Source organism: Butyricicoccus faecihominis (genome assembly GCF_014648015.1).
Taxonomy (GTDB): Bacteria; Bacillota; Clostridia; order Oscillospirales; family Butyricicoccaceae; genus Agathobaculum; species Agathobaculum butyriciproducens.
Map to the genome: position 1 here is coordinate 1,399 of NZ_BMQH01000007.1, position 54,551 is coordinate 55,949.

Below are 54,551 nucleotides of genomic sequence, written 5' to 3' on the forward strand. Positions count from 1 at the left end.
GGTTTCCAGCCCCGCCTTGATTTCCTCAATGCTCTGGGGCGGCTGCATGGCGTTCATGGTGTTTTTTAGTTCTTGCTGCGTCTGCGGCTGCAAGCTCTGCCATTCGCTGTTCAAGCTGTATCACATCCTTTCCGTATTCCGTAATCAAAGCCGCTTTTTCCTCTGTTTCCCCGAACAGCAGCACATCCAGCAGATATTCCACATGGTCTTGCTTCTGTAAGGCTTCCACAAACCGGGGATGAAAGACTTCCTCCGGGGAGTGCGGGGCATATTCCTTTCTCCACACTCGGAGTAGGTGGAGATAATCGGCAAGAATACGGAAGCAGCGGTTTTTTGCTTCCTGAAACTGTTCCTCCGGGGATTTCTGCCGGGGCTTGGGCTTTTTTGCTTTTCCCGGCGGTTTCCAGTCCTCATAGGAAAGCCCGAAGTCCTGTGCCAGCTGTACGGCGGCTTCTTTCTTTCCCAGCCCATACAGGGCGGCGGCAAAATCAATCACATCCCCATCCGCACCGCAGCCGAAGCAGTGGTAACGCCGATCCAGCTTCATGCTTGGGGTTTTATCATGATGGAACGGGCAGCAAGCCATCCCGTTCCGCCCTACATGGATTCCATAATGCTCCGCAGCCTGTCTGGTTGTGACGGACTGCTTCACAGCTTCAAATACATTCAAATCTATCCCTCCTTGAAAAAAGAAAAAAACACCTGACATTCTCTGATTGAAAATGGCAAGTGCCTGTTAAAGTTCCATATCCTGTTGTCTGTGTTTCGCCTGTGCCGGGGCGGTTCTTTGTGCTTTTTTCTCGTCTGCCTTATCCTGCAAGACTTCCTTGATGGGCTGCTTCTTGGGCGGCTCTTTGCTTTCCTCTGTGCCGGGTGTGGCTTTCCGTACCCAGTAGCGGATGTCCCGCAGCTTCTTCAAATCAGCCTGTACCTCGATCAGAGGTGTTTTCAGGGCTGCAATTTCTTCCAGAAGCGTTTCCTGCTCCTCTTGCAGCTTCTTTTGGGTGCTGTCCTTATCGTCCGGGTGCTTGGCAAGGTAGGCGGCGGCTTTCGCATACCGGGCAACCTCCGGGTGTTCCTGGTTGAATTTCTCCTTTGTTTTCTTAAAAAATATCTTCTGGTACTTCTCATAGACAGGCTTACATTCCTTGCAGTCTGTCCGGGCAGAAAGCAGTCCGTCAATCACTTTGCTTCGGGCTTCCTTTGGCTTCATCTGATTGCGGTAATCTGCGGCTGATTTCCCGGAAGATTCCAGAAAGGCTTCCAAGTCCTCCACAGTGGAAAGCCCCTTTTGCCGGAGATAGGACAGGGCTTCGCTGACTGCCTTTAAGTCCTGTGAAGTCCCCCGATTTTGTCCAGCCCTCGTCCAGTCCTTCCGTTCTTCCTTTCGTATCTCCATATATTTCATCAGTAGATTGGGAAGAAGTGTCGCTTCCTCCGCCGCCTTTTGTGCAAGCAGTTCTTTCCGTTTTTCTCCCAGCTCGGTAATCCAGCCTTTGAGGTTTTGGATAAGCTGCCGGATGGACTTCATCAGGCGGTTGGCGGCTCTGATTTCCCGGTTCAGGTTGCCGATATTCGTCTGGATACCTCGCTTTTCCATCTGCCGGACAGCAGCACCCTCATGGACAGTAGGGATAATATCAAGCCCCTGTCTGGCATAGGAACGCAAGTCCACACGCTCCGGGCGATCATTGGCTTCCAGATAGCGGTTCTGGATGACCTCCCATTCATGCCGCCAGATTTCACAATACTTCTGGTCGTTCCAGTCCACCGTATCCTCCTTGTGGCTTTTCCACCTGCCGGATGGCAGCTTTATCCGTTCCCCGTTCTCGTCAAGGTCATAAACCTTGCGGCTCTTGGAAAGCCATTTCCCATGTTCGTCCATTGCCCTCATAGTGAGCAGGACATGGGCGTGAGGATTGTGTCCCGGCGGGTGGGGGTCATGGATGGCAAAGTCAGCAATCATGCCTTTGGAAACAAACTGTTGCTGGCAGAACTCCCGGACAAGGACAGCGTACTGGTCGGGCGGTATCTCTCTGGGAATGGTAAGCACCCACCGCCTTGCAAGCTGGGAGTTCCATTGTTTCTCCACAGCTTCGGCGGCGTTCCATAAAGTATTGCGGTCTGCATACTCCGGCGGGGCATTTGCCGGGAGCAGGATTTCATTGTGGACGATGCCACGCTTTTCCGGGTAGTGCTTCACTTCTTGGTCGTATTCACAGAACAGCTTTTCGCCGCTCTGGTAGGCAGCGGCGGCAACCGCAGACTGCTGTTGGCTACGCTGAACAATCGAGATTTCGTTGTGTGGACAGGGCATTTCGTATCCCTCCTTTCTATGCTTGGTGGATGGGGTGGCGTTTTACCACCTCATTTTGGGCAGAAAAAAAGCAGGAGACCTTTTTCAGATTTCCTGCTCGGTGTGCCGCTGTGTAAGCGGCGGGTATTTAGTTGTGAAAGTTCGGGACAAGTTGACCCGATGTGTGTAGAATAACAAACTGGATTTATTTTTCTTTACATTTTATGCCGTAATTTCCCCTACTACCATTTTCGTAGCCCCTATATATTTCATATCTTTTTCCATTTATCTCCACTTCGTCATCGTTAATAAATGTATAAGACTTACCATTTTCTTCACAATACTTTGAAATTGCTTCCATAGTTTTTGCAAGAGTTGGGTAATTGGCACTATCCTCATAAGGAACCCAAAAAGCTTTTTTAAACATATAAAATACCTCCTTCTAATTTGTTAAGTAATCCACGAATTTTCAAAGCGTTATAAAATAATAGTATCATACAGCTTCGCAAAAATCCACTTATAACTTCAAACTTGTCGGCTGGGAACAGCTTGCAACGCAAGGTGTCCCCAGATGGCAAGTCCACAAAAGGGTAGCTGGTGGTAGCCAGCGCAGGGGAAGCGTAGCGTCCCCTGTATGATTTGGAGCAGACCATGACTGCGGAAAATCACAGCCCTCCGGCGAGGAGCCTTCGGAGAACGCAATGCACCAACCTCTGGGTGGTGTATAATTGCGCCCTTAGTAAACTAAGGGGTTTCTGGCTTCTTCCGTTCCAGCAGTTTTTTCAATAATTCCTGCGTGTCCTGCCTGTGAAAAATGATTTTGAGCAACACCTTGACATCATCATCTGTCAGGCGTTCCGGCTCTTGCAGAAAACTTTCCAGCATACCGCCACGAGTGCAGAGCCGGTGCGTCCGTTCCTTTCGGGTAAGCTGCTTCAACTGGTGCTGCAACGCCTTTTCATCATTGATGGCTTTCCGCAGTTTCTTTTCGCTTTTTTCCAACTCCCGGTTGAGCTTTTCCAGCTTTGAGGTATCAGGCAAGGGCAGCGTTCTCCTTTCCCGGTATCAGCACATAAATCCTGTTTGGTTCTCCAATGCCCTGACGCACCCGCATGATAAGCCCGGCGGTTTCCAGTTCATTCAAAGAACGCTTGACCGTCATGGGGCTGCGGGACAGGACTGTAGCAATGGCTGTGACAGGGAAGCAGACAAACAGGATTCCATTTTCGTCCTCCTGCCCTTTGGACAGCATAGCGTCCAGCATCCGGCAGTACATGACCTTTGCGGTGCTGCTGACTGGAAATCCTGTCAACGCTCTGGGAAAGGGCATACAGGGCGGCAATGGTGTGTCTATCGTCATAAATTCAAAATTCATTCGGTGTGTTCCTCCTTTTTCTTTGCCCGTTTGGATAAATAACGGGGGCAGTCAATCACAACCGCCCGGAAGCTCTGCCTGCACCCATGCTGGCATTTCCGGCATAATTCGTTGTAAGTGACACGCCCCCGGTCATTGAGGTAAAAAGAAAGCTCATGCTTCCTCTTTTTGCTCATTCTCGGCATATTGCGCTTCCTCCCGTTTTAGTGTATGGTTTCGGGGCGATTTTCGGTAAAATTACAGCCATAGAGCCGCTTAAAATCTCCCGAAGTATCAGCGATAGGGTAGACTGTCCCCCTATCAGATTGTCGTGTTTCGGTATCATTTCGGTGTCAGTTCGCCAGTTCTCCCCGGTGTCGTTCCTCCCCTGAATCTCACAGCGGCGTATCGCTCCCTTTGGTATGCTCGTTTCGGTCAGGGTTCCTCCACATCCCTGCCAAAAGTCATGGCACTACATCGCCGGGGAAGCATATCCCACACAGGCTGGTCATTCGATTGGAATAATCCATCGATGAACTACCTGTATCATAGAACATTTTTGTGCCCTATGCCGTATGTCCACAAAGTAGGAATTAGGGGTAAAAATCAGAAATTTCCACGATTGCGGAATTGATATGGTATAATCAATTCAACGGTTATAAATGTTGTCAGAAGGGGGAACTGCTTCAATGAACGGAGCTACTACAATACAGGAACGGCTAAAAGATTTACGATTAAACAAAAGATTAAAACTGGAAGAACTGGCAGAGCAAACAGGTATTTCAAAATCAGCTCTTGGAAGTTATGAAAAAGATGACTATAAGGAAATCAATCATGGCAACCTTATCCTGCTGGCAGATTTTTATGGGGTGCCCCTCGATTATCTCTTTTGCCGGACAGAGAACATGGTTGAGATCAACACGCCATTAAGGGAACTGCATTTGAGTGATGAAATGGTGGCACTTCTGAAAAGCGGAAGGATTAACAACCGTCTGCTCTGCGAACTTGCCACCCATAAGGACTTTATCAAGTTTCTTGCGGACATTGAGATTTATGTGGATGGGATTGCCACCATGCAGATTCAGAATCTCAACGCCCTTGTCGATACCGTCCGGCATGAAATCATTGAACGGTATCGCCCCGGCGAAGATGACCCGCATTTGAAGGTGCTGCAAGCTGCCCATATCAGTGATGATGAATATTTCAGTCACATGGTACGGGATGACCTCAATCTCATTATCCGGGATATTCGGGAAGCTCACAAAAAGGACAGTGAAAGTGCGCCCCAGACCACCGTTGCCGATGAACTGAAAGAAAATCTGGAAGCGGTCGAAAATTTCAAGGGCAGCCGGGATGAAAAGCTCGTTGTACTTTACTGCAAACAGCTCGGCATCAACTATAAAAATCTGTCAGACGAAGAATTTCGCTGGCTGATTCGGATTCTCAAAAAGTCAAAGAAAATGGGAACGCCTATCAGCCAGAGGAAAAAACGATAAAGAAAAACCGCTGTTGCATGGTTTGTTAGCTTCCATGTAGCAGCGGTTTGTGCTGTGGTTATTCAGTTGATATTGTATAACTCCCTTTTCGGAAAAGTGTTCCCGCTGTTCATTTCCCAAATTTTAGTGTATATTCATACATTTTTTAATTTTTCGAGCAATTTGAGCAACTGTATCTTGGATTTTGCCTACTGAATATTGAGAAAATTTAGGCTGAGAATTGAAAAAGGCTATCCCTTTATTGAGACAGCCTTTTGAATTTAATTTAACTTATCTATCGTTTATTCTCTCATTCAGATTCTTCTCTGTATTCAAAGACGAACCACTTTTCATTCATATAAATTTCTATTGTATCGTCTGCTCCATACTGATAACCAAATCCACTTCCAAAATTAGACTGATTATCTTCTGTTGGTATTTCAGTTCCATCGACAGTTGATGTTATTTCTCCATCCATAGTGCCACAACGTGCATCCATGATGCTTTCTCTCCCTGTATCGTAGTATAATTTACCATCTATTCTTACCATAGGTATTCTATCCCACATGGCATTTGCTTCTGTCTGTTCTATCACGGTAATTTTATAAACCTCTCCTAATTGTGCAGGATATGATTCCATTATTTCTCCGTTATAGCTAATTTCTACGAAATCTCCAATTTGCAATTCAAGGTTCTCTTCGTTTGATATATAAAACTTATCTGCTGAATCAAGTTCCAAAGAACCATCTACCGGTTTTACTATTATTGAATCATGATTCGTTTCAATTACCGATGCCTGAAATGTTACCATTAGCGGTCTATTATCTGCCGAAGCAAGCATTTCAGTTATACAATTACCTAAAGCAGGCGTTGGTTTATAAATTCCTTGATATGGCTGTTCTACATATTCGATTCCTTTATCTACATAGTAAAAAAGAGTAGTTCCTGCCGCCCCATCACAATTTATATTGATCGTAATAGAATCTTTGTTGACCGGTGCATCATTGATTGATTGCTGACTGGTTGTTTCCATATCCATTAGCATAGATAAAAATTCATCAATAAACTCCGTAGCTTCACCTTCTGTGTTAGGTGATATAGCATATTTGTCACCGTCAGAGACACCAATCGATACAATATCCTCTCTGGCTGGCAATCTAATAGGATTCCCCTGTTCTTTTCTTCCACATGCACATAACATAATTGAAACAAAGTAGCAAAGACAAACCATACTGCATAATTTCTTTTTCATGGTCATAATCCTCCCCAAAATATATTTCGTATTATACGTTATCTAAGTGTATATTTCAATGTGTGGGAAATAGCCAGAACGTGTTTTTATGCATTGTGAATGCATGTTTATAGGCTCGTTTTCAGTGGGTACACAATTCCGAAAAGGGAGTTGTATAAAGCGATAAACTGTAAGCTATCAATCGCCACTTAGGCGTGTTTTCCCAATAACAATGTAAAACAACGGTATCATTATAATCATTGCTGCTATGATATGTACATATATGAAACTTTGTGTTCCTGTAACAAGAAACAAACTTGTTATTGTATAATTCCATAACCAATGAAATCCTGTGGGCATCCAAATACTCTTTGTAGTGTAAAACATTTCATTGGCAAATATTCCATATAGAAAAGGAAAAATAAACATTACCAGAACAGAAATATTATCGGTATTAAAAATATGTGGTAGTGTAAAAATAAGTGCAGCTATTACGCAACTCAAATACTTATTTTTACATTTTTGCAGCAACAGCCCAAAAATAATTCCTCTAAAAATAACTTCTTCAATAAAGGACACGAAAAAGTAAAATATGAATTTCCCTTTATGATTCATCAACAGTGATAAAAAATCAGTATCTTGAAGAATTATATTTGATTTGACTGATGAATAAACTATAAACAATACAATGATTGGCATTATAGCTCCAATTGCAAAATTCAGAAAATCTATTTTTCTAAAATATAACCCTATGCTTTTTAACATAACGCACCTTTTAACCTCTGATTTGTCATAATCCTGACACCATACTATTATGAATAAATTATCTCATGCAAAACAATTTCTTCTGCCCGATTGTGGATATTATTGCACCGCCGCACCCATTCCATTTGACGGGTACACTTTAATTCCTCGGTTACGCCCTCGGCAATTTTCATCTGCTCCATGATAGTGTCTAACCGTTCCTGTGCCTGTTCGTTCAGGTCTGCAAGATATGTCCACAATTCTCCGGTCAGTATCAATGTGTTCAATCTGGCTGGGTGGACTTCTCTTAAATATTCCCGGTGCATCCGTCCATACTTTCCGATGGGGCGGCGTTCTTCCGGCAGCTTCAAGTCTGGGATGTAGTAATCTCCGATAAGGATATAATCAATTCCGTTTTCTGTTATTCTTGGTTTCAATTCGCTCATGTTCCTTACCTCCTGTGGAAGCAGGCTCGTCTGGTACTAACTCAATCACATCGGTAATCTCACAATTCAGCGTTTCGCAGATACGGGCTAATGTGTCCATGCTGATGTGCTTTCCCTCTTTGCTCATGTTGGCAATCATATTCGTTGTCATACCGGCGGCAAGCCTTAAATCTTCTTTTCTCATATCACGCTCTAACAGTGTATGCCAGAGTGGTTTATAGCTGATGTGCATATTGTTTTCCTGCCTTTCTATCCACACCGCCGGGGTGGCTGCCCCGGTAGGAACTTTTCTCTTATTATAGCACCAATCTTGTGTAATCACAATTTATTCTTGTAGCCTGCCGCTGATACCGTCTGGATTGTGCTTTTCCTTTCTTTTTGTTACCTTTAATTAGCCATGAACTGCTTCATGCCCTGGGACTTTGCTTATGTGTGATAAAGAAGTAATAGAAGTGTAAAAAATTTTGCCGTTCCTATCCGGCACATGAGGTATGTCGGATAGGTCGGGCGGTTAGGTGTCGGGCAGTTCTACCTTGCCGACAAAAGAATAATAGATTTCGATTTCCTGTCTGCGTAACTTGCCCCGGCGTTTCCCGTCAAGGGCAACGCTTTCATGGACAACGATTTTCTCCACAAACTCCCGCAGCAGAGTAGGGGTAAGTTCTTCAATGGTAGTGTGCCTGCGTACCACATTCATAAACTTTTCAGCGTTTGCGGTGGCTTCCTGCGCTTTGGAAAGTTCTTCCCGCAGTCTGGCGGCACGTTCTTTCAGTTCTTTCTGCTCGGCTTCATAGTCTGCCGACAGCTCTGTGAAACGCTCGTCCGATATGCGCCCGGTTACGCTGTCCTCATACAGCCGCTTGAAGATAGCAGATAACTCGGCTATGCGTTTCTCGGCGGCTTCCAGCTCCTTTTTCTTGGCGGCGTTCCTGCGTCTGTCCCCGTCCTCATTCTGCTCGATTAAAAGCTTCATAAACCGGGCTTCATGCTTTGCCGCATAGCTGGTAACTTTCCGCAGATTGGAGAGTACGCCAGCGGTCAAGAGGTCAGTGCGGATAAAGTGCGCTGTGCAGTCGGCGGTGCGTTTCTTGTAGCTTCCGCAGATATAACAGTCCTGCTTGCGCTTGTCCGTCTGGTATCGCTGCTGGTACATGACGCTGCCGCAGTCGGCACAAAAGAGTATGCCGGAGAACAAGCCCACTTCGTCATAACGGTTGGGGCGTTTGCGCTGCTTGCGTAACTCCTGCACCCGTTCCCACGTTTCCCGGTCAATGATAGGCTCATGGTGGTTCTCAAAAACCGCCTGCTTTTCCGGGGGATTTTCTATGCTGTGTTTCAGCTTGTAGGACGGCTTCTCGGTCTTAAAGTTTACCAGACAGCCCGTATATTCCCGGTTTTCCAGCAGATGAACCACGGTATTGGTCGCCCACTTGCACTCATAGCCGGGGTGGTAGCGGCGGGTGCTGCCCGTCCTGCGGTATTCCAGCGTCCCCGGCGTGGGGATTTGCTGCTCGGTCAGCATACGGGCTATCTTGGTCGGACCGTTCCCGGCAAGGCAAAGGCTGTAAATCTGCCGTACCACCGGGGCGGCTTCCTCGTCAATGATAAAGTTTTCGTCCTCGTCCATGAGGTAGCCATAGACGGGCTTGCTTGTGATGGGCTTTCCGCTCATGCCCTTAGAGCGTTTTACTGCCTTGATTTTCTTGCTCGTATCTCTCACCAGCCATTCGTTAAAAATGTTCCGCAGCGGGGCAAAATCATTTTCCCCCTGTGCGCTGTCCACTCCGTCATTGATAGCGATGAAGCGGACACCTTTCTGTGGGAAAATCATTTCTGTGTACATTCCCACCTGTAAGTAGTTTCGCCCTAACCTCGACATATCCTTGACGATAACTGTCCCGACTTTCCCTGCTTCAATGTCTGCAAGCATGGCTTGAAATCCGGGTCTTTGAAAGTTCGCACCGGAATAACCGTCGTCGGTGTACCAGCGCAGATTAGAAAATCCATTCTGTTTGGCATAGGTTTCCAAAATCCTCTTTTGGTTGGAAATGGAATTGCTCTCGCCTTGCAGCTCGTCCTCATGGGACAGTCTTGGGTAAAGGGCGGTAATGAGTTGCTGGGTGGTCTGTCTTAACATAAATTCCTCCGTTTCCGACAGCCAGCCCCACTATTCCGTACCTTGATTGTACCACATGGGGCGGCTGTCTGTATAGCGGCAAAAGCGTCAAATCTGCTTCTTTACGGTCGGTAAAAATGACGGTTTTTCAATCAGGCTTATCACAGGTCAAATATCCGGCGGCGGCTTCTGCTTCCAGCACTTTCATCATCTTGTCAGCGGCGGTGTCGGTCGCCCCCTCCTTGAAAAAGCCAGACACCACAAGGATTGTGTTGCCTATCCTCGTTTCGGTCACGCAGTCCGGGCGGCGGGCAGGGCGTTTGTTTCTCTGGGTGTCGGTCATAGGCAAATCTCCTTTCCGGCAAGCAGCCGTTTCAGCTGTTCCATTTTTCCCTGTGCGGCGGCTTTCCTCAAATTCTCCCCGGTAAAGCAGAGAGGGGAACACATTTCAAGCAGGCGGTCATAAATCCGGGCGTGGGCGGTGTCCTCCGGGTGCTGCAATTCCTCCAGCGTGAGGTTGGTCGTCACAATCAGCGGCTTCCTGCTCCGGTAGCGGCTGTCAATCACATTGTAGACCTGTTCCAGACCGTATTCTGTGCCACGCTCCATTCCAAAATCGTCAATGATGAGCAGGGGGAAGCTGCAAAGGCGGGAAATATATTCGTTCCTGCCCGCAAAGCTGGCGGCAAGGTCGTTTAATATTGCTGCAAAGTTTGTCATGCACACCGGGACTTCCTGCTCCATGAGGGCGTTTGCAATACACCCGGCAAAATAGCTTTTCCCAGTGCCTACCCTGCCCCACAAGAGCAGCCCGTAGTTCCCGTCCTTTATCTGTTCCCAGCGTGCCACATATCCGGCGGCGTTCTTCATCTGCGGGCAGCTGCCGTTATCGTTGGCAAATGTCCAGTCCTGCATGGTCTTGTCTGTAAAGCCCTGCCGTTTCAGCCGTTCCACCGTTTCAAGGTGGCTGCGCCGCTTCTCGGCGGCTTCCCGTTCCTTACGGGCTGCCCGCTGGCAGTCGCACTCTGACGGGTGGCGGTCACGCCCGAAAAAGGTCTTGCCCTCCGGGAAATAGGCTTCTTTGGGTTTCCGGCATTTGCCGCAGTATAAAAGCCCGTCCTCCCCGGTGTAATCCTCCGGCTCGGCTGTGGTGTCGGTCATAGGCAGTATGGTGTTGTGGATTGTATCGGTCATAGGCTTTCTCCCTCCTTGAATGAATAGTCCGGTATGCCTTTCTTTGGCTTCTCTTTGGCAGCGTCCTCCTGCGCCCACTTGTAAATGGTGGCTGCATGGCTCTGGTACTGCTTCCCGGTGGAAGCGATGTGGCAGGAAAGGCGGTCAAGGTAATACTCCCACTTGCCGGGGAAGTCCTGTTCCAGCTCCAAAAGTTCTGTGTCAGAAAGAAATACATTTTTATATCTGCCATAAGCGGCGGGGGGCTGCCCCTCACTCGCTCCTTTTGTTTGGCTCTCTATTAGGTTGTTTATATTAGTTTGGTTAGGGGACGGTTTTCCGACCGTCATAAGGTCAGTTTTCCGGCTGTCAGTTGGTCGGTTTCCCGCCCTTATGAGGGGCGGTTTTCCGTCCGTCAGTTGGTCGGAAAACTGTACCACTGGGATAGGCGGCACTTTCACATACAGACGGTTGGCGGCAGAAAAGCCCGTCCGTCTGCGTTCCAGCAGCCCGGCAGCGTCCAGTTCGTTCAGTGCGCCCTTTATGGTGGTGCAGCCTTTATCCAGCATTTCCGCTATCTCTGCTATGGGGTAGACAATGTATGTCCGTCCCTCGCTGTCCTGCCAGCCGTTCTTCTGCGAAAGGGTGGAACGGTCTAACAGCAGCGCATATAACTCTCTTGCGGTGTGGGATAGGTCTGTTTCCAGCAGGAAACGGGGGTAAGGCAGGTAAGCGGGCAGCTCCGTTCCTGCGGTCATATAATCAGCGATAGGGTTCACCTCCTTGTGGTGTCTGTCTGTGGGTTCTGTTACGCTTTTAGGGGGCGTTTTTAAGGGAAAAGGATAAATGTATCACGCACCCTTTGACACCCTCCAAAAAAGCCTTGATTTATGCGGGTTTGAAATGCCCTAAAGCGTGACATTTCTCCCTTTGTTTCCGCTTCCGTTTGGCGGCGTTTATCCGCTTCATGCGTCCGGCGCAGTCCGGGCAGTATTTCCCCCGGTTGGATTTTGGGAAGAAGAACGCCCCGCAGACAGCGCAGCGTTTCCGGCTTCCCCGGCGCAAGAGGGCGGCTTCCAGTGCTTCATCAAGGGGCAGGACAGCGGCGGTAAACCAGCGGCAGAGCAGCGAATAGCTGATACTCTGTACACACACGCAAGGCTCGCCGTCCTCCAACAGCAGGCAGTTCCCGCTGTCATAGTTGCAGCACTCATGCACAAGGCGGCGGGCTGCCCGGTACTGGCGGTAGTCCATGCGGGGGATATTACCGTTCATGGCTCTGCTCCTTTCTGCGCTGCGGCTCGCTCCGGCGTAAAATCTGGTCGATATTGCCCTTGACAGTCTGCAAGCGGCGGTACTCCTCCCGTTTTGCCCGGTAATCGTTGTAGCCGCTGTTTTTCTCTTTGATAAGGCTTTCAATCTCTGCTTGCAGGGATTTATAGCTCGGCAGCTTGGAAATGCCGTTCTCCCTGAAATAGCGGGCGGCTGCGTCTGCTATGATAAAGTCACTTTCATGCTTCTGACGGTAGGCTGCTTTTGCTTTGGCGTTTTTCTGCTGTTTCAGCCCGTCCCGGACAGGGCGGGTCTTGGAATAGGCAAGCACCTGCCGTTGCAGCTCCTTTTTCCCGTTCAGCGTCTTTTCCACCTGCTTCAACCACGCAAGGCTTTCCTGCATGGCGGCATAGGCGGCAGAACAGGCTTCGTCCAGTTCCTCCGGGGAGGAAAAGCCGTACTGCTGATAGGCGGTAACGGTAGCTGCCATTTGCTTTAGGTTGTGCTTTGCCGCCCAGCGGTCATAGCCCACGCCCTTGCCCTCGGCTCGCTTGGCTTCCCGGTCAACCATGCGCTGCAAGGTGTTGTCTGCCGGGGTGGTTTTTGCAGCTTTTTCCCCTTGTAACGGCTTTTTAACTGCGGCAGGGTATTCGGGTATGGCTTTGGTCTGTTCGGCAGCTCTGTGGGCGTTCTGCGTGAGCAGGGCAAGGACAGCAGCCTTGTCAAAATCGTCCCCCAGCTTTCGGGCTGTGATAGGCTTTGTCCTGTCCGGCGTGAGGTAGGAAAGCCGCCCCCGGCTCTCCTTGACGGTCACACCCTCCCGCAGCAAAAGGGAAGAAAACTCGTCAAAGCTGCCAGCTTGGGAAAGTGCCTGCCGTATCGTCCGGCGCAGCTTCGCCTTGTCCGTTTCAAACTTGGTGGGCTTGGTCGGCTGTCCGGCGGCTTCTCTGGCGGCGTTCTCTTTGTCAAGGGCAAGCTGCCCTTTCTTTGCCGCCCAGTATTCCCGTTCGGTTATCCGTTCCTTGCTGCCGTTCAAGAGGTCGATTTGGTAAAGCCCCTCCCGGTGGCACATTTCCATGACTTCGCTCTTGAAATATTCCATAGCGGCGTTGGTGCAGCGGTGCTTGCAGCCCTCCAGCGTGTCGGCTGGTCTGTCCATGTAGGGCAGAAGCGGGACTTCGTAAATCCGCAGGGAGTTGATGACGATATGCACATGGATATTCCCGCTGTGGTTATGCCCGTCCGGGTGGGTGCAGATTAGGGCTTGGTGTCCGGGGAAATGCTCCTTGCAGAACTGCTCGCCCAGCTCCTGCGCCCGGTCTACGGTCAAGCCGTTGTCTGTCCCGTCCCGTGGGTCAAAGCTGATGATATAGTGGTGGCTTTTCACATCTTCCCGTTTTTGGTTTTTCTCATAGCGGAGATTGGCTCGCATACAGGCAACAGCGAAATCCTCGCCCCCGCAGTTGAGGGAAGAAATGCGGTAATCCTCCCTCGGTATCAGCCGCCCGTTTTCATCAAGGGTGGCTTTCATGGTAAACTCGTCATGCTCAAATGTGAGATAGGCTTCCGCTGCGCCATAGTCGGCGTTTTTAGAGCTGATATGTTTGAATGTTGCCAACAGCGTCACCCACTTTCTGCAAGACTTCAAACTTTAGGGCAGCAAGGTCGGAAACCGCCGCCCGTACCTCCCCGGCAAGCTGCGGATAGGGACTGTGCCACTCGTTCAGCGTCCGGGCTATCTGGTTTAAGTTGCCGCCGATCCTCCCGTATTCGGCGGTCAGCTTCCCGACAGCGGCAAGCAGCTCGTCATTGATGGGGGAAACGGTTATGATGGGGCGTATGGCTGCCCCGGTTATGGCTTGCCGGATAAACTCGGCTTGGCTCATGTGGTAAGCAGAAAGCCGCTGGGCAAACTCGGCGTATTCTTCCTCGGTCATGCGTGTTTTGACTACCCGGCTGCGGTGCGGCGTGTTGTATCGTTTCATAGGTGGTTGACCTCCTTTCTGTGCGTGGTGTCCTCTCACTAATAGGAAAAAAACAGGGTGTGAAGCGGAACTGTTTTTGAAAAATCCGAAAAATATTTTGAGGGGTTTTTCAGCGGCGCAAGCCGCATAAGCAGGGTTTGGGGAAGGCACTCCCCAACAAGATTCCCGCAGGGGCAAAATGAGCGATAAGCGAATTTTGGCACCTCGGTAGAATCTTGCTCTGAAAAACTGCCGCTTTCCTCTGTGAGGCTGCTCTTAATACCTACAAAACCGCAGCGGGGCAAATAGGCGGAAAATCCAACGGATTTTTTCTATGCCCTTACTGCAATTCGCAAGGGGGACGGTATGGCTGGTTTCATCAATATAGCGATAGTGGCGGCGTGTTCTGCCCGCTGTTTGTCCCCCTCCACGAAAGAAACCGAAAAATGCCAAACGCTTCTTTTGATTTTTTTCATCACTACTACGGTAGCCCCATACCTTTCTTCCAAATGGCTGCGGTATTCTTTTCATCACTACTACGGTACGCAAGACCGTTTTGGGCAAATTTCCCCGTCACTTTCTACAACAACAGGAATGTGCGGTCTGCCAAAAATGGGCGCAAAAAAAACGCCACGGACTTTCAAAAAATCTGTGGCGTTGCAGCTTGGTCGATATTCAATTTTCATTTCCATAATGTGAGGGGAGCGACAGCACTTTAGTCTGTCGCTCCCTTGATTACCCATCAGCGGAAACAGGCAGGGCTGTCAACGGCGGCGCATTTATGCGCCGTTCATCTTGACCGTTGACTGCTCCGGCTGATTCCGCTATTTGTTGTGGGATTACAGCTACATTCAAATCTTTTGCGCTGATTAGTGTTTCTTGTTTGCATTTCGGACAGAACAGAGGGAAATTTTCAAGTATTGTATCGGGGCGTATCTTTGTTCGTGTTTTATTTCCACAAATAGGGCAAAGCACCCACCTATCAGGCGATTTAATCATTTTAATTTTCATTATTTAAGGAAAGAAATGTAAATTGTGAAGTTATCGGGAATGTAGCTGATACTCAATCCCTTTTCGCCATTTGACAAAAGCGTACCGATAGAAACATAGTCCTGTCCCTCAATTTCTTCCGACACTTCCTCTATTATAGAAAACCCCTCTTGCTTCAAAAGCTCTAAATAGTCGTTATAGTCGGTTTCGCTTATATCCACAATACTGATACTGCAATTCTCATGTTCCGTATCAAGCATAGCCCAACCGACCGTACCGGACGGGACGGGAAGCCCCTCGGTGTATTCATTCACAGGCCATACACCCGCGTCAAGCATGGTATTGCTTTCTGTTTGTGTATTGCTTGGATTATCCGCAGCGGACGGCGTATCTTGATTGGAACAGGCAGCCAAAGAAAGCATAAGTAAAATAGCGATTATTGAAACAAATTTTTTCATAGCTACCTCCTGTTTTTGCGGACGGTTCGGATAATCTGAATGATTGCGATTGTAACCGCGATTACACCGACTGCCAAAATGATTTGTGAAGCGTCAAATCCAAAAGCTCCCTCAACTTGAATGTTTGTCATTGCGTCTGCTTGTCCGATTGCCCCGTCCGGCACTTTCCCGGATTGGGTAGTGGCGTAAATCACAAACGCTGCAACGGCAACGACAAGGGCTGCAACGCTCGAAATAATCCCTTTCCGTTTCTGCGGTGCTGCGCTGTCAATGCCTAACTGCTCGGCGGTATTCTCTGCAAACTCTTTGGGAGTGCCTAACCGTTCGATTACCTGTTGTTCCGTTTCGCCATGCTCCAACGCAGAAGCAAAGACTTCATTCAGATCACGCACGACCTCTTTTTTTGCTTTGCGTGTTAAACTCAATTCCTTTTCCACTTGCTTAATGTATTGCTCTTTCATTCTGATACCTCCGCTGTTTGATAGGTGGCAATAAAGCCATTTACACAACTTTCATAGCTCGCCCAAAATAAAATCAGCTCGTCTAATACCTCTCTGCCCTTATGGGTAAGGGAGTAGTATTTTTTTGATCCGCCATTTGCCGCTGCCGGGGCTAATCGGCATTGGATTAACTCGGCTTCCTGCAAACGATACAGAATAGGGTAAATCGTTCCCTCTTTTGCATAGCCCAAAACGGACGCGCTGTTATTTAGCTCTGTAATGATTTCATAGCCGTAGGTTTCTTTGCGTCCGATCAAGCACAAAAGTATCATTTCAAGAGAGCCTTTTTTGAATTGCTGCACATACCTGTTATCCATACTCTCTACCTCACTTTAGTTTTGCTATTTAGCGTTCCTAAATAGCAAAACATATTATAACTCCCGGAGGTGTTCAAGTCAATAGAGTTTATAGAAATGTTACAAATGCTTTTTAGACTTTACCCTATAATTTGCCTTGCTCGGAATAGCGGCGGGGCTGACTGTCCTTGTCCTGTTTTGTTGTGCTTCTTTATTAACCATGAGCATTGGAGCCCGGGTTATCCGAGCCGTAGCCCTCCAGCAGATTGACCACACCCCACACGCCAAGGCCAGCGCCGAGCGCGATAACGAGGGTCTGTAAAGTGTCGATTGCAGATGAGAAAAATGCCATATAAGCCTCCATTTCTCCGGGATTTTCCCGGTAACAAAAAAGCCGCCCTTGCAGGCGGCAGGTTACAAACTTCGGGACACTTTGTCTCGAAGCGTTTATGCAAAGGCGTCTGGATCGTCGATGTCATCATAGTTGAGGATGTCCTCGTCCTCTTCTGTGAGCGCATCGTCCGGCACAGTCACCTCATACATCGTACACGCCTCGTTCAGACCGGGCCGCCTGCGGCGGTTAATGAGCCTGTCGAGGTCAAAAGCGTTTTTCTGTTTATCGGCCTCCGCCGTATAACGGTAGTTCGGATGCCGTTTCAGATCATACTTGGGAGAAAAGAACGGGGGCAGGCCCCGAAGCTGCAAAATACATTTATCTCCCGGCATGGTTGCAAGTTCGGCTGGGGTCATCAGTTCCCGGCCCAGCCGCTGGGTATTTTGACTGTAGCTTTCCGACTGACCACGGGAGCGGCTGTCGGTCTGCATACTGATTGTGGCTTTTCCCAGCCAGTTCTCGGATATTTCCTTGATGGTGCTGGCTTCGCGGCCACCGAGGAACACCACGCTGTCCATGTTGCCGAGGATTGTCTCGGCGTGTTTATCGTAAATGGCCTTGCACTGTGCCAACTGTTGATACAGCAGGCAAAGACTCACCTCGCGGGAGCGGATAACCGCGACCAGCTTTTCGAGCTGGGGCACCTGTCCCGTGTTGGCTGCCTCATCCCACAACACCCGTACGTGGTGCGGCAGGCGGCCACCGTGAACATTGTCCGCCCGTTCACACAGGAGGTTGAACATCTGCGAAAAAGCAAGCGCCACTAAAAAGTTGTAGGTCTGCGTGGTATCGGAAATGATGAAGAATACCGCTGTTTTCCGATCTCCGATGCGGTCAAGCTCCAATTCGTCATAGGCCATGACTTCACGAAGCTGCGGAATGTCAAAGGGAGCCAGCCGCGCACCGCAGGAAATTAAAATGCTTTTTGCCGTCTTGCCGCTGGCCAATTTGTACTTTTTATACTGTTTGACCGCGAAGCAATCCGGTTTGCGCTTTTCGAGCCCGGCAAACATATAGTCCACCGCGTTCATAAAGTCCTCGTCATCCTCTTTGACCTCCATGCCGGAAATCATATCCACAAGGGTATTCATGTTCCGATCCTCGGCAGGCCCCTCGAAAATGATGTAGGCAATCAGGGCGCAGTACAAAAGCGTTTCCGATTTCGTCCAGAATGGATCGCCTTCCTTGCCTTCGCCCTTGGTGTTGGAAATCAGGGCATCCACGAATTTCAGAATATCGGCCTCGTTGCGGATATACGCCAACGGGTTATAGTGCATGGATTTTGAAAAATCAATGCTGTTGAACACCTTGATTTTGTACCCGCGTTTTTGCAGGAAAGCCCCGACCTGCCCCAGCACACCGCCTTTGGGATCGACCACCACATAAGAGGAATGAGCCTGTAAAAGCTGGGGCGTGAGCCAAAAGCGGGTTTTGCCGGAGCCGGATGAGCCGATAATACAGCAATTCAGGTTTCTGGCATTTGCGGGGATTTTAGGGCGGGTGTTCATCGTGAGAAACTCCGTCCCGGTCAAAATCACGTTGTTTTCAAACTTCGGATCGACAAACGGTTTGATGTCTTTTTCCGTTCCCCATCGAGCGCTGCCGTATTCTGCATCCCGCCGAAACTTCTTAGCGTTCTTGCTTTTGAAATAGATCAGCAGCCGGAAACCAACTGCGCCTACAATACCGACAAGCCAATCCAGCGGAGCAAGACCGGGTGCAAAGTCAACAAAGGCCGGGCCAATCGTCTGGCCCAGCCCGATGAGCTTATGTGCAAAATCGTTCCCCGCCGCCAGCCGGTAGGCCGTTCCCAGCTTGAGGAACGCCCACAGGATGAACAGATAGGGAATGTTCGGAATGAGATATTTTCTGATCTTATCTGTCCTCATGGGCCACCTCCTTTGCACGTTCTTTCTGCTTCGGCTTTTCTTTGGAAAGCTGATCTGCCGCCTGTTGCAGTTGTTCCCGGATGGGAACACGGTTCGATTTTGCTTTGCTTAACACTTTCCGGGAATACTCAGAAAAGCAGGCGGTCATTGCGTCTGCCTGTCCAGCCTTGAAAAACAGCAGGTATTTGTCCGGCCCGGTTTTATAGAACGCATAGTCTACATTCCATTTCCGGGCCACGCGGTCAAAGGACTTGGCATCCCCGGATAGCTCAATGCTGTTGGTGGCTGTACCGTGGGCCATGAGCTTTCGCACACTTTGTTTTCCATGAGGTACTTGCCGCCCACGGTATGCCTTGCGGATCTTCCGGCCCACCATGCCCAGCACATACGCCAGTCCCCGCGCCGTCAGCTTGGTTGTTTTTACGGATATGGCTATCGTGCGCCGGGAAATATCTTCATCAATCAGTTACACCGCCTCCTTCCTTGGGACAATTTGTCTCGAAGTGCCATCACCGATCCCCACGGTCTTTTTTCTGCATTTGACGGTAGCCCTCCAAAGAAGAACCGTCTATGATTTCCTGATAAGCGGCCATTTGCTCCCGGATAGAGAGCTTCGGGAAAGAGAATACCTTATGCTCCTTGGGAATATCCTGCAAGCCGTGATACACTTCCACGAAATGATCGCTTTCTTTGACAACATAGCCGCCCGGGGCAAAATGGCCGTTTTCGTGGATGCAGGCATCCCGGCCATACGCCTCATAATCGAAATACGGTTTTACCTGATCCGGCACATCCAACATTTCCAGATCGTCCACATAAATACGCCCCAGCGTTTCCTCATCGGATACGCCGGGGTAAAAGCCGTAACAGTCCAGATTTTGTGTCAGATTGATGATGTCCCGCACCGAAGAACAGTGATCGCCGCTGTCGAGGACGGCCTCCAGTGTTTCCAGCTCCGATGAGGTAAGCCCGGAAAGCAGGCAGGCCAGATGATTAAGCTCGTCCAGATTTTCATACTCGCTCAAATGGTCATAGAGCCCCAGCACATCCCCATCGAAAGAGGTAATAAAAATTTCCTGATAGCGGACGCCATCCACGCCGATCCGTTTCAAGAGAGCCTCCACCTCCTGGGCGGTTGTGCGAAATTTCAGTGTTTCACCCACAAGCTGGCCCTCGCTGTACTTTCCGACGTTGGTAACGTAGGCTTCAAACAGGGTTGCCATTAGCGGCGGCCCTGTCCCTTGACGGTCAGGATGCCCTCAAGGGTTGTTGCCGTAATTCCCAGCCGCTGGGCCACGGCAATATCATTTTTCATGGCTTCGGTCATACTGTGCCCGCAAACAACCAGCACATGAGAACGGCGGAGCAGGTCACGGCTCATGTCGATGCCGCTTTTATGCTCCTCGGGAACAGCATCATTGAGAAACAGGGGCAAGTACAGGGGCGGGCAAATAGGAGAAAAGCCTGCCTCATACACGGTGCGGCAATACTGCGCCGCCAGTTCTGCGTTTTCGCTATCGCCGCCGAGCCATGCAGCGGTGATATAAGCAAGGGGTCGTTTCATCGTTCATACCTCCGATATTTTAATAAGAAAGTTCAACCCAAACCCCACGCCCTTTCCCAGTCTTGGGAAAGGGGGCGGCTCTGGAGGATATACCCCCGCCGCTTGCCGGGGAAATAGCACAGCCGGGGCAGACCGTCAAGGGCGAGCCGCCGAAAACGGCGGTGCGCTGCACCCTTGACGGCCCACTCCCGGCTGTACTAAAAAACAGGCGGCGACGGGGGATATATACCACCAGAGCCTCTGCGCGAGGGCGGGGCCCTCGGGACAAAGTGTCTCGAAGTTGTTACTTGTCAAGTTCCTGCTTTTTCGGGGCTTTTGCCAGCTCCGGCGGCTGTTTTTCTTTCCAGTCATCCAGCAGGGACATAATCTGTTCTTTCATTTTGGCGGGAGTGACCTCCTTGCCAAAATACTTTTCCAGTTCCGCAGTAGAAATAATCACGCCTCGATCCTCCTTTTTCTGTTCTGATAAGATACCGTCAATGACATCGCCGTTGAGCTTGCCTTCCTTATCCAGCTCCCGGAGCCGTTTGGCCTGGGCCAGCGAGGGCGAAGCCTGCTCCCCGTCAATGGAAACAGCAATAAGCCTCTGATTTTTCGGTTTGATGTAGGAAAGCTCCACGGCAGGCATGAAGCCCATCTTTTTATCGTCTACCTTATCCAGAAGCTCCGGCACAAGGGAGTTGAGCCGCAAGTAGCGCATGACCTTTTTATAGTTCATTTCATGCGCCTCGCCTACAATCTCAACCGAGCGTTTCCCGACATCGCCTTCCGCAACACCTTTCAGCCGCCCGCCCTGATGCTTGATGTCCTCAACCTCGAGTTCCAGCAGCGCGGCCAATTCGCTGGGGAGCATCCCGTCACGCTGCTTGTTGCTGTCCTTCATGGCCTGTACCGCTTCGTGGTCGGTCATTTCACGGACGATAAAGGGCATTTCCTCCAGTCCAGCCAGCTCACTGCCGTGGGTACGGCGATGGCCCGCTACAATTTCATAGCCGTTTCCATCTTTCTCCGGGCGGGCAAGACCGGGAACCATTACACCGTTTACGCGGATAGAAGCAACGATTTCCTGCATCTTCGCATCGTCCCGTACCTTAAAGGGGTGCGGACGGAATGTGTGAAACGGATGAACCTCGGAAAGTTTCAGATAAACCAGCTTGCCTTCCTCAACCGGGCGGGGCGGTGTAGTCGGCTCGGGAGCCGTCTGTTCCACAGCAGCAGTTTCCTTCAGTGCCGTATCCTGTGCGGGCTTAATGGGCTCCTTGGCATCCGGGGCCTTTCCATCGCTTCGGGACACTTTGTCTCGTTTGGACGGCTTGGGCTTGTCAGGGGCCGCCTTATCCGCCTTGGGTGGGCGGCCCTTGCGGGCCCCAGCCGATTTCTCCGCTTTCTGATTTTCAGTCGCGGCCTTTTCTACTTTCGGTGGACGACCACGGCGCGGCTTTTTCGGCTCCTCCGTATTGGCGGGCTGCGGTGTTTCTCCGGGGGCTGCTGCCTCCGGCGTTTCTGGAGTTTCCGCCTTTTCGACTTCGGCGCGGGCGTTCTGCCTCTTTTCCGCCATAAGCTCATTGATTTTGTCAAAGGACACAACCACATCGCCGGGCTCAGGTATGGTAGGCCCGGTATGTTCCTGCCGGGGCTCAGACGCTACGGCCTGTTCAGGTGTGGTGATAGGCTCGGCGGCCTCCGGGGAAGTATTCTCCGCAGGGCCTGTGTTCAGTTTTTCATCGGCCATTTACGATCCTCCTTTTCGTTAAAGTTGCACAAATTTGAACGCTAAAATTTTGTAGTTATTTTTGTGCCTCCTTTCCGTCTATCCACGCAAAAAAGCCGCCCGTTTTTCATGCCGGACGGCTTTTTGCGTAATGTGATAGATCAAATATTATTTTTTCTGGTTTGTAGGCTCCGAAAAGCCTTGTATTTACAGTGTTCCTAATAGGAAGTAATCATATGGTAATTGTACGCTCCAACTTATACGCTGCTGTAACAATTTCTGTGAAATCATCATAAATCGAAATCGTCTGCGTATTGCGGTCGTAGCCGATATCCGCGCCGAACGCATTGGACACCGCACGAATCGGCACATAGGTCGTGCCGTTGTAGATAAACGCCTCGACCGCTTTGCCGTTGGCGTCTGTCATGTCGATTGCTTCGTTGTTAAATTCCACATTGACGCCGGACGTGACGGCAATCGTCTTACGATAGGTGTTCGCCGCATAGGATGTGGTCAGAAACAGGGCAAACATCAGGATGATTGCGGGGATTCTCTTTTTCATAGCGGGACCTCCCTTTATTTGTTTGTTACAGTATACCAAACAAATCCTGTTTTTTCAACATTATATTATTCATCCAGCACAAAAGCCGTCCGGCATTTCTGCCGAACGGCTTTGCTATTCCGTTTATATCTCAACCGACTGCACATCCAGAATGTCCTCCTGCAGCCGCAGGAAATCCGCTTTATCGAAATGCCGCGGCATGGCGATATATAGCACAATTTTTACCGAATTGCCTTCCTTCCGCTTGAGATCGATCTCGCGCACGGTGATTTTCCTCTGTGCCAGCCAGTCATACAGGCGCACAAGATCGCCTTTGCCGTCTGTCAGACCGACCGCAAGCTCGGTCGCCTGCATTTTTTCTCGTCGCTCCACACCGATCAGCAGACCGCAAACAGCCGCACCAAACAGATTATTTGAATATTTTCCGGCATACGCAAGTCCCTCTCGAATAAAAACTATCGCTCAAACGACAGATACCGCGTCCCTTGGAAGGTCAGTCTGCCGGCATCGCCCTCTGCAAGCATACCATATTCCGAGCCGGAAACATGGAACTCCATCCGGTCCCCGCTTTCCACCTGAAACGTGACATAATAGGTCGTGCTCGACGTTGTGTGGAAGCCGTGCGCTCCGCTCATGTCGCCTGCATTGGCATGCCGGTGATACGAGACATCTGTGCGCTTTGCGACGATCACCGCCGGTACGGTCAATCTGGGCGAATTATTGTTCTTATGCCATGTGCTTATCCCCTGTATGATGGAAAAAATGATGATGCCAAATACGACAATAAACATGATGGGGACGATGACACTCAATATATCAAACATTGCAAACATCTTTCAGCCCTCCTTCAACGTTCCAATTTTCGATCAGACAATTTACGTTCTACCTACATAGTATCATAGGTATCCCAAAAAGGCAAAAAGAAAAAGGTTATCCAATAAGCACGCTACTGGATAACCTTTTTAGGATCATTTTTCTGTTTTGGAACAGATCGAGTCGTCAGAAGTTAAAAATTAACTTACTTAACCAGCTCGATGATCGCCATTTCAGCTGCGTCGCCACGACGCGGGCCGGTCTTGATGATGCGGGTGTAGCCACCGTTGCGGTTAGCGTACTCCGGAGCGATCTCAGAGAACAGCTTAGCAACAACAGCTTCCTTGGTTACGAAAGCCATAGCCTGACGGCGGGATGCCAGGGTGTTCTTCTTGCCCAGGGTGATCATCTTCTCAGTCAGCGGGCCTACTTCCTTGGCACGAGCGAGCGTGGTCTCAACCTTGCCGTTCTCCAGCAGGTAGGTTACCAGCGCACGCAGCATAGCCATACGGTGATCCGTAGCACGGCCGAGCTTGCGATTGTTAGCCATGTGAGTTTACCTCCAAATTAAAGTAAAGCGGCGGCGCGGTAATCGTACCGCCGCAACAGTTCAAGTTACAGTGTCCGAAGATTACTCTTCCGACTTCGCCAAGTGGAGACCCATAGCCTCCAGCTTGCCGATAACCTCTTCCAGGGACTTGCGGCCCAGGTTACGAACCTTCATCATGTCCTCCTCGGAGGTGTTGATGAGGTCCTCAACCGTGTTGATGCCTGCGCGCTTGAGGCAGTTGAACGAACGCACGGAGAAGTCAAGCTCCTCAATGGTCATTTCAAGCACCTTATCGTGCTGCGCTTCAGCCTTTTCAACAACGGTGGACTTGGAGCCGATTTCCTCGGACAGGTCTACGAACAGATCGAGGTGGTCGCGCAGAACCTTTGCACCGAGCGAAACCGCGTCGCGTGCGTTGATGGTTGCATCGGTCCATACCTCGAGCGTCAGCTTGTCATAGTCGGTCAGGTCGCGTACACGGGTGTTTTCAACCGTGTAGTTTACCTTGTAAACCGGCGTGTAGATCGAATCCACCGGAATGACGCCGATGGAGGTCTGATGCTGCTTGTTCTTCTCAGCCGGAACATAGCCGCGGCCGGAAGTCATCGTGATCTCCATGGACAGACGCGCGTCGCTCATCAGGGTAGCGATGTGCAGATCCGGGTTGAGAATCTCGACCTCACCGTCTGCGTGGATATCGCCAGCCTTGACCTCGCCCTCGCCGGCGGCCTCGATGTAGACCGTCTTGGGACCATCACAATGCAGCTTGGCAATAATGCCCTTAACATTCAGCACGATTTCGGTAACGTCTTCCTTAACGCCCGGAATCGTAGAAAACTCGTGCTGCACACCAGCGATCTTGATGCTGGACGCTGCCGTGCCAGGCAGAGACGACAGCAGGATGCGGCGCAGAGAGTTGCCCAGCGTGGTGCCGTAGCCGCGCTCAAGAGGCTCTACAACGAACTTGCCGTAGGAACCGTCCTCCGCGAGCTGTTCACAGTCAATACGCGGTTTTTCGATTTCGATCATGTGGTACCCTCCTTCACGTTGGTTGGAAACTTAAGATAGAACAGGCGAAGCAGACGCCGCGCCTGTTCCAAAAGCGAGGGTCTATTATTTCGAGTACAGCTCGACGATGAGGTGCTCGGCAACATCATAGTCGATGTCGTCACGTGCAGGCATCGCAACGATCTTGCCCTCGAAGGAATCGTTAGCCTTCTCGATCCACTTCGGGCAAGCCTTCTTGCCGTTCTCTTCCAGCAGAGACTTGAACTTGGTGGTAGAACGGGACTTCTCGGAAACTGCAACTACGTCGCCCGGCTTAACCTGGTAAGACGGAATGTTAACGCGCTTGCCGTTTACGGTGAAGTGTGCATGGTTAACCAGCTGACGAGCCTCACGGCGGGTGTTAGCAAAGCCCATGCGGAAAACTACGTTGTCCAGACGGCGCTCGAGCTCCTGCAGCAGGATCTCACCAGTGATGCCCTGCTTGCGCTCAGCCTTCTCGTAGTAAGCATGGAACTGCTTCTCGAGTACGCCGTAGATGAATTTTACCTTCTGCTTTTCGTTCAGCTGCATGCCGTACTCGGACTGCTTGCGGCGGCTCTGCTTGGGCTGACGCTTCGTGGACTTGGAGTAACCAAGTACCGCAGGGGAAAGACCAAGCGTCTTGCAGCGCTTGAGAACGGGCTGGGTATTCTTAGCCATTTATTGGTTCCTCCTCTATTAAACTCGACGACGCTTGGGCGGACGGCAGCCGTTGTGCGGGATCGGGGTTACGTCCTTGATCATGGTAACCTCGAGGCCAGCGGCCTGCAGTGCACGGATTGCAGCCTCACGGCCGGAACCCGGGCCCTTAACGTATACTTCAACAGTCTTCAGACCGTGCTCCATTGCAGCAGCAGCAGCGGTTTCAGCCGCAGTCTGAGCAGCGAACGGAGTGGACTTACGCGAACCGCGGAAGCCCATTTCGCCGGAGGAAGCCCAGGAAATAGCGTTACCGTTCAGGTCGGTAATGGTAACGATCGTGTTGTTGAAAGAGGAACGGATATGTGCCGCGCCCTTTTCAATGTTCTTGCGCTCACGACGACGAGTACGGGTCGCAGCGCCCTTCTTCTGTACCTTAGCCATTTATACGTTCCCCTCCTTACTTCTTCTTGTTCGCAATGGTCTTCTTCGGGCCCTTGCGGGTACGAGCATTGGTCTTGGTGCGCTGACCGCGAACCGGCAGGCCGCGGCGATGGCGCAGGCCGCGGTAGCATCCAATCTCAACCAGGCGCTTGATATTCAGGCCGATCTCACGGCGCAGGTCACCCTCGACGTTGTAGTCGCGCTCGATGACTTCACGCAGCTTAGCAGCCTCTTCTTCAGTCAGGTCCTTAACGCGGGTATCCGGATTGATACCGGTCTTAGCAAGGATCTCGTTGGACGTTTTGCGGCCAATGCCGAAAACGTAGGTCAGGCCGATCTCCACGCGCTTCTCGCGGGGAAGGTCAACACCGGCAATACGTGCCATACTATTATAACCTCCATAGTTACACACTGAGGCGTGTTTGCAAACACAGTATAGGAGCCGCCTCCGCTCCTGCAGCGCCGCACTCGCCGTGCGTGCTTGTCGTGCTCGCGTAAACCATGATCCGCACCCCTGGGTGCGCATTTATTGATGACTGCTTGCAGTCATCATAAAATGGACGAGCTTTGCCCGTTCATTTTATACCTTGACTCAGCGATCTTGGATCGCGTCATTTCGGTATCGAAAATCAGTTTCTACTGGAACTGATTTTCGTATATAGGGACTTTTTGAAAGTCCCTATAAGCACCGTCAGGTGCTCTTAGCCCTGCTTCTGCTTGTGCTTCGGGTTCTGGCAGATAACCATAACCTTGCCCTTACGGCGAATGATCTTGCACTTCTCGCAGATCGGCTTTACAGACGGTCTTACCTTCATGTTATTTTACCTCCATCAAATTTTTGGTGGGATGGGACACCGGAAACCTGTCCGGCGACCACTGGCGCGCAGGTCACATGCGTACCTCCGCCCGCTTTTTATCTTACTTGGAACGCCAAGTGATACGACCGCGGGTCAGGTCGTAAGGCGACATCTGAACGGTGACCTTGTCGCCGGGAAGAATGCGGATAAAGTTCATGCGGAGCTTGCCCGAGATATGCGCCAGAATCTTATGGCCGTTGGGAAGCTCTACCTGAAACATTGCATTGGGCAGCGCCTCTACGACGGTACCCTCGAGCTCAATCACATCATCTTTTGCCATTGTGGTTTATCCTCCTCGGTCAATTTGCGTTCTCGTCCCCTGTCCAGAGGGCGAGCGCCTTGCGGATCTCGCTGTTTGTCAGCCGGCTTTCGCTTTGCAGCTTAAGCCGTGTGCGCTCGTCGCATGGGCCCTGCAGGCTCACATGCTTGCGGCGCTTGCGCTTCGGGTTTTCGGCCCGGCGCGCACGTCCGTTCGCCAGCAGAAGAAAATCCCCCTCCTCTGCGACGACCAGCATCAGCTGTCCTCTGTCCCTTCCGGTCAGCGACAGCACAATGTCGGCGGTACGAATCTCTGCCATTACAGCACTTCGCCGTCGATATTCGTAAGAATCTCCGGCTCTCCATCCGTAATAGCGATGGTGTTTTCGTAGTGAGCGGACAGCTTGCCGTCCTTGGTCTTAACCGTCCAGCCATCCGGCAGGACCTTGACCGTGTAAACACCCACATTGACCATCGGCTCTACCGCGATGACCATACCGCGCTGCAGGCGAATGCCGTGGCCCGGTTTGCCGTAGTTCGGAACCTCCGGGCTCTCATGCAGCGCAGCGCCTACGCCGTGACCGACGTAGTCGCGCACGACAGAAAAGCCGTTGGCCTCGACGTAAGCCTGAACGGCTGCGCCAATATCCGATACGCGGTAGCCCTCACGGGCAAATTTAATGCCTTCAAAGAAACTCTGACGTGTTACAGCGATCAGCTTTTTCGCCTCTTCGCTTACTTCACCGCACGGAACCGTGCAGGCGCAGTCGCCGTGAAAACCGCCGATGTATGCACCAACATCAACCTTAACGATATCGCCTTCCTTGACAACTGCGTGCTTGGAAGGAATACCGTGGATGACCTGGTCATTCAGCGATACGCAGGCGCTGCCCGGGAAGCCGCCGTAGCCGAGGAAGGACGGCTTGGCGCCGGCATCCTCAATCGTCTTGCGGACGATGCGGTCGATCTCCCAGGTGGTAACACCCGGCTTTACGGCGTCTGCCGCCGCCTTACGCGCAATAGCGGTAAGGCGGCCGGCAACACGCATTTTTTCAAGCTCTTTTTCCGTCTTGATATGAATCATATTACAGACCCAGCGCCTCTACTGCAAACTTTTCGGTAGCGGTGATGCCCTGAGCACCATCGATGCTCTTGAGCTTGCCCTGGGCTTCATAGTAGCCCTTGAGCGGCTCGGTCTGCTCATGGTAGGTTTCAAGACGATGACGAACGACCTCAGCCTGATCATCGCTGCGGATGACCAGCTTATCGCCGCAGATGTCGCAAACGTCCTTCACGCGCGGCGGATTTGCCTCAACGTGATAGGTTGCACCGCAGCGCAGGCAGACACGGCGGCCGGTCATGCGCTTTTCGATGACGTCGTCTGCAACCTCAAGGGACAGAGCGCAGTCGATGCGAGCAATCTCGTCGAGTGCTTCCGCCTGCGGAATCGTACGCGGAAAACCATCGAGGATGAAACCGCTCTTGCAGTCGCGCTTAGCGATACGCTCCTTCAGCATGCCGATAACCACTTCATCGGGTACCAGCTTGCCGGCATCCATATACTCCTTAGCGGACTGGCCGAGCGGAGTATTGTTCTTAATCGCTTCGCGCAGGATGTTACCGGTGGAAATGCTCGGTACACCCATCTGCTCGATCAGGTAAGAAGCAAGCGTGCCCTTACCGGCGCCCGGAGCGCCCAGCAGAATTAAATTCATTTGAACACAGCCTCCAGAATTATTCCAGGAATCCCTTATGATGACGCATCAGCATCTGTGCTTCCATCTGCTTCACCGTATCAAGCGCAACGCCTACTACGATGATAACCGAGGTGCCGCCCAGTGCTACGTTGCTCAGGCTGGAGTTTACTGCGCCTACGATCAGCGGGAGCAGTGCTACAACAGCGAGGAACAGCGCACCAACGAAGGTGACCTTGCCGAGTGCCTTGGTGATGAAGTCGCTGGTCGGCTTGCCTGGACGGAAGCCCGGGATGAAGCCGCCGTTCTTCTTCAGGTTGTTGGCGATCTCGATCGGGTTGAACTGGATGGATGCATAGAAGTATGCAAATGCGAGGATCAGCAGTGCGTACAGTACAATGTAGAACACGCTGGTCTGAGAGAACAGGTTAAGAATATGCGCACCAACCGAGCCGCTCTCCGGGTGCCAGAACATCGAAATGGTCTGCGGCAGGGACAGGATGGACGATGCGAAGATGATCGGCATAACGCCGGACGCATTGACCTTGATCGGCAGGTGGGTGGACTGACCGCCGTACATCTTGCGGCCAACTACGCGCTTTGCGTACTGAACCGGGATGCGGCGCTCTGCATTCGACATATAAACGATGAATACAACGATCGCAAGACCGACGATAATCATTGCAATGCCGGAAACGATGCCGCTCGTGCCGGTCTGGAACAGGTTAACCAGCGTACGCATGAGCGACGGACCGCGGGAAACGATACCTGCGAACAGGATGATCGAAATGCCGTTGCCAATACCCTTCTGGGTGATATGCTCGCCCATCCACATGATCAGCGCGGTGCCTGCGGTGAAAGTTACAATAATGGTTACGGCTGCAAGCGCGCCGGTGTTAGACAGCATAGTCTTGCCGCCGAAACCGTTGCGGAGCAGTGCGTAGTAGGACAGGCCCTGGAGCAGACCGAGCAGAACGCCGAGGTAACGGGTCCAGCTTGCAATCTTCTCACGGCCTTCCTCGCCGCCGTCCTTTACCATGCGCTCAAGAGCGGGGATGGCAACAGTCAGCAGCTGAAGGATAATGGATGCATTGATATACGGGGTGATGGACATTGCGAAGATGGTCGCACGAGACAGACCACCGCCGGTGAACATATCCAGATAACCAAGCATTGAACCGTTTACCGATGCCTGCTCAAAGTACTGAGACAGGAGCGCGGTATCAATAAACGGAACCGGAATGCACGAACCAAAGCGGAAGATCAGGATGATGAACAGAGTGTACAGCATCTTCTTGCGCAGTTCGGGCATAGACCAGGCGTTTTTAAGGGTTTGAAACACCTTAAACCACCTCGGCCTTTCCGCCTGCGGCTTCGATCTTCTCCTTTGCGGAAGCCGAGAAAGCAGCTGCCTTAACGGTCAGCTTCTTGGTCAGCGTGCCGGTGCCGAGGATCTTGATGCCGTCGAGAGCATTCTTAACGATGCCGGCATTGCAGAGGATCTCTGCAGTTACCTCAGCGCCGTCTTCAAACTTCTCCAGTGCGGAAACATTGACCGGTGCGTAAGTGGTGCCGAAAATGTTGTGGAAACCACGCTTCGGCAGACGACGTGCCAGAGGCATCTGGCCGCCTTCAAAGCCCGGACGGACACCGCCGCCGGAACGGGCCCACTGGCCCTTGTGACCGCGACCTGCGGTCTTGCCATTGCCGGAACCAGCGCCGCGGCCCTTACGGTATGCCGGCTTGGTAGCGCCTGCGGCAGGCGTCAATTCATGCAGCTTCATGGGTTACGCCTCCTCTACGATTTCGAGCAGGTAACCGATCTGCTTTACCTTGCCGCGCGTCTGCGCGTTGTCCGGCTGAACGGTTACGTCATTGATCTTCTTAAGCCCCAAAGAATGAGCCGTTGCGATGTGCTTCTCCAAGCGACCAGCCAGGCTCTTTTTCAGGGTAATCTTCATGTTAGCCATTGTCAGTTACCCCTTTCTTACAGTTCTTCTACGGCTTTGCCGCGTACAGCAGCTACCTGAGCTGCGTCGCGCAGGCTCTTCAGGCCTTCCATCGTTGCGGTAACAACGTTCTGCGGGTTGTTGGAACGCAGGCACTTGGTACGGATGTCCTTGATGCCGGCAGCCTCAACTACTGCACGAACAGCGCCGCCGGCGATAACGCCGGTACCGGGAGCAGCAGGCTTGAGCAGAACGCGGCCTGCACCGAACTCGCCGATAACCTCGTGCGGGATGGTGGTGCCCTTCAGAGAAATCTTAACGAGGTTCTTCTTGGCGTCCTCGATGCCCTTGCGGATAGCGTCCGGAACCTCGGAAGCCTTACCGAGGCCGAAACCGACAGTACCCTTGCCGTCGCCTACAACGACCAGAGCTGCGAACTTGAAGATTCGGCCGCCCTTAACGGTCTTGGCAACGCGGTTGAGCGCTACAACGTTCTCGGAGAACTCGTCCTCACGCTTATCGTTTCTGTTAAACTGAGCCATGTTTTACCTCCTCCCGATTAAAACTGCAGGCCGCCCTCACGGGCGCCATCTGCGAGCTCCTTCACGCGGCCGTGGAACACATAGCCGCCGCGGTCAAACACGACAGTCTCAATGCCCTTAGCCTTGCAGCGCTCGGCAACGATCTGACCAATCTTCTTGGCTGCTTCCTTGTTGCCGCCGTACTCGGTAAAGCTCTTCTCTGCAGTCGAGGCGGATACGAGGGTTACACCGGCTACATCGTCAATAACCTGTGCATAGATGTTCTTTGCAGAACGGAATACGTCCAGACGGGGACGCTCAGCGGTGCCGCTGATCTTAGCGCGTACGCGCTTGTGGCGCTGAAGGCGCGCCTTGTTGGAATCCTTCTTCGAAACCATTTATTTTCGCCTCTCCTTTCCTTACTTCTTCTTAGCGCCGGTCTTGCCTTCCTTGCGGCGGACATACTCATCAGCGTAGCGAATGCCCTTGCCCTTATAGGGTTCCGGCGGACGCTTCTCGCGGACTTCCGCTGCAAACTGGCCAACCTTCTGCTTGTCAGGACCGGAGATGATGATCGTGTTCGGGTTCGGAACGTCGATCGTGATGCCCTCTACCTCGCTCATGGTAACCTGATGCGAGTAACCGAGGTTCATAACCAGATCCTTGCCCTGCTTAGCGACACGGTAACCAACGCCCTGAACGCTCAGCTCCTTCTTGAAGCCATCGGTAACACCAACAACCATGTTGTGAACCAGGCTGCGGGTGAGGCCGTGCAGTGCGCGGTTGTGCTTGTCGTCGTTCGGACGGGTTACGAGGATTTCGTTGCCCTCTACCGCGATGGTCATGTTTGGATGAAATTCGCGGGTAAGGGTTGCCTTAGCGCCCTTCACGGTAACAACGCTGCCGTCAATCTTGACTTCAACGCCGGCCGGGATGGCAATCGGCATTCTACCAATACGAGACATTGTTTATACCTCCCTTACCATACAAATGCGAGAACTTCACCGCCGACATTCAGCTCGCGAGCCTTCTTGTCGGTCATGACGCCTCTGGAAGTGGAAACGATGGCAATACCAAGGCCGCGGAGTACCTTCGGCAGCTCCTGTGCGCCAGCGTATACACGCAGGCCCGGCTTGGACACACGCTTGATGCCGGTGATAGCCTTCTGGCGGTTATCAACGTACTTCAGTGCGATGCGGATAATGCCCTGGGTGTTGCCCTCTACAACCTCGAAAGACTTGATGTAGCCTTCGTCGAGCAGGATCTGGGCAATAGCCTTCTTCATCTTGGATGCGGGTACATCCACACTGGCATGACGAGCATTGCCAGCGTTGCGGATACGAGTCAGCATATCCGCGATAGGATCAGTGATCTGCATAAAATGCTCTCCTTTAATATAAGAAGTTTGGGGGTAGTGCAGCAATCGAGCGCCGGTGGGTTAATCCGGTTCTGATTTGTCTGTTTGCCCTCCACTTTTCTTTACACTGTTCGTGGCCCTTCCACGGACAGCGGCGGGGATAAAAAACCGCCGGTCCAGTACTCAACCAGACCAGCGTTAATTATAGCACGAGAAACCAATGGCTGCAATCGGAAAAAGTGCTGATTTTTACGCAGTTTTAGCCTGTTTTGCAGTCAAATTGCTTGATTACCCGGTATAACGGCAGGTCGGCCGTTTTTGGACCGCACCAGGGACCACGCCGGGAAAATCCGGTTAATGGCCAATGGGCGTGCGCAGGAGAAACTCCTTTGCGCGGCAATTCGGTTACGCATTTGCGCAACTGTAATTAGTATACACTACACCGGGTGTATCGCGCAAGTGTTTTTTTCAAAATTTCTTAATTTTTTTGAGATTTTCTTTTTTGAGGGGATTTCGCCTGCGAGGCGAACGGAACTTGCCTACCCGGCAGGGGCACAAGAAGGAGAGAACCAAGGTTCCCTCCTTCTTGTGAATCATCCTTCTTCCTATTTAGCACGGCGAAATTTGCAGAGCTGAGACTATAAAGGAACGGCAGAGGATCTTTTCTTCCGCATGGTCGCACTTCGTGCGCCATGTATCCGCATATCCGCAGTATCAGATACCATTCTGCTACACAGACCAGAAAATCTACGCTGGGTGCGGCACAATAGTGCCGCACAATTCGTGAGCGCGTTGTTACAGACAGGGCCTGCGAAAATAACTTGTACCAAACGCCTAATCCGTAGGTGCCGTGCGCAAACTCCAGATTAACGAATTGCGCAACACGGTCATGTTGCGCCTGCGTAGATTTAACCGTATGTGTAGCAGTACGGTATCCGACACTGCGAAAAGGTATAAGAAAAGGACGGACCTGAAATTGGTCCGTCCGTAGCAGAGGAAAAATCCTCTGTCGTACTCTTATTTTCGAAGCTGTCGCCGGTCTCTGATCTGCGTCAGGCTATCAAATTAGGGAAAGGTAGGAGTTCAAAGAGGAAGGGAAACCGCAGGTGTCCCTTCCTCTTTGTCCCCGCCGCGGATGCGGCAGTCTCCCGCGCTCCGCAGAGCGCAGCTTATTCTTTAGGAAACCGCAAAGTAATGCAAGTTCCCTCGCCGAGCGCACTCTTTAGCTCAACCTCCGCATGATGCAGCGCCGCACCATGCTTGACAATCGAAAGCCCCAGTCCGGTGCCGCCGGTCATCTTGCTGTGGCTTTTATCCACGCGGTAGAACCGCTCAAACACACGCTGCTGGTCCGCCGGCGCGATACCGATGCCGGTATCCGCCACCTGCACGAACGGCCGGCCGTTCTCTGTGCCGGTCACAAGCGTCACGCTGCCCTGCGGCTTATTGTAATTGATGGCGTTATCCGTTAGATTGAAGATCATCTGCTCAAGCGTGCGGCGCTGACCGGAAACCGCAGCCGGTTCTCCCTCGATGCGCAGCGCGATGCCCTTGCCTGCTGCCTTGCTCTGCAGGCGGTCGCGCACGGTATCACAGAGTGCGGACAGCTCCACCGGCTCAAAGGGCACCGTTTCTCCGCCTTCATCCAGCCGGGACAGGTGAATGATATCCTCGATGAGCGCCAGCAGCCGCTGCGCTTCCGTACGGATCTTGCCCGCAAACGGCGCTACGTCCTCCGGCTTGGCAATGCCGCCCGCGATGATCTCCGCGTATCCCATGATGCTGGTCAGCGGCGTTTTCAGCTCATGCGACACATTGGCTGTAAATTCCTGCCGCTGCTGCTCGGCACGCTCGCGCTCGGTAATATCCACGATCAGCAGCACGGCGGCATGCCATGCGCTGTTCTCCTCCACCGAGCTTGCCGTAAGTTCATAAATGCGGCCGTTCCGCTCGAGTTTTCCGTGCGCGCCTTTGCCGTCGAGCGCCTGCTCGACCACCTGAATGTAATTCGCGTCGCGGCACAGCGTCAGATAGCTGCCTTCCGCACTGTCATGCGGGAACAGCGCCCGCGCAGCGTGATTGGCGAACAGAATCATGCCCTTGCCGGAAAACAGTACCAGACCTTCATCCATGCGGGCCGTAATGTCGTCAAACTCAGCCTGACGGCGCTGCAGCTCGTCCATCTGCGCCTGAATTTTGCGGTTCTGCTTGTCCATGCGGTGCAGCAGCGGCGACAGCTCGTCATAGGCTTCGCCCTTCATCGGATCATGCAGGTCGAGTGCTTCGATCGGCTTGAGGAACAGACCGGTCAGCCAGCCTGCCAGCACAGCTGCAACCAGCAGCGTCAGCAGGATGATCAGCACAATCCACGGTGACGCATTCGACAGTGCGCCGAACACGCTGTCCGCAGTTGCGGAAATGCGCAGAATATCGCCGTTTTTCAGACGGACCGCGTAATAAAACGTCTGCTCAGCGAAGGTTTCGGACAGACGGTTGTCCTCGCCCGTGCCGTTCTTCTCTGCCGCCGCAATCTCCGGACGGACGGCGTGGTTCTCCATCTCGGAGGCATTCGTGCGGTTGTCGTACAGCACCGTGCCGTCCTTCGCGACCAGCGTCAAACGGTCGGCATACACCGAGCCAAACTTCTCCAGCTTCTCCCGGATGTTATCCACCGCAGACAGGTAGCTGCTCTCCGTCACCAGCCGCCGCCGCATGTCATTGGTCAGACCGGCGTGAACTGCCAGCAGCAGCAGCCCGGTCGTCAGCAGCAGCGTGACAAGCGATGTGAGGAAAATGCTGCCGAATACGCGCTTTCTCATGTGTGCTCTCCCATGCGGTAGCCGACACCGCGGACAGTCTCGATCAGCGCACCGTCCGCGCCCAGCTTTTGCCGCAGCGTGCGGATATGCACATCGACCGTGCGGGTTTCGCTTTCATTATTATAGCCCCAGATATTCTCGAGCAGCACATCGCGCGTGAGCACGGCACCGCGGTTTTTCATCAGCAGGCACAGCAGCTGGTACTCCTTGAGCGTCAGCTGCACCTCCTGCTCGTTAACGAATACGGTGTGAGCACGCTCATCCACACAGATGCCGCCAGCTACCAGCGGACGCGGCTCATTCTTGCCCTGCATATCCTCGGTGCGGCGCAGGACCGCACGAATGCGCGCGATCAGCTCCATCATGCCGAACGGCTTGGAAATGTAATCATCCGCACCGGTGTCCAGACCGACTACCTTGTCGTACTCCGTGTTTTTCGCAGTCAGCAGAATGACCGGAATCTTCGCTGTATCCGGCGCTGCGCGCAGACGACGCAGAATGGTGATACCGTCCTCGCCGGGCAGCATGATATCCAGCAGAATCAGCTGCGGCTTGCATTTTTTCAGAGCAGCGGTCAGCGCCGCACCGTCCTCGAAGCCGTCAGCCTCAAAACCGGTGTTGCGCAGCGTGTACACCACCAGTTCGCGGATACCCGCATCATCTTCCACACAGTATATCATATGTTACACTCCGATTTCTGTCAGCGCGCCGCCGCTTCCGCGCCGTGCATTGCGCTTTTATGCGAGCCGGTGATGGAAAACTCCACCCATTCGGCAATATTGGTTGCATGGTCACCGATACGCTCCAGATACTTGGCGATCATCAGCACATCGAGTACGCGCTCGCCGTCCTCCGGGTTCTGCGCGATCTCCGCGATGAGGTCGCTCTTGCACTCGTCAAACAGGCGGTCTACCACGTCATCATATTCAATAACGCTCCATGCAAGGGTCAGGTCACGGCGGACAAACGCGTCCAGGCTGTCGGTCACCATTTTAATGGTTGCCTGCGCCATCTGGTCGATATGCGTGTTGTGACCGCACGCACCGGACAGATACGTTACAATCTCCGCAATATCGCTTGCCTGATCGCCGATACGCTCGATATCCGTGATCATTTTCAGCACGGAAGAGATCAGACGCAGATCGCTTGCCACCGGCTGCTGCTGCAGCAGCAGCTTGAGACACATGGACTCGATTTCGCGTTCTTTGCGGTCGATCTCCTGATCGATGCGGATGGCGGCCGCCGCCAGCTTGATATCGCCCTCAAGCAGAGCCTTTACCGCACTGGCGATTGCGTTTTCGCACAGTGCTCCCATCGAGATCAGCTCATTGTTCATCTCCGCAAGCTGATTGTCAAAACGGTTTCTCATTAGCCGAACCTCCCCGTAATGTAGTCTTCCGTGCGCTTGTCCGACGGCATGGAGAACAGCTTTTCGGTGTCATCCACTTCGATCATGTCGCCAAGCAGGAAGAATGCAGTCGTATCCGAAACACGGGTGGCCTGCTGCATATTATGCGTTACCATAACGATAGTATAATCCCTTTTGAGCTCGAGCACAAGGTCCTCGATCTTCGCGGTGGAGATCGGATCAAGCGCAGAGGTCGGCTCGTCCATCAGCAGCACCTCCGGGTCTGCGGCAAGCGCACGCGCGATGCAGATACGCTGCTGCTGACCGCCGGACATGGACAGCGCGGATTTTTTGAGGTTATCCTTGGTCTCCTCCCAGATAGCAGCACGCTTGAGCGAGGTTTCAACGATCTCGTCAAGCTGCACACGGCTCTTGATGCCGTGCGTGCGCGGACCGTAGGCGATGTTATCATAAATCGACATCGGGAACGGATTCGGCTTCTGGAATACCATGCCGACACGGCGGCGCAGCAGATTGACGTCACAGTTCTTGTAGATATCCTGACCGTCAAGCATGATATCGCCCGTGATACGGCAGTTTTCCACCAGATCGTTCATGCGGTTGAGCGAACGCAGCAGCGTAGACTTGCCGCAGCCGGACGGTCCGATGAATGCGGTGATCTCATTCTCCTTGATATCCAGATTGATATCGTGCAGGGCGTGAAAATCGCCGTAATGCAGATTCATATTGTGAATTTCGATCTTATTTTCCATGTTCATTCTCCCTTTACTTCTTGGTCAGCTTTTTCGCTGCCAGAGCGGAAAGCATATTCATCAGCAGGACCACCAGCAGCAGAACGACTGCGGTAGCATTTGCCTCGTTCATGTGCAGCGCCTCACCCGAGAGCACATACATGTGGATGGCCAGCGTACGGCCGGACTGGAACAGGCCGGGAATCTGTGCCATGGTGCCTGCGGTAAAGATGAGCGCCGCGGTCTCACCGACGATGCGGCCGATACCAAGGATAACACCGGACAGAATGCCGGGACCCGCAGCAGGCAGCACGATGCGGAATACCGTGCGCAGACGTCCGGCACCCAGACCGAACGAGCCTTCGCGGTAGGAATCCGGAACCGCTATCAGTGCTTCCTCAGCGGTACGCATGATGAGCGGCAGGATCATGATCGCCAGCGTCATCGCACCGGCCAGCAGCGAGTATCCCCAGTGCAGCCTAGTGACGAAGAACAGCATGCCGAACAGGCCGTACACGATGGACGGAATGCCGGAAAGCGTCTCGGTCGTGATGCGGATGACGTTTACCAGCTTGTTGCCGCGCTTGGCGTACTCATTCAGGTACACGGCGGTGAACAGGCCGAGCGGCACGGCCAACAGCAGTGCCAGCGCGGTCGTTTCAACCGTAGTGAGGATGGCAGGCATCATCGAGACGTTCTCAGAGGTATAATTCCACTGGAACAGCGACGGCTTGAGATGCGGAATGCCCGTCACCAGAATATAGCCGAGCAGGAACAGCAACACCGCAAAGGTCAGCACAGCCGCACCGTACACCAGACCCTTGAGCACAGCCGCAGATGCGGCGCCGTGCACCTTTCCGGTCTTTGCCTGTGCGCGCACTGCCGGTTTTGCAGCAGAGACAGCTTCTCTTGTCATGCTTCCTTCCTCCTTTTGAGAACCGAGAATGCCAGATTGATGAGCAGAATGAATACGAACAGCACAACGCCGGTCGCAATAAGCGCCTCACGGTGCAGGCCGGTGGCGTAGCCCATCTCAAGCACGATGTTTGCCGTCATGGTGCGGATGCCCTTGAGCATGCTGCCGGTCAACCGCGGCTGGTTGCCCGCTACCATGATAACCGCCATGGTCTCGCCGATGGCGCGGCCGATGCCGAGCACGATGCCAGCCAGCACGCCGGACTTGGCAGCCGGTACCATAACCGTGAATATGGCACGCTCATGCCGTGCGCCCATGGCGACGGCGCCCTCGTAGTAGCTCATCGGAACCGCACGCAGCGCCGCTTCGGACACGCCAATGATGGTCGGCAGAATCATAATGCCGAGCAGGATGGACGCCGCCAGAATGGACGAGCCGGAGATATCCGCGCCGAACACGCCTGCCACCGCACGGACTGCCGGTACGATAATGACCATGCCGAAGAAGCCGTATACGATGGACGGAATACCGGCCAGCAGCTCGGTGCACGGCTTAAGCAGACCGTACAGCTTTTTCGGACAGTAGAATGCCATGAATACCGCGGTCAGCAGACCGATCGGCACGCCGATAACGATCGCACCGGCGGTGATGTACAGGCTGCCGAGGATCATCGGCAGGATGCCGTAAATGTCGTTGCCCGGCTTCCACTTCGCGCCTGTGAGGAAGTCCAGCAGGCCAATCTCCTTCATGGCAGGCACACCGTTCGCAAACAGGAAAATACAGATGAGCACCACCGCAAAGATGGAGGTCAGTGCACAGAGAAAAAATACCATGTGCATCAGGTTTTCCCGAAGGTTTTTCATAAATCTATCTCCTATATAGGCACAGGGCGAATCGCTTCGCCCTGTTTTATCAGTCTGTGAATTCGCTTACGCGAGGTCGCCCCAGTCGGTGATGTCGCCGACATAGATACCCTTGATCTGATCCATAGACAGGTCGTCAATGGTGTTCGCCGGGTTTACGACTACTGCGATGCCGTCAAGTGCGATGGCGGTGCCGGTAAGCTGTGCAGCCTCGTCGTCCTTCAGCTCGCGGGATGCCATGCCGATGGCAAAGGTGCCGTCCATCGTGCCGGTCATGCCGGAGGTGGAGTCAGAGGTCTGCAGGTCGATGCTTGCGTTCGGGTTTACAGCCTTGTACGCCTCGATCAGCTTCTCCATAACCGGGGATACCGAGGAGGAACCGCCGACTGCGATCTGTCCGGAGGAACCGTCGGAAGTAAAGGCTGCTGCATTGTCGTCAACAGCGATGTACTTGTTATCGGTTACAACAGCCTGACCTTCCTTGGAGAGGATGAAGTTGATAAAATCCTTGGCTACGCCGGTCGGCTCGCCCTTGGTTGCAATGTTGAACGGACGGGACAGCTTGTAGGTGCCTGCCTTTACGTTATCTACGGTAGCTTCTGCGCCGTCTACCTTGACAGCCTTTACGGTGTCGTTCAGCGCACCGAGGGAAATGTAGCCGATAGCCTTCTCGTTGCCTGCTACGCTGGTCAGTACAACATCGGTCTTGTTGGCGATCTCGGCATCCGCGGTGGTATTGTCGATCTTCTCGCCTGCGTCGTTCTTCTCCTCTACACCGGTCAGTTCGATGAACGCGCCGCGCGTACCGGAACCATCCTCACGGGAGATAACGGTGATCGCACCGGATACGCCGCTGTCATTACCGCTTGCCTGGGAATCCGAAGAATCGGAAGAGGAACTGCCGCCGCAGCCGCTCAGTGCACCGGTCAGCATCAGTGCTGCCAGAAGCGTGGAAATGCTCTTTTTCATAATTTGTTCTCCTTTTACATTCGTCTTCGTTTTTTGTTACAAGATTATCTTACGGAAGTTTTGTAAAATGCAAAAGCGAGAGTTCGTTAAGTTTAAGTAAAGTGTGTGTTTTCGAGTAAAATCTATGTTAAACCGAGGTTTCGCCTGTGATTCAGCGGGATTTGCGCTCTGCGGAGCGCAGGAACGTGCGGCGCCCGCCGCAGGGGCAAAAAGGAAGGGACACCTGCGGTTTCCCTTCCTCTTTGAACTCCTGCCTTTCCCTTGCTTCCTAATCTGACGCAGATTACCTACATGTGACCGCTGCGAAAAGGAGTACGGCAGAGGATTTTTTCTTCCGTGTTTTTCGCAACCTATTCGCAGTTCACAGACAGCGTACTGCTACATAGACCGGAAAGTCTTCGCAGGCGCGGCATAGCAGTGCCGCGCGATCCTTTAGCGCGTTGTTATAGACAGGGCCTACGAAGATAAATTGTACCAAACACCTAAATTCGCAGATGCCGTGCGGTATAACACGTTAAAGAGTTGTGCGGCACGGTTATGCCGCGCTCTGCGTAGATGAACCCACATGTGTAGCAGTAATTTATCTGACGCTGCGAATATGTCGGGACATGGGAGCACACTGTGCTCCCCTACGGTAGAAAAAATCCTCTGCCGTTCCCCCATTTCGAAGCGGTCACATGTCGGCAATCTGCGCCAGACTAAGAAATAAAGGGAAACGGGAGTTAAGAGGGTAGAAACCGCAGGTGTCTACCCTCTTGCCCCGCCGCGTGGCGCGGCACGTTCCCGCCGCCGCAGACGGCGTACTCCCCTCGCTGAGGTTAAGCGAAAAACTCCCCGCCCGTCAGGGGCGAACACGCTAACGCGGTTCGTGTGCCCCGCTGAGTCGGTGCCGAGAAAAAAAGAGAACCCTCTCACGAAGGTTCTCTAAAAAATCAGGTTTTTCGTTTTCGGAAGTACCCGAGGTACATAACCGCTGCCGCCATGCTCCAGAAATACGCCATCATATACGGCACCTCGAAGATATTCTCGAAGTAGCAGTGCACCAGCACGCCGCACATACCTGCGAACATAGAAACCGCCAGCACGCGCGTGCGGTCGCCCTTGGTGTAGCCGGTACGGCCGATCGAGCGCAGGCTCCACAGCACCAGACCGAACAGCAGCAGGATGAAGAACGCCAGACCGAGATAACCCATCTCAACCAGCGTTTTCAGATAATAGTTATCCATGTAGAAGTAGGAGAAATCCTTGGTCTCCTCGATGACCTTGTTCTGCATGGCAACCGCGCCGCCGAAGCGGCCGAGGCCGAAGCCGAGCACCGGATTGCTCTCCTGCAGCAGCTTGAGACCCTTGGACCAGCGAATGACACGACCTGCGCGGCGGCTTGCTGCAAGGTAATCTGCAGTAAACAGATAAGTGATGCGGTTCGCAATAGACGGGATTGCCAGCAGTGCACCGACACCGGCCACGCCCATCAGCGCGATCAAACGACGGTCCAGAAAGATGGCGAAAATCACAACGGCTACTGCCAGACCGCCCCAGGCACCCTTGGAGAAGGTGAAAATGCAGCTCAGACACATCATGCCGGTCGCGCAGATGGCCAGCACCTTGACCCACATTTTACTGCTGTAATATGCAAGTCCTGCCACCATCGGGGCAAACAGCACCAGCAGACTGCCCATGATATTCGGGCTGCCGGTGAGCGAGTACACACGCGTACGCACGCTGGCCTCGGTCTGAGAGACCCAGCTCGACGGGATCGGCGCGGCTACGATATACTGATAAATGCCGTGCGCCGCAATGCAGAGTGCCATCACGACGAGCGCACCGTAGAATACCGCGAAATCGCGGTCGTTCTCAATCAGGCGGGTGACGAGGAAGAACCAGAACAGGTACTCCACAACCGCACGGTAGCCCGCTACCGCGATATGCGTATTCGGAGAAACCGCACACATCAGGAAAAAGCCGACCGCGATGAACAGCAGCAGATATGCGTCCACCGGCGTAGCACGCGAGCCGAGCGGCGCACGCTTCATCGCCATGTGCCACAGGATGTACGCAAATGCAGCAAGCATCAGACACTCATCCCACACGGATGCCACAAACGACGGCAGATAACCGGCGTCCGACACCCAGCGGACAGCGGAATCGAGCGGCAGATACATCGCCAGACAAATCAGCAGCAGACCGCGCATGCCGACGAACCTGCAGGCTCTGCCGATCAGGCCGCCGCCTGCAACACGCTCAATCGGCCGCCAGACAGCAAGGCAGATGCGGTAGATCAGGCTGTTTGCCGCAATTCCGCCCAGCTTTTCGACAAACCGGCGCAGCGCTGCCAGAATTCGCGCATAGATGCTGTTCGCCGAGGTACATATCGGTGCCGCGCAGAATTTATTCCACAAAAGGCAGAACACCGAGCTTGGGTACGCCTGCCGGATACGGTTAAAGAATCCCGCGATAGCGCCCTCGTGGTACCATGCGCGCAGACACATCAACAGCCGCACGAACAGACTGTTTTCAAATAACGCTTTCATAGGCTTTAATTATCCGCAATATCGACCGAATCAATGTTGCCGGTCGTCTCAAAATCGTTGGTCTTTACAATGAATGTACGGCCTGCGCGCACCTCCTGCGTACCGATGGCCGGTGCAGGCGTGCCCTTGGAAACCTTGGTCGTGATGGTGAATACCAGATCTTTCTTCTCCGGATCGGTTGCCGTTACAATGCGGCCGTCAGCGGTGGTAACCTGCTGATTGTAATCATCGATCTTCATGTCGGTGATCTGCGCATTGACATAGCTGTTGCCGTTTACCAGCGACTTGCCTACCTGGCTGTTGCGCTGCACCTCGTTTACCAGGAACGGCGTTGCACCGCGTACGCGGACGGTCATCGTCAGGGAGACCTGCGGAGACGCAACCTCCTTGATCTGCTTGGCAAACAGCTTGTAGCCGACACCGGCTACGACAGCGATCGCAGCGACCAGCACCAGCAGATCGACAACATTGATGATGCCGAACAGCTTGCCCTTTTCGTTAATGATCTTCATAAATTTCCTCCGTTGGCAAATGAATTTCGTGTTTCACTGTGTCATTATACCATAGAGCGACTGAAAAGTTAAGTGTTATCTTTGTGAAGCAGCAAGTCTGCCAGAAGTGACCGAAATTCCACCCGGTCGCTGCCTGTTCTGCTCTCACCTGCCGCCTCCTCGCAGGTGATGGAGAACGCCGTACACCACCATGCCGCACGAGGACTCTGCGGCGCAAACGCCGACCAGAACAGCACAAGAACCGCTGTCAGCACTGCCGCGAGTGCCTTTCTATCCTGTTTCTGCATAACAAAACCGCCTTTCTGCATCCGGTGTACCCAGTATGCCCGAAAGGCGGCTTTCTATACTCGTTTAATTGCAGGTTTCCGTCAGGAATGTATCTGCGAAACGGCGACGCAGCATTTTCGCTGCCGTTTTGGCGCGGCTCTCATCCGAGAACAGGCCGTACACGGTCGGGCCGGAGCCGCTCATCAGCGTACCGTCCGCACCGTTTTCTGCGAGAAACGACTTGATTTCGCCGATCTGACGGCGTTTTGCCGCCGTAACGGTCTCCATCACGTTGGACAGATACGCGCACACGCCCTCGTAATCTCCCTGATCGAGCGCAGCCATCATACCCTTGTTGTCCGGATGCTCGAGGATATCCACGCTGTCGATCTCCTGATAGACCTCCTTGGTCGGCACCGCAAACGGCGGCTTGCACAGTACGACCCAGCAGTGCGGCATATCGGGCAGCAGGCTCAGCTCCTCGCCGATGCCCTGCGCCAGCATGGTGCCGCCGCGCAGGCAGAACGGCACATCGGCACCCAGTTTAAGTCCCATCTCGCACAGCTCGTCGTCGGTCAGACCGGCTGTATGCAATGCGTTGAGCGCACGCAGCACAGCCGCCGCATCCGTCGAGCCGCCCGCCAGACCTGCCGCAACCGGAATGCGCTTTTCGATGTGAATCTCGCAGGTTTCGAGCAGTGCGCCGGTCTCCTTGTAGAACAGCTCCGCCGCACGGTACGCCAGATTGCGCTCGTCGGTCGGCAGAAACGGCAGGCTGCAGCTCAGCACGATGCCGCGCGGCTTTTTCTCGCCGTGGATGGTGGTAACGCGCACGGTATCGTGCAGCGCGATCGACTGCATGACCATCTCCACCGTGTGGTAGCCGTCCTCCCGCCGTCCGGTGACGTCGAGCGTCAAGTTGATCTTTGCACGGGCACGAACAGTCGTATCCGCGTGTGTAATTTCCTGTTTTCGTCTAAAAAGCATGTTGTTTCAGCCTCTACATTTATTTCAGTGCGATCTGCACCGGTTTGCGCTCACGGAACACGGTAACGTGGGTAAAGCCTGCGTCGAGTGCATTCTTCACGCAGTCGTCTACGCCGCGCGCCACGGTGTCCAGCGTGTGCGAATCCGAGCCGATCGAGATGCGCTCGCCGCCCATGCGCTTGTATTCGTACAGAATATTCTGCGGTGGACCAACCTTTTTCTGCCAGCCCGCAATGCCGGCAGCATTCAGCTCAAGCGCATAGCCGTGGTCGATGCACGAGCGCAGCACCTGCTGGACGCGGTCCATATAATTGTCAAACGACGGGATATAGTCGCCGTGCTTCATCACACGCAGCGGATAATCAATGTGCGCCAGCACGTCAAAGCCGCCGTGCTCCTCGAGCAGCAGCAGCTGATCGAAATACTCGTGCAGGAACTTGTCGCAGTCCATATTGGGAAAGTCGTGAAAGTAGATATCCAGATCGTTCGGCATGGCATGCAGCGAGCCGATGACCATATCGAACGGATGCGTGCGGACAAAATCGTCCGCATCCGGTGTGGCGTGCAGCTGGCCGATTTCCATACCCGCCAGAACCTCAATACCGCCGTTCCCTGCCGGACGGCGCTTTTCCCATACCTCGCGCGCACAGGCTTCCGGGTTACGGTTGTCGCGCGTGCCGCCCGAACGCAGAAAATCCAGATGATCGGTAATGCCGATGATATCCAGTCCGGCCTGCTCGCAGGCGTGAATTTTATCGTCGATGGACTGCGGATACTGGGCGTCAGCTGAATATCCGGTGTGCATATGCAGGTCTACCCGCATGGACGTTCCTCCTTATAGATAATTGAACACGGTCTGTACAAAGCAGGCGACGATCAGCAGAAACATGCCTGCATTCTGCAAAACGGCTTTAAGCGACGGCGCACAGGGTCCGTGCAGCCAGACCTGCTGTTTTCTGCCGCGAACGAGCAGGATCATGCCGATCACCAGCATCGCCATCCAGAACAGACCGAGCGCCGACTGCGCTGCCATCGTCTCCGGCAGCAGCATGGGCACCACCGAGCCGATGATGTTGAACAGCATGTGCAGCAGCACCGAGGTGCGCAGCAGTCCGGTGCGGTAGTACGCGTAGGACAGCAGCAGACCGAGCGCAAAGGCGTAGAAAAACTGCTCCAGATTGGCGTGATACAGGCCGAACAGCAGTGCAGAAATGAAGGCGCCCGGCTTCTGCCCGTACCGCGCAAGACGGCCGGCCAGCAGACCGCGGAACACTAGCTCCTCACACAGCGGACCGATGATGCAGGCACCGAGAACAACAGCAGCCATCGGCATCTGCGAAAAGCTCTCGTCCACCATGCCGACCGGATCACGTCCGGTCAGAGCGTAGACCATGTCGTTGATATTCGTGCCGATGAGCGAACCGAGCCACATCAGCGCACAGCCGATGACAAACCACCGGCCCATGCGCTTTGCGCCTGCCCGCTCCCTGCAGAACGGCATCGGCGGTGTTTTGCGCCACAAACAGAACACAATCGGCAGCGATACCGCATAATGTCCGACGAGCAGCAGCAGATAATACAGCGTTTCCTGCATGCGGAACGGCAGAATCCAGCCATCCAGCCAGTACAGGCCGAACTGCCAAAGGATCGACCACAGCATGATCGCCAGCACGGAAAATCCCAGCTTCGAGCAGTAGCGGCGCTCCTGCGGGATATCAATTTGCTCCATAAAAGTTTCCTCTCCGGGCAAAAACAGAGGCGGAGCCTATGCTCCGCCCCCATATTTGTCTAATTGACGAAAGGCTTACTGAGCCTTGGCCTCGTTTACCAGACGCTCGGTATCCTTGGCGATCATAAGCTCCTCGTTGGTCGGAATAACCAGAACGCGAACGCGTGCCCAGTCGATGGAGATATCCATCTGCTTGCCGCGGTACTTGTTCTTCTCCGGATCGATCTTGATGCCGAGGTACTCGAGGTGCTCGCAGACATCCCAGCGAACCGAACGGTCGTTCTCACCTACGCCTGCGGTGAAGATGATAGCGTCTACGCCGCCCATCTCAGCAACGTAGGAACCGATGATCTTCTTAACGGACAGGTTGAACATATCCTTCGCCAGAGCAGCACGCGCGTTGCCGTCAGCAACTGCAGCGTCCAGATCACGGAAGTCGGAGGATACGCCGGAGATACCCAGCATACCGGACTTCTTGTTCAGGATATTGATGACCTCGTGTGCGTCCATGTGCTCGTGCTCAGCCAGGAACTCGATGATAGCCGGGTCGATGTTGCCGGCACGGGTGCCCATCGGCAGACCGTCCAGCGGAGTGAAGCCCATGGAGGTATCGAAGCTCTTGCCGCCGTTGATTGCGCAGATGGAAGAACCATTGCCGAGGTGGCAGGTGATCAGGCGCAGCTCCTCGAGCGGACGACCGAGCATCTCAGCAGCCTGCTGAGAAACGTACTTGTGGCTGGTGCCGTGGAAGCCGTAACGACGAATCTTGTACTTCTCGTAGTACTCGTACGGTACAGCGTACATGTAGTGGGACTGCGGCATGGTCTGGTGGAATGCAGTATCGAATACTGCAACCATCGGAACGTCCGGACCCATAACCTCGCGGCAAGCCTCGATGCCGGTCAGGTTAGGCGGATTATGAAGCGGTGCCAGCGGTACGCAGTCCTCGATAGCCTTGATGACCTTCTCGGTGATGATAACGCTGTCCGAGAAGAACTCGCCGCCGTGTACAACGCGGTGACCTACTGCGTCGATCTCGCTCATGGAGGAGATTACACCCTTTTCCGGATCGAGCAGAATGTTGATAACAGACTGGATCGCTTCCTTGTGGGTGGGCATTGCGATGTCAAACTTGAACTTCTCATCGGACTTGTTGCCGGTGTGGGTCAGCACACCGTCGATGCCGATGCGCTCGCACAGGCCCTTCGCCATTACCTCGCCCGACTCGGTGTCGAGCAGCTGGTACTTCAGCGAAGAACTGCCAGCGTTGATTACCAATACTTTCATTTGTGAAAACTCCCTTATGCCGTATTTGGCGGCTTGCATAAAGCCGCGGAAGCCTATATAATAATGCTATATTTTTATTCTACACGATTCTTTGCAAATGTACAACCCCTTTTTCGAGGTTTTTACCTTGCAGACCGCTGTCATCTCACTGAAAGGAGCACCGTCATGACCGTATGCGGCATCACCGCCGAGTATAATCCGTTTCACACGGGGCATCTGCACCATATTGCCGAAACCCGGCGCAGCCTCGGCGAAAACGCCGTGATTGTGTGCGTGATGAGCGGCAATTTCGTCCAGCGCGGCGATTTTGCCGTGCTGGATAAGTACGCGCGTGCCGAAATGGCCGTGCGCTGCGGCGCTGACCTCGTGGTTGAACTGCCGCTTGCGGCGGCGCTGTCCTCGGCGGAGGGCTTCGCCAAGGGTGCGGTGCAGACGCTGCACGCACTCGGGTGCGGCATGGTGTCGTTCGGCGCGGAGACTGCGGATGCGGATTTGCTTTTACAGGCGGCAGAACTCCTGAACAGCCTGCCGATGGAGGGGGAATCCGGCTCTCCGCACCTGTCCTACGCCGCCAGACGACAGGAGGAATTAGCGAAAGTTCACAAACAGGCGGCAGCTCTTTTAGACAACCCAAACAACACGCTTGCCGTAGAATACTGCCGCTTTCTGCTCCCGCTCGGGATGCGCCCGCTTGCGGTGCTCCGGCAGGGCGCGGCCCACGATGCGCGTGCGCCGCACAGCGGCTTTGCCTCGGCGAGTCTGCTGCGAACGCATTTGCGAGACGGCGATTTCGCGTTCTGCGCACCGTTCCTGCCGCCTGCGGCTCGCGCCGTGTGGAAGAAGGCCGCAGATTGCGGTGAAGCGCCGGTTGCTCTGCCGGAGGACACACTGCTCGCGCTGCTGCGGACGGCACTCTATCAGGGCAGACTGCGGACCGGCTCGGCAGACGGCTTTGACGAGCGGCTCCGCAAGGCGGTCTATACGGCACATTCGTTCTCGGATGCTGTAGAAAAGGCTCGAACGCGGCGGTTTCCGGCGGCTCGTGTGCGGCGAGCGCTCCTGCGGGCTGTGCTCGGTGTGGAGGCAGACGCACCCGTCTCCCCTGCTTATCTGCGCGTGCTGGCACTCGGCGTGCGCGGACGTGCAGCGCTCAGGCAGGCTGCCCTGCCCGTTATTGTCAAACCGGCAACGGAAAAACGGCTGCCCGCAAATCTGCAAGCGGCACTCTGCCGCGATGCCTTCGCGGACGACCTGTTTGCGCTTGCGCTTCCCGATCCCGAACGGAGAATCGGCGGCGGGCATTTCCGCAAAACGCCGTTCTGTCTGCGCTGAATTGACAATCCTCTCATTTTGCTTTACAATAAACTTTAGCGTTGTAAAGTGAAACGAGGGGATTTTATGATTGGTCTTGGAACCATTGTAAATGTTGGCACGGTGCTTATAGGCACTACTATCGGTATACTGTTAAAAAACGGTCTGCCGAAACGCTTTGAAAAAACGGTCATGCAGGGACTGGGACTAACCACCTGCTTTATCGGTATAGGCGGAACACTCAGCGAAGTATTGACCATACAGAATGGCGAAATCGGCACCCAGCATACCATGCTGCTTATACTCTGTCTGGCACTCGGCGCTGTCATCGGTGAAGCGCTGAATATCGAGCAGCGACTGGAGGATTTCGGTGCATTCTGTCAATCACACTTTGCTGCCAAAGGGGACAGCCGATTTGTTGAAGGCTTCGTTACCGCATCTCTTCTGTTTTGTGTCGGTGCAATGGCAATTGTCGGTGCATTAAACGATGGTCTGAATGGTGACCCAACCATGCTGATTGCCAAGGCTATTCTGGATGGTGTTGCCTCGATTCTCTTCGCCGCATCTCTCGGCAAGGGCGTATACCTGTCTATTGTGCCGATTTTCTTCTATCAAGGCGGCATTACATTGATGGCACGATTCATCCGTCCCTGGCTGACCGATGTCTTGATTGGTCAAATGTCGTGTGTCGGCTCCGTGCTGATTTTTGCCATTAGCTTGAATCTTATCTTCAACAGCAAGCTGCGTGTCGGCAACCTGCTGCCTGCAATCTTCCTGCCGGTGCTGTTTTTCTTTCTGGCGCGGTTTTTCCCGACTCTCGGCACCTTATAAAATCGACACCGTTTGACTTTCTTTTCGCCCTCCCGTATAATGGATACAACATTTAACGAAACGGAGCCGTAAACTATGCTCGCTTACACTTATCGAAAACAGGGTGAGTTTGCCCTGCAGAACAAGCCGGAACCCGTTCTCACGCATGTAGGAGACGCGGTAGTGCGCGTTACCATGTCGAGCATCTGCACGAGCGATCTGCACATCAAGCACGGCTCGGTGCCGCGTGCCGTACCCGGTATTACGGTCGGCCATGAGATGGTCGGCGTAGTCGAGCAGGTCGGTTCGGCAGTCAAAACCGTCAAACCCGGCGACCGTGTAGCCGTCAACGTGGAGACGTTCTGCGGACACTGCTTTTTCTGTCAGCACGGCTTTGTCAACAACTGCACCGATCCCAACGGCGGCTGGGCACTCGGCTGCCGGATTGACGGTGGTCAGGCGGAGTACGTCCGCGTGCCGTATGCCGATCAGGGTCTGACCGTCATTCCCGATCGCGTTTCCGACCGGCAGGCGCTGTTTGCCGGCGATGTACTCGCCACCGGCTACTGGGCAGCCAGGATTTCCGAGATCCGGCAGGGCGACACCGTGCTTATCCTCGGTGCCGGGCCGACCGGTATCTGCACCATGCTGTGCGCCATGCTGCATCACCCACACAGGATCATCATCTGCGACCCCGATCCGGCGCGGCTGCGCTTTGTGCGCGAGCGCTATCCCGATGTGCTCACCATCACGCCCAACCACGCGCAGGAGTTCGTGCAGCTGAACAGCCCGCACGGCGGCGCGGATGTGGTCTGCGAGGTGGCAGGCTCGAACGAAAGTTTCCGTCTTGCATGGGAGTGCGCCCGTCCGAACGCCGTTGTCACCGTTGTTGCACTGTATGACAAGCCGCAGGTGCTTCCCCTGCCCGATATGTACGGCAAAAACCTGATCTTTAAGACCGGCGGCGTGGATGGCTGCGACACCGCAGAAATCCTGCGGCTGATTGAAAACGGTCAGCTGGATACCACACCGCTCATCACGCATATTTTCCCGCTGAATGAGATTGAAGCGGCGTACGATCTGTTTGAGAAGCGCCGCGACGGTGTAATGAAGGTGGCAATTACGCCTCCGGATAAGTAAAAACAAGCGGCAGAGGCACAGCCTCTGCCGCTTTTGCATTTTATTCGCAGTCGATTCTCTCGATGTTGAAGATAACCAGCCGCGCTTCGTCCGAACAGCAGGTTATCATCTCGTTTTCGCGCTTCATCCAGCCTTTCATAATCGAGCCGCCCTGCAATCCAGTATAGATATAGCACGAAATCGCATCCCAGACCTCGGAGCAGAACGGCAGTTTCGGACCGCCTGCAACGGCATCAGCATCACCGGTGGTTTTGGTCAGCGTGTTGATACCCATGTGCCAGAAATCGTCCCGCACATCATCGCGGTAGAATTCAAATTCATCTCCCACGTTGTAACAGGGGCACACGCCGAAGGACGGGTCGGCGCAATACTGCTGCTGCAGCTCCGGATACAGTTTTTTGTCCAGAACAGTTACTTGTTCATCACCATTCACCTGCTGTATTCAAGAGAAAAGCCACCATATCAGTCGATACAGTGGCTTTTATAGCATTATTTTTTAATCAACCAGCTTATCCAGCTCGGCAACATGATGCGTGCCGGTTGCAGTCTGGTGTTCCGCCTGCTTGGCATACATGCCGACTACCGCAGCGGATTTCTTGATGGACTGCATCGTGCCCGCACCGGCTACACAGCCGCCCGGGCATGCCATGCCTTCGAGCAGATAACCGTTGTACTTGCCGGCCTTGGCGGCCATCAGCAGCTTGCGGCAGTCGCGCAGACCCTCGGCGTTTGCCACCTTGATCTCGCGGTCCGGGTGCTTCTCGTTGATGACGTTGACAACGGCCTTGGCTACGCCGCCGGATACCGCAAAGTTACGGCCGTCCGTGGATGCATCGTTGATGCCGTGCGGGTCCTCCTTGAGATTTTCCACGTCGATATGGCGTGCGGCGAAAATACCGGTCATCTCCTCGAACGTCAGCACGAAATCGACCTCGCTTCGTACGTCCGAACGCATTGCTTCGAGCTTCTTTGCCGCGCACGGTCCGATAAACGCAACCTTTGCACCCGGCTGATGGTGCTTGACCAAACGAGCGGTCAGCGTCATCGGGGTGAGAGCCATCGAGATGCAATTGGCCTGTTCCGGGAACAGCTTCTTTGCCATCATCGACCACGCCGGACAGCAGGAAGTCGCCATGAACGGCAGCTTCTCCGGTACTTCCTCTACGAAGTCCTCGGCCTCCTGTGCGGCGCACAGGTCCGCGCCGATCGCGACCTCAATAATATCCGCAAAGCCGAGGCGCTTCATCGCGGCACGCAGCTTGCCCGGTGTCATCTTCGGGCCGAACTGGCCGACAAACGCCGGTGCGACAGCGGCGTAGACACGCTCGCCCGCCTGAATGGCGCGGATCATCTGGAAGATCTGCGACTTGTCTGCGATCGCGCCGAACGGGCAGTTTACCAGACACTGACCGCAGGAAACGCACTTCTCGTAATCAATATCGGCTCTGCCATTGCAGTCGCTGTGGATGGCATCCATGCCGCAGGCTGCCGCGCACGGGCGCTCCTGACGGATGATGGCGTGATACTGGCAGACATCCATGCAGCGGCCGCACTTGATGCACTTCTCCTGATCGATAACAGAACGGCCGTTGAAGCGATCGAGCGATACTGCGCCCTTGGGACATACCTCAACGCACGGATGCGCCATGCAGCCCTGACAGCCGTCCGTGACCATGACCTCATTTTCCTTGCAGGCATGGCATGCGAACTTGATAACATTGATCAGCGGCGGCGTGTAGTAGGTCTCCTCTCGGGTCGCGGCTTCGATGTTATCCGAGAGCGGCGCATGCTCGGCCGCACTGCGGCACGGCAGACCCATCGCCAGACGCAGGCGTTCGCCAACGATAGCGCGCTCGAGGAAAATATCATTGCGAATGTTGCCAACCTCACCCGGCATGATATCGTACGGCAGTGCTTCGATACGGCGGTCGGTCGGCCACTCGGTATGGTACGCCATACGGGCAACCTCGGTGAAAATGCGGTGGCGGATCTCCTGAATACGGGTTTCTACACCTCTCATAGCCATAGTTTGTTTTATCCTCCTGAATTCCTTTGCAACCCGTTGAGCGGGTCGTCCCTTTGTACTATCTTATGAGCGCTCCCGGCAGAGCGCATGTGCTCTTTTAACAGGATACCATAAACAGGGCTTTCTGCAAAGGGTATTTGTAGATTTTTTAACAATTACTTTGTTACAATTTTACCTGTGTTTTTTGGGCATTCTGTTGAAAAACAACGCGCAGACGGACAGGTGTCTTTCTATCCCTTGCAAAATCGAAGGTTTTACGCTTGACGAAAAGCAGGCGATGTACGCTGCGGCGCGCGGGAACGGTGCCCGCTAACGAATTATGTTATAGGCAACACCGCACAATTCAATCAGAACACAAAATGTATTCATAAATCGCTCTTGTTCAATTATGCGGGATTGCCTATAATAAATTGATCCTCTCTGTCAGGATACGCAATCCTCAATCGTATTATAGGTGAAACAACGTTGCTTTCCAAAGGAGCTGAGACCAATGAAACAATTTAACAGGGCGGACGCCGAACGTCTGGTGCAGACGTACTCCGACCTAATCCTGCGGCTGGCTTACACCTATTTGAAGTCCACGCACGATGCCGAGGACATCTGCCAGAATATCTTCCTCAAGCTGCTGACCGGCGGTCAAACCTTTGACAGTCCGGCACACGAAAAAGCGTGGATCATCCGCGCGACCGCCAACGCCTGCAAGGACAGCCTGCGCGCCGCGCACCGGCGCAATGTCGGTCTGGAAGCCGCTGCCGCGACACCCGCGCCTGCCGCACCGGATTCCGATGTGCTCGATGCGGTGATGGCGCTGCCGCGCAAATACCGTGAAGCAGTCTATCTGCACTACTACGAGGGCTATTCCGTGCGCGAAATCGCGTCTCTGCTCGGTCAGAGCGAGTCTGCCGTTTCCGCACACCTGAGCCGCGGGCGCAAAAGCCTGCGCACCACCTTGGGAGGGGATCTTTATGAACAGAGAGTATAACGATAACAAAATGTATAATTCTGCACTGGACGAGCTGCGCTTCTCCGAAGAAGCGAAAAGCCGCATGGTCGATCGCCTGATGGCCGCCGCCGAGCAGCCGGAGCAGCCGGTTGCCATTCATTGTGTACGCCGTTTTCCGCGCATCGCGGCGGTCGGCGTGGCTGCCGCTCTGGTGCTGAGCATCGGTGCGGGTGCAACAGGCGTATTCAAGTCCGCGAGCGACGCATTTGCCGGCGTATTCGGTCCAACAGCAGACACCGAAATCATCGACCAGATCGGCCGCCCAATCGGCGCGAGCGATACGGCGGGCGGCGTGACCGTCACCGCGGATGCGATTCTGTTTGATGGCTACAACTACCTTATCTCCTACACGCTCGAAAAGGAGGACGGTTCGGCGTTCGACTGCACGAAAAACCCGGATACCGGTCTGCTGAATGTGTACTGGAATCGTGCAGACAGCAATATCGGCCTGAATGCGCAAGGCGCAATCGGCAGTAGCTATTTCTATGACGAAAATCCGAATGATAATGCCATTCAGTATGTTGAAACCATGTCGTACACTGACGCAGTTACGACCGGTGGTACAGCAAAGATTATGCTCGGCGACCTGACAGCAGTAACTGATAACGGCGCTGAAACCAAAACCATCGCCGACGGTACCTGGCATCTCAAGTTCAAGCTGGAGGCCGATAACAGCGCGGTTGAACTGCCTGCCGGTCAGTCTATTCAAGTAGGTGG

68 protein-coding genes and 2 pseudogenes (1 of these 70 running past the window's edge) are annotated in these 54,551 nt (G+C 53.5%); 7 read left to right on the plus strand and 63 right to left on the minus strand.

Going from position 1 to position 54,551, the window contains the following annotated elements:
• Positions 1-25: 25 nt before the first annotated feature.
• The 6 genes from IEY11_RS15105 to IEY11_RS07885 form a co-directional block, all read right to left on the minus strand.
• The gene (locus tag IEY11_RS15105; RefSeq protein WP_020994021.1) at positions 26-670 is read right to left on the minus strand and encodes a CHC2 zinc finger domain-containing protein; all 645 of its coding nucleotides are present in this window, start codon (positions 668-670) and stop codon (positions 26-28) included.
• A gap of 66 nt (positions 671-736) precedes the next feature.
• Complete coding sequence (gene mobQ, locus IEY11_RS07865) at positions 737-2,317, minus strand: MobQ family relaxase (protein WP_188886253.1); 1,581 nt, start codon at positions 2,315-2,317, stop codon at positions 737-739.
• 184 nt (positions 2,318-2,501) lie between these two features.
• Positions 2,502-2,723 (minus strand): DUF4318 domain-containing protein, encoded by a 222-nt coding sequence (locus tag IEY11_RS07870; RefSeq protein WP_002596507.1) that lies wholly within the window; start codon positions 2,721-2,723, stop codon positions 2,502-2,504.
• Between the two features lie 317 nt (positions 2,724-3,040).
• Positions 3,041-3,337, minus strand: a complete 297-nt coding sequence (locus IEY11_RS07875; protein WP_118670462.1) for a DUF3847 domain-containing protein — start codon at positions 3,335-3,337, stop codon at positions 3,041-3,043.
• Positions 3,330-3,671 carry a DeoR family transcriptional regulator gene (locus IEY11_RS07880; RefSeq protein ID WP_008703761.1) on the minus strand — a complete coding sequence of 114 codons (342 nt, stop codon included), beginning with the start codon at positions 3,669-3,671 and terminating at the stop codon, positions 3,330-3,332. Before IEY11_RS07880 ends, IEY11_RS07875 begins: the two co-directional genes overlap by 8 nt.
• On the minus strand, positions 3,668-3,856 hold the full coding sequence (locus tag IEY11_RS07885; RefSeq protein ID WP_005930722.1) for a hypothetical protein: 189 nt from the start codon (positions 3,854-3,856) through the stop codon (positions 3,668-3,670). The genes IEY11_RS07880 and IEY11_RS07885 overlap by 4 nt, the downstream gene beginning before the upstream one ends.
• Before the next feature lie 483 nt (positions 3,857-4,339).
• Between IEY11_RS07885 and IEY11_RS07890 the strand changes: the two genes are divergently transcribed.
• Complete coding sequence (locus IEY11_RS07890) at positions 4,340-5,146, plus strand: helix-turn-helix domain-containing protein (protein WP_188886254.1); 807 nt, start codon at positions 4,340-4,342, stop codon at positions 5,144-5,146.
• A gap of 289 nt (positions 5,147-5,435) precedes the next feature.
• Here IEY11_RS07890 and IEY11_RS07895 read toward each other — a convergent pair whose 3' ends face one another.
• The 11 genes from IEY11_RS07895 to IEY11_RS07945 form a co-directional block, all read right to left on the minus strand.
• Positions 5,436-6,377 (minus strand): DUF5301 domain-containing protein, encoded by a 942-nt coding sequence (locus IEY11_RS07895; protein WP_226840178.1) that lies wholly within the window; start codon positions 6,375-6,377, stop codon positions 5,436-5,438.
• A gap of 177 nt (positions 6,378-6,554) precedes the next feature.
• A complete protein-coding gene (locus IEY11_RS07900) occupies positions 6,555-7,121 on the minus strand; it encodes a CPBP family intramembrane glutamic endopeptidase (RefSeq protein ID WP_044952171.1) in 567 nt (188 codons plus the stop codon).
• 47 nt (positions 7,122-7,168) lie between these two features.
• Complete coding sequence (locus IEY11_RS07905) at positions 7,169-7,546, minus strand: TnpV protein (protein ID WP_188886255.1); 378 nt, start codon at positions 7,544-7,546, stop codon at positions 7,169-7,171.
• The gene (locus IEY11_RS07910; RefSeq protein ID WP_308744081.1) at positions 7,506-7,868 is read right to left on the minus strand and encodes a helix-turn-helix domain-containing protein; all 363 of its coding nucleotides are present in this window, start codon (positions 7,866-7,868) and stop codon (positions 7,506-7,508) included. Before IEY11_RS07910 ends, IEY11_RS07905 begins: the two co-directional genes overlap by 41 nt.
• Before the next feature lie 189 nt (positions 7,869-8,057).
• Positions 8,058-9,683, minus strand: coding sequence for a recombinase family protein (locus IEY11_RS07915; RefSeq protein WP_002594230.1), 1,626 nt, complete (start codon positions 9,681-9,683; stop codon positions 8,058-8,060).
• Positions 9,684-9,810: 127 nt separating this feature from the next.
• A complete protein-coding gene (locus IEY11_RS07920) occupies positions 9,811-10,005 on the minus strand; it encodes a transposon-encoded TnpW family protein (RefSeq protein ID WP_002594231.1) in 195 nt (64 codons plus the stop codon).
• On the minus strand, positions 10,002-10,856 hold the full coding sequence (locus tag IEY11_RS07925) for an ATP-binding protein (RefSeq protein ID WP_002594232.1): 855 nt from the start codon (positions 10,854-10,856) through the stop codon (positions 10,002-10,004). Before IEY11_RS07925 ends, IEY11_RS07920 begins: the two co-directional genes overlap by 4 nt.
• Complete coding sequence (locus IEY11_RS07930) at positions 10,853-11,575, minus strand: replication initiator protein A (RefSeq protein ID WP_431835070.1); 723 nt, start codon at positions 11,573-11,575, stop codon at positions 10,853-10,855. The genes IEY11_RS07925 and IEY11_RS07930 overlap by 4 nt, the downstream gene beginning before the upstream one ends.
• A gap of 148 nt (positions 11,576-11,723) precedes the next feature.
• Positions 11,724-12,110, minus strand: a complete 387-nt coding sequence (locus tag IEY11_RS07935) for a cysteine-rich VLP domain-containing protein (protein ID WP_002594234.1) — start codon at positions 12,108-12,110, stop codon at positions 11,724-11,726.
• A complete protein-coding gene (locus IEY11_RS07940; protein WP_002594235.1) occupies positions 12,100-13,725 on the minus strand; it encodes a relaxase/mobilization nuclease domain-containing protein in 1,626 nt (541 codons plus the stop codon). The genes IEY11_RS07935 and IEY11_RS07940 overlap by 11 nt, the downstream gene beginning before the upstream one ends.
• Positions 13,697-14,092, minus strand: coding sequence for a plasmid mobilization protein (locus tag IEY11_RS07945; protein WP_002594236.1), 396 nt, complete (start codon positions 14,090-14,092; stop codon positions 13,697-13,699). The genes IEY11_RS07940 and IEY11_RS07945 overlap by 29 nt, the downstream gene beginning before the upstream one ends.
• Positions 14,093-14,437: 345 nt before the next feature.
• Here IEY11_RS07945 and IEY11_RS07950 point away from each other — a divergent pair, with 345 nt between their 5' ends.
• The gene (locus tag IEY11_RS07950; protein WP_147324207.1) at positions 14,438-14,770 is read left to right on the plus strand and encodes a hypothetical protein; all 333 of its coding nucleotides are present in this window, start codon (positions 14,438-14,440) and stop codon (positions 14,768-14,770) included.
• 117 nt (positions 14,771-14,887) lie between these two features.
• Here the strand turns inward: IEY11_RS07950 and IEY11_RS07955 are convergent.
• The 44 genes and pseudogenes from IEY11_RS07955 to IEY11_RS08170 form a co-directional block, all read right to left on the minus strand.
• Positions 14,888-15,070: pseudogene (locus IEY11_RS07955) on the minus strand (cysteine-rich KTR domain-containing protein); the annotation flags it as partial.
• A gap of 11 nt (positions 15,071-15,081) precedes the next feature.
• Positions 15,082-15,519, minus strand: coding sequence for a DUF6591 domain-containing protein (locus tag IEY11_RS07960; RefSeq protein ID WP_005937456.1), 438 nt, complete (start codon positions 15,517-15,519; stop codon positions 15,082-15,084).
• A gap of 2 nt (positions 15,520-15,521) precedes the next feature.
• Positions 15,522-15,980 (minus strand): DUF1700 domain-containing protein, encoded by a 459-nt coding sequence (locus tag IEY11_RS07965; RefSeq protein WP_005937453.1) that lies wholly within the window; start codon positions 15,978-15,980, stop codon positions 15,522-15,524.
• On the minus strand, positions 15,977-16,336 hold the full coding sequence (locus IEY11_RS07970; protein WP_005937450.1) for a PadR family transcriptional regulator: 360 nt from the start codon (positions 16,334-16,336) through the stop codon (positions 15,977-15,979). Before IEY11_RS07970 ends, IEY11_RS07965 begins: the two co-directional genes overlap by 4 nt.
• A gap of 196 nt (positions 16,337-16,532) precedes the next feature.
• Positions 16,533-16,667, minus strand: a pseudogene (locus IEY11_RS07975) (Maff2 family mobile element protein); the annotation flags it as partial.
• A 95-nt stretch (positions 16,668-16,762) separates the two neighbouring features.
• Complete coding sequence (locus IEY11_RS07980) at positions 16,763-18,598, minus strand: VirD4-like conjugal transfer protein, CD1115 family (protein WP_188886257.1); 1,836 nt, start codon at positions 18,596-18,598, stop codon at positions 16,763-16,765.
• Positions 18,585-18,974 (minus strand): PcfB family protein, encoded by a 390-nt coding sequence (locus IEY11_RS07985; protein ID WP_003020228.1) that lies wholly within the window; start codon positions 18,972-18,974, stop codon positions 18,585-18,587. Before IEY11_RS07985 ends, IEY11_RS07980 begins: the two co-directional genes overlap by 14 nt.
• A gap of 133 nt (positions 18,975-19,107) precedes the next feature.
• Positions 19,108-19,821: an antirestriction protein ArdA gene (locus tag IEY11_RS07990; protein WP_188886258.1), complete on the minus strand. Its 714-nt coding sequence runs from the start codon at positions 19,819-19,821 to the stop codon at positions 19,108-19,110.
• Complete coding sequence (locus IEY11_RS07995; protein ID WP_003020223.1) at positions 19,821-20,162, minus strand: DUF7768 domain-containing protein; 342 nt, start codon at positions 20,160-20,162, stop codon at positions 19,821-19,823. The genes IEY11_RS07990 and IEY11_RS07995 overlap by 1 nt, the downstream gene beginning before the upstream one ends.
• A 283-nt stretch (positions 20,163-20,445) precedes the next feature.
• A complete protein-coding gene (locus IEY11_RS08000) occupies positions 20,446-21,894 on the minus strand; it encodes a ParB/RepB/Spo0J family partition protein (protein ID WP_188886259.1) in 1,449 nt (482 codons plus the stop codon).
• Positions 21,895-22,105: 211 nt separating this feature from the next.
• The gene (locus IEY11_RS08005; RefSeq protein ID WP_188886260.1) at positions 22,106-22,435 is read right to left on the minus strand and encodes a stalk domain-containing protein; all 330 of its coding nucleotides are present in this window, start codon (positions 22,433-22,435) and stop codon (positions 22,106-22,108) included.
• Between the two features lie 123 nt (positions 22,436-22,558).
• A complete protein-coding gene (locus tag IEY11_RS08010) occupies positions 22,559-22,789 on the minus strand; it encodes a hypothetical protein (RefSeq protein WP_194461866.1) in 231 nt (76 codons plus the stop codon).
• Between the two features lie 101 nt (positions 22,790-22,890).
• Positions 22,891-23,268, minus strand: coding sequence for a DUF2500 domain-containing protein (locus tag IEY11_RS08015; RefSeq protein WP_407926649.1), 378 nt, complete (start codon positions 23,266-23,268; stop codon positions 22,891-22,893).
• A 185-nt stretch (positions 23,269-23,453) separates the two neighbouring features.
• Entirely contained in the window at positions 23,454-23,798 is a 345-nt protein-coding gene (rplQ, locus tag IEY11_RS08020) for a 50S ribosomal protein L17 (RefSeq protein WP_110435384.1), read from the minus strand.
• Between the two features lie 81 nt (positions 23,799-23,879).
• Complete coding sequence (locus IEY11_RS08025; protein ID WP_110435385.1) at positions 23,880-24,827, minus strand: DNA-directed RNA polymerase subunit alpha; 948 nt, start codon at positions 24,825-24,827, stop codon at positions 23,880-23,882.
• Positions 24,828-24,911: 84 nt separating this feature from the next.
• Complete coding sequence (rpsD, locus tag IEY11_RS08030) at positions 24,912-25,505, minus strand: 30S ribosomal protein S4 (RefSeq protein ID WP_110435386.1); 594 nt, start codon at positions 25,503-25,505, stop codon at positions 24,912-24,914.
• 18 nt (positions 25,506-25,523) lie between these two features.
• Positions 25,524-25,928, minus strand: coding sequence for a 30S ribosomal protein S11 (gene rpsK, locus IEY11_RS08035; protein ID WP_031472201.1), 405 nt, complete (start codon positions 25,926-25,928; stop codon positions 25,524-25,526).
• 16 nt (positions 25,929-25,944) lie between these two features.
• Positions 25,945-26,313, minus strand: a complete 369-nt coding sequence (gene rpsM, locus IEY11_RS08040; RefSeq protein WP_031472203.1) for a 30S ribosomal protein S13 — start codon at positions 26,311-26,313, stop codon at positions 25,945-25,947.
• 316 nt (positions 26,314-26,629) lie between these two features.
• Positions 26,630-26,743: a 50S ribosomal protein L36 gene (rpmJ, locus tag IEY11_RS08045; RefSeq protein WP_031472205.1), complete on the minus strand. Its 114-nt coding sequence runs from the start codon at positions 26,741-26,743 to the stop codon at positions 26,630-26,632.
• 103 nt (positions 26,744-26,846) lie between these two features.
• The gene (gene infA / locus IEY11_RS08050) at positions 26,847-27,065 is read right to left on the minus strand and encodes a translation initiation factor IF-1 (RefSeq protein WP_110435387.1); all 219 of its coding nucleotides are present in this window, start codon (positions 27,063-27,065) and stop codon (positions 26,847-26,849) included.
• Positions 27,066-27,084: 19 nt separating this feature from the next.
• The gene (locus tag IEY11_RS08055; protein WP_110435388.1) at positions 27,085-27,363 is read right to left on the minus strand and encodes a KOW domain-containing RNA-binding protein; all 279 of its coding nucleotides are present in this window, start codon (positions 27,361-27,363) and stop codon (positions 27,085-27,087) included.
• Entirely contained in the window at positions 27,363-28,127 is a 765-nt protein-coding gene (gene map, locus IEY11_RS08060) for a type I methionyl aminopeptidase (protein ID WP_118760790.1), read from the minus strand. The genes IEY11_RS08055 and map overlap by 1 nt, the downstream gene beginning before the upstream one ends.
• A gap of 1 nt (position 28,128) precedes the next feature.
• A complete protein-coding gene (locus tag IEY11_RS08065; RefSeq protein WP_118360017.1) occupies positions 28,129-28,758 on the minus strand; it encodes an adenylate kinase in 630 nt (209 codons plus the stop codon).
• A 19-nt stretch (positions 28,759-28,777) separates the two neighbouring features.
• On the minus strand, positions 28,778-30,079 hold the full coding sequence (secY, locus tag IEY11_RS08070) for a preprotein translocase subunit SecY (RefSeq protein WP_118478046.1): 1,302 nt from the start codon (positions 30,077-30,079) through the stop codon (positions 28,778-28,780).
• Position 30,080: 1 nt separating this feature from the next.
• Positions 30,081-30,521, minus strand: a complete 441-nt coding sequence (gene rplO / locus IEY11_RS08075; protein ID WP_110435392.1) for a 50S ribosomal protein L15 — start codon at positions 30,519-30,521, stop codon at positions 30,081-30,083.
• 3 nt (positions 30,522-30,524) lie between these two features.
• On the minus strand, positions 30,525-30,707 hold the full coding sequence (rpmD, locus tag IEY11_RS08080) for a 50S ribosomal protein L30 (protein ID WP_110435393.1): 183 nt from the start codon (positions 30,705-30,707) through the stop codon (positions 30,525-30,527).
• A 17-nt stretch (positions 30,708-30,724) separates the two neighbouring features.
• Positions 30,725-31,228, minus strand: a complete 504-nt coding sequence (gene rpsE / locus IEY11_RS08085) for a 30S ribosomal protein S5 (RefSeq protein ID WP_054326956.1) — start codon at positions 31,226-31,228, stop codon at positions 30,725-30,727.
• Between the two features lie 17 nt (positions 31,229-31,245).
• A complete protein-coding gene (gene rplR, locus IEY11_RS08090) occupies positions 31,246-31,605 on the minus strand; it encodes a 50S ribosomal protein L18 (protein ID WP_110435394.1) in 360 nt (119 codons plus the stop codon).
• Between the two features lie 21 nt (positions 31,606-31,626).
• Positions 31,627-32,172 (minus strand): 50S ribosomal protein L6, encoded by a 546-nt coding sequence (gene rplF, locus IEY11_RS08095; RefSeq protein ID WP_117489841.1) that lies wholly within the window; start codon positions 32,170-32,172, stop codon positions 31,627-31,629.
• Between the two features lie 14 nt (positions 32,173-32,186).
• Entirely contained in the window at positions 32,187-32,585 is a 399-nt protein-coding gene (gene rpsH / locus IEY11_RS08100; protein WP_110435396.1) for a 30S ribosomal protein S8, read from the minus strand.
• Between the two features lie 1,148 nt (positions 32,586-33,733).
• Entirely contained in the window at positions 33,734-35,383 is a 1,650-nt protein-coding gene (locus IEY11_RS08105) for a sensor histidine kinase (RefSeq protein WP_188886262.1), read from the minus strand.
• Positions 35,380-36,063 (minus strand): winged helix-turn-helix domain-containing protein, encoded by a 684-nt coding sequence (locus IEY11_RS08110; protein ID WP_188886263.1) that lies wholly within the window; start codon positions 36,061-36,063, stop codon positions 35,380-35,382. The genes IEY11_RS08105 and IEY11_RS08110 overlap by 4 nt, the downstream gene beginning before the upstream one ends.
• Before the next feature lie 20 nt (positions 36,064-36,083).
• Positions 36,084-36,752, minus strand: a complete 669-nt coding sequence (gene phoU, locus IEY11_RS08115; RefSeq protein WP_116704734.1) for a phosphate signaling complex protein PhoU — start codon at positions 36,750-36,752, stop codon at positions 36,084-36,086.
• Complete coding sequence (pstB, locus tag IEY11_RS08120) at positions 36,752-37,504, minus strand: phosphate ABC transporter ATP-binding protein PstB (protein ID WP_188886264.1); 753 nt, start codon at positions 37,502-37,504, stop codon at positions 36,752-36,754. Before pstB ends, phoU begins: the two co-directional genes overlap by 1 nt.
• Positions 37,505-37,517: 13 nt before the next feature.
• The gene (pstA, locus tag IEY11_RS08125; protein WP_188886265.1) at positions 37,518-38,399 is read right to left on the minus strand and encodes a phosphate ABC transporter permease PstA; all 882 of its coding nucleotides are present in this window, start codon (positions 38,397-38,399) and stop codon (positions 37,518-37,520) included.
• Positions 38,396-39,262 carry a phosphate ABC transporter permease subunit PstC gene (pstC, locus tag IEY11_RS08130; RefSeq protein WP_118284621.1) on the minus strand — a complete coding sequence of 289 codons (867 nt, stop codon included), beginning with the start codon at positions 39,260-39,262 and terminating at the stop codon, positions 38,396-38,398. The genes pstA and pstC overlap by 4 nt, the downstream gene beginning before the upstream one ends.
• A gap of 66 nt (positions 39,263-39,328) precedes the next feature.
• Positions 39,329-40,231 carry a substrate-binding domain-containing protein gene (locus IEY11_RS08135; protein ID WP_188886266.1) on the minus strand — a complete coding sequence of 301 codons (903 nt, stop codon included), beginning with the start codon at positions 40,229-40,231 and terminating at the stop codon, positions 39,329-39,331.
• A gap of 932 nt (positions 40,232-41,163) precedes the next feature.
• A complete protein-coding gene (locus IEY11_RS08140; protein ID WP_188886267.1) occupies positions 41,164-42,762 on the minus strand; it encodes an O-antigen ligase family protein in 1,599 nt (532 codons plus the stop codon).
• A gap of 5 nt (positions 42,763-42,767) precedes the next feature.
• A complete protein-coding gene (locus IEY11_RS08145; RefSeq protein ID WP_110435405.1) occupies positions 42,768-43,274 on the minus strand; it encodes a DUF4330 domain-containing protein in 507 nt (168 codons plus the stop codon).
• A gap of 68 nt (positions 43,275-43,342) precedes the next feature.
• Positions 43,343-43,561 (minus strand): hypothetical protein, encoded by a 219-nt coding sequence (locus IEY11_RS08150; protein WP_110435406.1) that lies wholly within the window; start codon positions 43,559-43,561, stop codon positions 43,343-43,345.
• Between the two features lie 64 nt (positions 43,562-43,625).
• Positions 43,626-44,528: a 4-(cytidine 5'-diphospho)-2-C-methyl-D-erythritol kinase gene (gene ispE, locus IEY11_RS08155; RefSeq protein ID WP_117751096.1), complete on the minus strand. Its 903-nt coding sequence runs from the start codon at positions 44,526-44,528 to the stop codon at positions 43,626-43,628.
• 19 nt (positions 44,529-44,547) lie between these two features.
• A complete protein-coding gene (locus IEY11_RS08160) occupies positions 44,548-45,351 on the minus strand; it encodes a PHP domain-containing protein (RefSeq protein ID WP_188886268.1) in 804 nt (267 codons plus the stop codon).
• Positions 45,352-45,363: 12 nt separating this feature from the next.
• Complete coding sequence (locus IEY11_RS08165; RefSeq protein ID WP_188886269.1) at positions 45,364-46,257, minus strand: CPBP family intramembrane glutamic endopeptidase; 894 nt, start codon at positions 46,255-46,257, stop codon at positions 45,364-45,366.
• Positions 46,258-46,332: 75 nt separating this feature from the next.
• Positions 46,333-47,544: an acetate/propionate family kinase gene (locus tag IEY11_RS08170; RefSeq protein WP_110435410.1), complete on the minus strand. Its 1,212-nt coding sequence runs from the start codon at positions 47,542-47,544 to the stop codon at positions 46,333-46,335.
• A gap of 165 nt (positions 47,545-47,709) precedes the next feature.
• On the opposite strand from IEY11_RS08170, the gene IEY11_RS08175 reads away from it, so the two are divergent.
• From IEY11_RS08175 to IEY11_RS08185, 3 genes are all read left to right on the plus strand, one after another.
• Complete coding sequence (locus IEY11_RS08175) at positions 47,710-48,876, plus strand: tRNA(Met) cytidine acetate ligase (protein ID WP_188886270.1); 1,167 nt, start codon at positions 47,710-47,712, stop codon at positions 48,874-48,876.
• Between the two features lie 66 nt (positions 48,877-48,942).
• Positions 48,943-49,686, plus strand: coding sequence for a DUF554 domain-containing protein (locus IEY11_RS08180; protein ID WP_118728781.1), 744 nt, complete (start codon positions 48,943-48,945; stop codon positions 49,684-49,686).
• 75 nt (positions 49,687-49,761) lie between these two features.
• A complete protein-coding gene (locus IEY11_RS08185) occupies positions 49,762-50,805 on the plus strand; it encodes an alcohol dehydrogenase (protein ID WP_118728780.1) in 1,044 nt (347 codons plus the stop codon).
• A gap of 40 nt (positions 50,806-50,845) precedes the next feature.
• On the opposite strand, the gene IEY11_RS08190 is transcribed toward IEY11_RS08185, so the two are convergent.
• Both IEY11_RS08190 and IEY11_RS08195 read right to left on the minus strand, forming a co-directional pair.
• Entirely contained in the window at positions 50,846-51,238 is a 393-nt protein-coding gene (locus IEY11_RS08190; RefSeq protein ID WP_118728779.1) for a TIGR04076 family protein, read from the minus strand.
• A gap of 63 nt (positions 51,239-51,301) precedes the next feature.
• Positions 51,302-52,825: a 4Fe-4S dicluster domain-containing protein gene (locus IEY11_RS08195; protein WP_188886311.1), complete on the minus strand. Its 1,524-nt coding sequence runs from the start codon at positions 52,823-52,825 to the stop codon at positions 51,302-51,304.
• A 496-nt stretch (positions 52,826-53,321) separates the two neighbouring features.
• On the opposite strand from IEY11_RS08195, the gene IEY11_RS08200 reads away from it, so the two are divergent.
• Both IEY11_RS08200 and IEY11_RS08205 read left to right on the plus strand, forming a co-directional pair.
• Positions 53,322-53,813, plus strand: coding sequence for an RNA polymerase sigma factor (locus IEY11_RS08200; protein ID WP_188886271.1), 492 nt, complete (start codon positions 53,322-53,324; stop codon positions 53,811-53,813).
• Positions 53,797-54,551: the 5' portion of a DUF4179 domain-containing protein gene (locus IEY11_RS08205; protein ID WP_188886272.1), read on the plus strand. It continues 322 nt past the right edge of the window; 755 of the gene's 1,077 nt are visible here — the first part of the coding sequence; it begins with the start codon at positions 53,797-53,799; its stop codon lies off the right edge, out of view. The genes IEY11_RS08200 and IEY11_RS08205 overlap by 17 nt, the downstream gene beginning before the upstream one ends.

Coding starts and splice junctions, on each gene's coding strand:
- IEY11_RS08200 (WP_188886271.1), top strand. CDS start 53,322: ATGAAACAATTTAACAGGGCGGACGCCGAACGTCTGGTGCAGACGTAC.
- IEY11_RS07915 (WP_002594230.1), bottom strand. CDS start 9,683: ATGTTAAGACAGACCACCCAGCAACTCATTACCGCCCTTTACCCAAGA.
- IEY11_RS08170 (WP_110435410.1), bottom strand. CDS start 47,544: ATGAAAGTATTGGTAATCAACGCTGGCAGTTCTTCGCTGAAGTACCAG.
- IEY11_RS08195 (WP_188886311.1), bottom strand. CDS start 52,825: ATGAGAGGTGTAGAAACCCGTATTCAGGAGATCCGCCACCGCATTTTC.
- IEY11_RS08010 (WP_194461866.1), bottom strand. CDS start 22,789: ATGCAGGCGACCGAGCTTGCGGTCGGTCTGACAGACGGCAAAGGCGAT.
- IEY11_RS07890 (WP_188886254.1), top strand. CDS start 4,340: ATGAACGGAGCTACTACAATACAGGAACGGCTAAAAGATTTACGATTA.
- IEY11_RS07925 (WP_002594232.1), bottom strand. CDS start 10,856: ATGACCGATACAATCCACAACACCATACTGCCTATGACCGACACCACA.
- IEY11_RS07965 (WP_005937453.1), bottom strand. CDS start 15,980: ATGAAAGAGCAATACATTAAGCAAGTGGAAAAGGAATTGAGTTTAACA.
- infA (WP_110435387.1), bottom strand. CDS start 27,065: ATGGCAAAAGATGATGTGATTGAGCTCGAGGGTACCGTCGTAGAGGCG.
- IEY11_RS08140 (WP_188886267.1), bottom strand. CDS start 42,762: ATGAAAGCGTTATTTGAAAACAGTCTGTTCGTGCGGCTGTTGATGTGT.
- IEY11_RS08180 (WP_118728781.1), top strand. CDS start 48,943: ATGATTGGTCTTGGAACCATTGTAAATGTTGGCACGGTGCTTATAGGC.
- IEY11_RS08135 (WP_188886266.1), bottom strand. CDS start 40,231: ATGAAAAAGAGCATTTCCACGCTTCTGGCAGCACTGATGCTGACCGGT.
- IEY11_RS08000 (WP_188886259.1), bottom strand. CDS start 21,894: ATGGCCGATGAAAAACTGAACACAGGCCCTGCGGAGAATACTTCCCCG.
- rpsE (WP_054326956.1), bottom strand. CDS start 31,228: ATGGCTCAGTTTAACAGAAACGATAAGCGTGAGGACGAGTTCTCCGAG.
- IEY11_RS07905 (WP_188886255.1), bottom strand. CDS start 7,546: ATGAGCGAATTGAAACCAAGAATAACAGAAAACGGAATTGATTATATC.
- IEY11_RS08145 (WP_110435405.1), bottom strand. CDS start 43,274: ATGAAGATCATTAACGAAAAGGGCAAGCTGTTCGGCATCATCAATGTT.
- map (WP_118760790.1), bottom strand. CDS start 28,127: ATGATTCATATCAAGACGGAAAAAGAGCTTGAAAAAATGCGTGTTGCC.
- rpsM (WP_031472203.1), bottom strand. CDS start 26,313: ATGGCACGTATTGCCGGTGTTGACCTTCCCCGCGAGAAGCGCGTGGAG.
- IEY11_RS07880 (WP_008703761.1), bottom strand. CDS start 3,671: ATGAATTTTGAATTTATGACGATAGACACACCATTGCCGCCCTGTATG.
- IEY11_RS07980 (WP_188886257.1), bottom strand. CDS start 18,598: ATGAGGACAGATAAGATCAGAAAATATCTCATTCCGAACATTCCCTAT.
- IEY11_RS08005 (WP_188886260.1), bottom strand. CDS start 22,435: ATGAAAAAGAGAATCCCCGCAATCATCCTGATGTTTGCCCTGTTTCTG.
- pstA (WP_188886265.1), bottom strand. CDS start 38,399: ATGACAAGAGAAGCTGTCTCTGCTGCAAAACCGGCAGTGCGCGCACAG.
- IEY11_RS08025 (WP_110435385.1), bottom strand. CDS start 24,827: ATGATCGAAATCGAAAAACCGCGTATTGACTGTGAACAGCTCGCGGAG.
- IEY11_RS07935 (WP_002594234.1), bottom strand. CDS start 12,110: ATGAACGGTAATATCCCCCGCATGGACTACCGCCAGTACCGGGCAGCC.
- IEY11_RS08185 (WP_118728780.1), top strand. CDS start 49,762: ATGCTCGCTTACACTTATCGAAAACAGGGTGAGTTTGCCCTGCAGAAC.
- rplF (WP_117489841.1), bottom strand. CDS start 32,172: ATGTCTCGTATTGGTAGAATGCCGATTGCCATCCCGGCCGGCGTTGAA.
- IEY11_RS08160 (WP_188886268.1), bottom strand. CDS start 45,351: ATGCGGGTAGACCTGCATATGCACACCGGATATTCAGCTGACGCCCAG.
- rplQ (WP_110435384.1), bottom strand. CDS start 23,798: ATGGCTAACAATCGCAAGCTCGGCCGTGCTACGGATCACCGTATGGCT.
- IEY11_RS07895 (WP_226840178.1), bottom strand. CDS start 6,377: ATGAAAAAGAAATTATGCAGTATGGTTTGTCTTTGCTACTTTGTTTCA.
- IEY11_RS08015 (WP_407926649.1), bottom strand. CDS start 23,268: ATGTTTGCAATGTTTGATATATTGAGTGTCATCGTCCCCATCATGTTT.
- IEY11_RS07970 (WP_005937450.1), bottom strand. CDS start 16,336: ATGGATAACAGGTATGTGCAGCAATTCAAAAAAGGCTCTCTTGAAATG.
- IEY11_RS08150 (WP_110435406.1), bottom strand. CDS start 43,561: ATGCAGAAACAGGATAGAAAGGCACTCGCGGCAGTGCTGACAGCGGTT.
- ispE (WP_117751096.1), bottom strand. CDS start 44,528: ATGCTTTTTAGACGAAAACAGGAAATTACACACGCGGATACGACTGTT.
- IEY11_RS08110 (WP_188886263.1), bottom strand. CDS start 36,063: ATGATATACTGTGTGGAAGATGATGCGGGTATCCGCGAACTGGTGGTG.
- rplO (WP_110435392.1), bottom strand. CDS start 30,521: ATGAAGCTGCATGAATTGACGCCTGCCGCAGGCGCTACCAAGCCGGCA.
- IEY11_RS07995 (WP_003020223.1), bottom strand. CDS start 20,162: ATGAAACGACCCCTTGCTTATATCACCGCTGCATGGCTCGGCGGCGAT.
- IEY11_RS07960 (WP_005937456.1), bottom strand. CDS start 15,519: ATGAAAAAATTTGTTTCAATAATCGCTATTTTACTTATGCTTTCTTTG.
- mobQ (WP_188886253.1), bottom strand. CDS start 2,317: ATGCCCTGTCCACACAACGAAATCTCGATTGTTCAGCGTAGCCAACAG.
- IEY11_RS07900 (WP_044952171.1), bottom strand. CDS start 7,121: ATGTTAAAAAGCATAGGGTTATATTTTAGAAAAATAGATTTTCTGAAT.
- pstC (WP_118284621.1), bottom strand. CDS start 39,262: ATGAAAAACCTTCGGGAAAACCTGATGCACATGGTATTTTTTCTCTGT.
- IEY11_RS07950 (WP_147324207.1), top strand. CDS start 14,438: ATGGCTGGTTTCATCAATATAGCGATAGTGGCGGCGTGTTCTGCCCGC.
- IEY11_RS08055 (WP_110435388.1), bottom strand. CDS start 27,363: ATGGCAGAGATTCGTACCGCCGACATTGTGCTGTCGCTGACCGGAAGG.
- IEY11_RS08065 (WP_118360017.1), bottom strand. CDS start 28,758: ATGAATTTAATTCTGCTGGGCGCTCCGGGCGCCGGTAAGGGCACGCTT.
- rpmD (WP_110435393.1), bottom strand. CDS start 30,707: ATGGCTAACATGAAGATTACCCTGAAAAAGAGCCTGGCTGGTCGCTTG.
- IEY11_RS08175 (WP_188886270.1), top strand. CDS start 47,710: ATGACCGTATGCGGCATCACCGCCGAGTATAATCCGTTTCACACGGGG.
- rplR (WP_110435394.1), bottom strand. CDS start 31,605: ATGGTTTCGAAGAAGGATTCCAACAAGGCGCGCCTTCAGCGCCACAAG.
- rpsH (WP_110435396.1), bottom strand. CDS start 32,585: ATGCAGATCACTGATCCTATCGCGGATATGCTGACTCGTATCCGCAAC.
- IEY11_RS07920 (WP_002594231.1), bottom strand. CDS start 10,005: ATGACCGACACCCAGAGAAACAAACGCCCTGCCCGCCGCCCGGACTGC.
- pstB (WP_188886264.1), bottom strand. CDS start 37,504: ATGGAAAATAAGATCGAAATTCACAATATGAATCTGCATTACGGCGAT.
- IEY11_RS07870 (WP_002596507.1), bottom strand. CDS start 2,723: ATGTTTAAAAAAGCTTTTTGGGTTCCTTATGAGGATAGTGCCAATTAC.
- IEY11_RS07990 (WP_188886258.1), bottom strand. CDS start 19,821: ATGGCAACCCTGTTTGAAGCCTACGTTACCAACGTCGGAAAGTACAGC.
- rpsK (WP_031472201.1), bottom strand. CDS start 25,928: ATGGCTAAGGTACAGAAGAAGGGCGCTGCGACCCGTACTCGTCGTCGT.
- phoU (WP_116704734.1), bottom strand. CDS start 36,752: ATGAGAAACCGTTTTGACAATCAGCTTGCGGAGATGAACAATGAGCTG.
- IEY11_RS07985 (WP_003020228.1), bottom strand. CDS start 18,974: ATGGTGGGCCGGAAGATCCGCAAGGCATACCGTGGGCGGCAAGTACCT.
- IEY11_RS08105 (WP_188886262.1), bottom strand. CDS start 35,383: ATGAGAAAGCGCGTATTCGGCAGCATTTTCCTCACATCGCTTGTCACG.
- IEY11_RS07885 (WP_005930722.1), bottom strand. CDS start 3,856: ATGCCGAGAATGAGCAAAAAGAGGAAGCATGAGCTTTCTTTTTACCTC.
- IEY11_RS07945 (WP_002594236.1), bottom strand. CDS start 14,092: ATGAAACGATACAACACGCCGCACCGCAGCCGGGTAGTCAAAACACGC.
- rpmJ (WP_031472205.1), bottom strand. CDS start 26,743: ATGAAGGTAAGACCGTCTGTAAAGCCGATCTGCGAGAAGTGCAAGATC.
- IEY11_RS08165 (WP_188886269.1), bottom strand. CDS start 46,257: ATGGAGCAAATTGATATCCCGCAGGAGCGCCGCTACTGCTCGAAGCTG.
- rpsD (WP_110435386.1), bottom strand. CDS start 25,505: ATGGCTAAGAATACCCAGCCCGTTCTCAAGCGCTGCAAGACGCTTGGT.